Genomic DNA, 56,193 nt, shown 5'->3' on the forward strand with positions numbered 1-56,193 from the left:
TATCTCATTCATTATTAAAGGGATTATAAGCAAACCGCATATGCTTCTAATTGATATCTCACTTTTGAAACAGTAAATAATCATAAATTAACTTAACATCAAGCGAGTTCATATCCGGGAGGTGAATATGAAAAGGAGCTCGCTTACGATAAGTTGCCTGATCGCAACTAGCAGCCCTGTCATGCATCTGCATGCCAATGATCAAGTGGACGCTTTATCTCAGCAACTGGCTGAACAAAAAGCGGCGAATGAAGCATTAAAAGCTCAGTTGCAGCAACAGCAGCAAGTGATGCAGCAGGTTATTCAGGCAGTTAATAACCATCAACAAGTGCTTATCAATCATCAGGGAAATATTGATAGCCTAGTCAAAAAGAACCAGCGCGTTTCTGCGGAAATGAAATCTCAACTTAATGGTGATAAGCAACAAAACGTCCTATCACGTCCTGAGAAAGTTGCTATCGATGCAACAGCTGGCTCTTCCCAGGTAGCCCGCCCAGAGACTCAGACTGCCAACACTCAAACTCCGAAAGCTAAGCCGACTAATGCCACTAAGCCTCAAGAGTCGAGCCAGAAAAGCCGCAGTGCAGAAGATGTATACCAAGAAGCGGGTAATGTCTTTACACGTAAGTTCACTCTGGAAACCGCTTTTCGTTACAGCTATTTTGATCGAAAGGATCTTGCATTAAGTGGCTTTCTGGCGCTGGATTCGATTTTTCTTGGCGACATCAACTTAGATAGAGTTCGTTCTAACACCTTCAACTTAGACTTTTCTGGACGTTACACTATCGATGATCGCTGGCAGGCTGAACTCAGTGTTCCGACGGTTTACCGCTGGTCAGATTATGAAACTGTGGGTCAGAATAACTCTAGCGACGGTTTAGAATCAGGCAAGGTATCGAGTTCGGGCATTGGGGATATCAGTGCAGGTATATACTACCGTGTTCTAAAAGAGACCACAGACTCGCCTGATTTAGTATGGAACTTTCGGGTGACCGCACCAACCGGTAAAGATCCATATGGTATCGCGACCTCATCATCCCAGTCTGGCAACCTTAACGTTCCCGATGACCTGCCAACGGGTAATGGAGTGTGGGGGTTAGGTACCGGGATCTCGATTGTTAAAACCTACGACCCTGCCATCGTATTCTTAAACCTTAATTATACTCACCAGTTAGAAGAACAGTTTGACGACATCAGCAGTGCAGCAGGTAATCAGTCTGGCAGCGTTAAGCTTGGTGATAGCTGGGATTATGGTCTGGGCGTGGCTTTTGCTATAAGCGAACGGATGAGCCTCGCAATTAACTTTAGTCAATCTATGAGCAATACCTCTAAACAAAGACTTGATGGAGGAGATTGGGTAGAAGTTATCGGCAGCGATGGCAATAGTGCCACTTTGGGTATTGGTTCAACCATGGCTTTGACCAAGAACTTGAGTATGGTGACACAAGTAAGTTCTGGTTTAAGTGATGATGCTGCTGATTACGCAATCAGCATTCGCTTCCCTTACCGATTCTAAAGGTGATGAAGGTATTATTATGCGAGAAGAACAAGCGGTATCGATATTAGTTATTTCGCGTGATCATCAACTATGGTCAGGAATTTTGTCTGCTCAGGGATGGAGTTATCGAATTGTAGCATCGGTTGATACTGCGAAAAAGATATTAAAGAATGTACACAGACTTGTGGTTGTATTCGACTTTTCATGTGGTCGATACCAATGTAAACAATTAGAAGTACTCCATGGAATCGGCTTGGGAGTTCGCACTATTGCTTACTTGGACAAATCTCAAAGAGAGCTGATGACCTGTGAAGATCTCAACTATATTTCATACTATTGTGTTGATTATTACACCAGTCCTTTGCCTAGAGAAATGGTAGTAAAAACTCTAGGTCATCAATTAGGAATGCTCGATTTGAAGAGCAACTCACTGACAAAATCGAAAGTAAATGTTGTTGAAGTTAAGACGACAGCGTTGATTGGTGATTCTCCTGTTGTACATCGTCTGAAACGACAAATAGGCAAAGTTGCGCCAACGGACGTTAACACGCTAATTTGTGGTGAAAGTGGTACAGGTAAAGAATTAGTTGCTAGAGCTATTCATGATGCATCCTCACGAGCGAATGAGGCATTTGTAGCGGTGAACTGTGGTGCTTTGAATGAACAGTTAGTTCATTCTGAGTTATTTGGTCATGAAAAGGGGGCTTTCACAGGAGCCAGCACAAGCCGGACGGGTAAAATTGCGCTAGCACATAATGGCACACTATTTTTGGATGAAATTGGTGACTTGCCCCTAACTCAGCAAGCCAATTTGCTGCGGTTTCTTCAAGAAGGAACGATCGACGTACTAGGAGGTCATGAGCCGGTCAGGGTAAATGTGCGGGTGGTTGCGGCAACTCACGTTGATTTGGAACAAGCGATTAGGGAAGGCCGTTTCCGACAAGATCTCTACTTTAGATTGAATGTGCTTCGGGTTAATGTACCAGCGTTAAGAGAGCGAGATCAGGACATATTAGTCTTGGCTGAATTTTTTATGAAAAAGTTTAGTGCTGAATATAATTGTAACGTCTCTCATTTTGATGAGGGAGCAAGGCAAAGATTGCTTGGGTACCATTGGCCGGGAAATGTAAGGGAACTAATCAATATTGTTAAGCGTGCCGTGCTGATGAACGACATTGGAGTGATTTCAGCACAAGATCTTGATATATCCGCCAATGTGGAGTTTTCTACACCTAACAACGGTCATAAAGGTGAAAGCTTACGTGATGCCTTACTCCTTTATGAAGGTAATGTCCTAGAAGCCTCGAAATATTTAGGAATATCAAGAGCGACCGCCTACCGGATTATAGAAAAGTACGACCTAAGATCAGCATTGGTTAGGGCGAGAGGCCTCAATTAGTGATTGCTGACGGCATGTATTTCGTGTGATCGTTTGTCGGAATACATGCTTAGGTCTGCATGGGTTAACAACTCAGCGACATTAAGTGAATCTTCTGGATATCGAGCGATACCGATGCTAGTGGTTAATTCGAATTGCGTGCCATCTTTGATTTTAATTGGTTTGAATACGTTTTGATGGATTGTATCGATTGTCTTATTTATTACAGCCAGATCAGTTTGATTTGATATGACGGCAAATTCATCACCACCAATTCGGTAGCATTCTAGCCCGAGACGACTTAAGCGCCTAGTGACTGCTTTAATTACCTGATCCCCAGCATAGTGTCCATGATAATCGTTGATTTGCTTAAATTTATTTAGGTCAAGTAGCAAAATACTGAATGGTGTATCAGAATCTGTTCTCCGTTTTAATTCACTAAACATCGCCAAACGATTAGCAATACCTGTTAGCGAATCTGTGAGAGAGAGTTGCTTATGGTACTCCGACTCTTTATGGAAGATGTACATTGCTAGACAGACGCACAACACAAGCAACATCAAGGAGGCAAACTGGATATCGTTAAGATTCTGTGCTTGCTTCATCTGATCGCGATAGAGCGGACTCTTGATGCGAAAATTGGTGTTTACATACTGAATCATAGACATGTAAAGAGTGTTGAACTCGTCACTGACCTTCTCTACGTAATCAGGATGATTAAGAAGTTCCAAACGGGATTCGAGTGCTTTGAATTGGCTAAATAGTGTCAAAAAGAAAACTCTTGCTCCCGGTAACGCAATGTAGGTATCCGCTTCTCTACTGGTCAGAAGGAGATCAAAACGACTCCAAGTGAGCTCGTACTTAAGCAGGGCTCGTTGATGATAATCCTCATCCGTTGCCGCAAAAGGAAGAATGGAATTGAGCTCCGAAAACTCCTTACTCAGTTGGAATAAAAACCATGTAGCTTGATTTTGCTGTTCGCTGTAGGACTGAGCGTGTTGTCGAGTCGCACTAAGAAAGTAGAGATTCGCGATGATGACCACAAGACTGAGCAAGAGCAGTAAATACTTGGCCCTTTTGAGAATAGCGGATGATTGGTTGTAATTATTGCGCTGCCACATCTTGGTTTCTATGTATGAGTATCTCGTCTATTTGCCACACCATTTGAGCGTGGAAAACAGCATTATCAATTTCTGGGTATTGGTCTAAATTAAAGACCAGCCAATAAGGACCTTTATTTCTAACTTTAATGGGTTGATTGTCTATCTGATACGCCACAATAGGCTGATACTTTTTGATATCTTTGATTTGTGAGCTAGCCGCGTAGTCATTGAGTGCAAGGAAAGAGACAGAAAAAGCGTCGTTAATTCCAAGGTGTGTTAGGAGATCAGAAACCTTGAATCCAGTAATGTCTTTCTTATCTTCGAACCAAGGGAGGCTGGTGGTAAAGCTCGTTGGTGGAAAGAGAGATGTGACTTGTTCATGGGTAAGAACAATAGGTTGTTGATCTGCTGCACGAATGACCAACTGAGAGCCCAATGTTTGGAAACTCAAAATCGAGGACAACAAAGCAGCCCAATACCACCTCATAAGCTCTCCTTGGATTATTTATTTAGATAAATATCATTAATTATATTATGAGAACTGATGGATTAGAAAGCTTTTAGGCAAACAGTGAGAGATGACGAGGGTGCTGTTGGATATGATGAACAACAAAGCCCCTAAAAGGGGCTTTGTTCATTACGACAGAAACGGTGCGGATTAGAAAATCAGGTGAGCAACCGCTGCAATAACAGGTAATGTGATAAGAGTGCGCAAAATGAAGATTGCGAACAGCTCAAAGATATTCACAGGGATACGGCTACCTAACAGCAGAGCACCCACTTCAGACATGTAAATTAACTGAGTAACAGACATCGCTGCGATAACAAATCGAGTCATCTCGTTGTCTATTGATGCTGCTAGGATTGCAGGGATAAACATGTCAGCAAAGCCTACAACCATGGTTTCGGATGCCGCGGCTGCTTCAGGAATACCGAGTAGCTCAAGGAATGGGATAAAAGGTTGGCCTAAGAAGCTAAATACCGAAGTGTATTCAGCGATAATTAGTGCGATAGTGCCCAAGCCCATAACAACAGGCAGTACGCCAAATACCATATCGATAGCATTGTGGACGCCTTCTTGGAATACACTTTTAACTGACTTAACTTGGCTCGCTTTGTTCAGTGCCAGTTCCATACCCCAAGAAAAACTTGTGTGACCTTCTGGGATTGCATCTGCATCTTCACTTGGCTTAGAGCCATCGATGAAGGCATCTTTTTTGTAGCTAAGTGGTGGAAGGCGAGGGATGATCACCGCTGCGATGATACCAGCCAAACAGATAGCGCCATAGAAAGGCAAGAACAGATGTTCCAACTCCACTTGCGCAATAACAACAAGGCTAAAGGTAATGGAAACCGCAGAAAAAGTTGTACCTACAACTGCCGCTTCGCGTTGGGTGTAGAATTTGTTTTCGTACTGCTTGCTGGTCAGAAGAATACCTACTGAACCATCGCCTAGCCATGAAGCCATACAGTCGATAGCACTGCGACCCGGTAGGTTGAACACAGGACGCATAACTTTGCTAAGAAGAGTACCGAATAGCTCTAACAAGCCAAAATTAAGAAGTAGAGGAAGGAGTAAGCCTGCGAAAATGAACACTGAAAATAGAGTAGGAAGCAAACCTTCAAGTACTAAGCCGCCAGTGTTCTCTTCCCAAATTGCTTTAGGACCAATTTGGAAAAACGTCATTACAACAGCTGCACCGCCAATCAAGCGTACCGCCAGCCACAATGGGCTTGGGTTAAACAAGCTGTTTAAGAAATTACTCTTGGCAATAAAAGCGGGTGTCTTAATTCGACATAAAGCTGAGGCTGCAGCCATAAATGCGATGATCGTTGTGACCATAGCAACTAGGTAATCGCCAAATACGGCTTGGATGGATTTAGCTAATACAGCCACAGGGATGGTAATATCACCCTGATAGCTAATCGGTGCCATAAAAACAAAAAGGCCAAGTAGGGATGGAATAAAAAACATCCAAAAATTGCCTTTACTATTCACTTGCTTCATCGTTTGTGCGCTGTCTTGCATAAGTTTCTCGAGTTACAACTAGTGTAATACCTAAACCAACCTTGTTGGCATAGTTATTCACTAAACATCCATATATTATCAAATCTGAGCAAGGTTAATGGCTTTCCATAGTTCTTGCAATACTATTCAATAAAAATCGCTAAATATTCAACTAAAAATGTCAACAATTTTACCGTCGATGGTTATATGTGTCGTGGATGTTAAATTGTTTACTCTAATGTTTCAAGTATCAGTTAGGGTTGAGCTCGAGTTGGATGGCTTGAAATGAAGACCCAGTAAGCTATTGCAAGGCATAGAGCCAGTATGATTGGAGCAGCAAGGGCACCGATTGCATAATATGCGAACAGCTTGGCACCGATGATGCCACCGGATAAAAATCCACAGAAGATAAACATGAAGAGTTTCGCTTTGCGATAATCGAATGATTCACCCCGAAGCTTCGCGCCAATCATGATACCAAGGTCAGTGATGATGCCAGTCATGTGCGTCGTGCGTACCACTGCTCCGCTAAACGTTGTGATCATCGCGTTTTGTAAACCACAAGCAGCGGAAGCTAAGTATTGCCCTGCGGTGATGTTTTCTTGCAACAGAATGTAAGCGCCAAAAAGCAGCAAGCTTTCAAAGCAGAGTGCCACGCCATAGCGTCGCCCAAGTTTGAGTGCCGTACTCTCAATAAAAATACCACTTAGCACCGCGCCAATCAGAAAGCTTAGTAAGATAAGTAAAAGGTGGCCTGTTTGCTGATCAAAGGCTTCGATTGAGGTGCCAAGCAGGGTGACGGTACCAGAAATATGCGATACAGCCTGATGTTGAAAACCTAGCAATCCTATTGCGTTTACAATGCCTGCGAGTAAGGCGAGTAGAAACGCTCCATATTCTACCCAGCGTGGAAGTTTGGAAATCAAAAGTTGCTCCTTAGATCTAAGGTGCAATTATAGAGCGAGTTCGCGTTTGTCGATAGGAAAAATCGAAGTCAAAAGTTGATCAAAGATAACTAAAGATAGCGTTCCATCTGGCATTCAAAACAATGACAAACTGAACTACGCTCAGGTTCTCCACGACAAACCAAATTATCTTGACCACAGCTACAGTCAGCTATTCTAATTTTATGCTGTTGTTCCATTTTATCTCCTTGCGGTAGCCTGCTAACATGCTGTTTGATTATTCTATGATTCCAATAAAATTGATAACCCGATGAAAAAACGCTTATTACCGATTCCCCTCATCCTTTTGATTCCTGTTGTATTGCTAATTATAGTCACGGTTGCAGGCATCTATCGTTTCAGCCTTACAGATGAAGAAATTCTAGCCAAATTTCCCAATCAAGGGCCGCAAAATAATGCCATTATGGCGCAAGTTTTTGGCATTAAGACAACCAATCCATGGACAGTCAAAGTGCCTGACAGCAATGCGTTTACCTTCATAGAAGATCTAGAACATCGACCAATCGCGGCAGGTAGTTATGAGGATGGCGCAGTCCGAGGTCGCGTTGCGATAAACACAGAACAAATCGTTAAGTTAAATGACACCACCTATGCTGTGATTCTTGCGGTTAGCAATCAGGGGTCAGGGGTGTTCTATTATCTTGCAGTTTCAAAGTATGACGAGTTTAGACAACGCATGATCATCAACGGCGGAGCATTGTTAGGTGATCGAATTAAAGTGGCTGAAATTTCCGCTGTTGATAGATTGATTACTATTAAGCTATTGGAACGTGAAGCGAATCAGTCTATGGCTGAGGAACCGTCACAAATAACCACTATACTGTTCAAGTTAACTGAGCAAGATAGCTTAGAACTGCGCTAAACCAATCAATTTGTTAAGCGTGCTATCAAAGACATTGAACTGCCTAACCCGTTATGAGATGGATTTTAATTGTGTTAATGGAGTGATATATGATCAATAAGCGTTTCTTTAAAACCAAGGATGAAGTTGAAGTAACTTTTGAGTTTGCAGCGGATGAGGTTGGGCATAGTGTGGCGATTGTCGCCGATTTTCTTGATTGGCAGCCGCTCGCCATGAAAAAAGTGGCCAAATCTAAGTCATATAAATTCAAAACTCGTCTACCTAAAGACCAAGAATTCGAGTTTCGGTATTTGATCGATGAAGAACGGTGGGTGAACGATCCTGCTGCCGATCTTTATCGTCCAAATGGTTTCGGTGAAGATAACGGGCTAATTTCTACTTATCAGTAAGTTCTGACAGGAAAAAATAAGTTTTGTACAAAAAAACAACAAGGCGCATAGCGCGCCTTTTGTTGTAAACCTGACAATTGACAGGTGACAAGCCTGAGACAAATTTGTACTCTTAGGGCTTTGTTTATTTCGATTTATAGGTCAAATTGTGCAAACTAGAAGTTTGAAGTCTCGCTTCCAAGAGCTATCGAGGCCGAAAAAGCTGATGGTATTGAGTTTGCCGATCCTCGCGGCAATTGCGGTAGCAAGTACTTCGCAACATGGTCGATACCAACGCACCATTGATCTCTCCCTACCTGAGTCAACTTTGGTTGATCGCTTGCTGATCGATACGGATATTGCACGTGATGTGCCGGATTACGAGTATGTTATTCAAGCTGGTGATAACTTGAGTAGCATATTTAATCAGTTAGGCTTTGGTTACAGCGAACTGATGAAAATCATGGAAACCGACCTCAACTATCTTGCTCTGGATACGCTCAAACCAGGAAACACCTTACGTTTCTGGCGAGACGAGGAGAGTAAGCATCTGGCAAAAATGGAGCTAGAGTTCAGCTTGGTGGAGCGTGCAGTTTATACACGAGTTGATGATGGTGAATACGAGTTCACGGATGTAAAAATTCCAGGTGAGTGGAAGTCTTTTGCATTAGTAGGTGAAATCAACGGCAGTTTTTCTCAGTCAGTCAATGCCCTTGGCTTGGGTAAGAGTGAGATTGAACAGGTCGTGAATCTACTTAAAGACAAAGTAAACTTCGCGCGTGATTTACGTGCAGGAGATAAGTTTGAAGTTGTCCAATCACGCCAATTCGTCGATGAGCAACTGACGGGAAATCGCGAAATCCAGGCTATCAGAATCTACAACCGCGGGCGTGTGCTTTCGGCTTATCTGCATAGTGATGGTCAGTATTATGATTTCAATGGTGATAGCCTACAGAGAGCTTTCCAACGCGAACCAATTACTGGGCGTTACCGATTAAGTTCTCAATTTAACCCTAATCGTAAGCACCCAGTGACAGGGCGAGTCTCTCCTCACAATGGTACCGACTGGGCCGTACCTATTGGTACACCGATCGTGTCGACGGGAGATGGTGTGGTGGTGATGACGCGTAAACACCCTTATGCGGGTAATTATGTTGTTATTCAGCACGGCAGTCGTTACAAAACTCGTTACCTACACTTGAGTAAAATTCTCGTACGTAAAGGTCAGAAGGTGTCTCGTGGGCAACGAATTGGCTTATCAGGGGCGACAGGTCGAGTGACGGGTCCACATATTCACTACGAATTGATTGATCGTGGCCGACCAGTAAATGCGATGAAAGCAAACATCCCCATGGCGAATTCAGTGCCGAAAAATCAGATGGCGAGTTTTAAAGCCAGACGAGATGAGTGGGATGCGATGCTTAAACAAAGAGAGATAGAACTCGCCAGTCAGCCTCAGACAGAGACAACCAGTTAACCAAAAGCTCCTTCGGGAGCTTTTTTTATGCGTGATGAACATAAAAGTTGCATTACATAAATGTCACTAATGTTGCAAATTTTAGTGATCGCTGAAATAAAAAAGATAAATCAATACTCAATAACTTTCACAAATTGATTTCCCTCAATTTTGTAGGGTTTTTATGTGCTACTTTCCAGCGCAAATAATTCAATAAAACAACACCCTACAAAAGGAAACAATAATGAAAAAAACACTTTTAAGCCTTGCCGTTCTGGCCACTCTCGCTTCTGCTAACGCGTTTGCTCACAAAGAAGGTGAGTTTGTGGTCCGTGGTGGATTAGCGGCAGTAGTGCCAAACGACAGCAGTGGCAATGTGCTGGATACTCCTGGAAGCTCTTTTTCAGTTGACTCAAACGTACAGCTTGGTTTGACTCTTGGCTACATGATTACTGATAACATCAGTTTTGAAGTGCTAGCGGCAACGCCGTTTTCACACAGTATCTCTACTAACCTACTTAACCTTGGAGAAGTAGCAGAGACCAAACATCTACCACCAACCTTTATGCTGCAATACTACTTCGGTGAAGCAGGAAGCGCTATCCGCCCGTATGTAGGTGCCGGTATCAACTACACTGTCTTCTTCGATGAAGAGCTAAATAGCACCGCAACAACGAATGGATTAAGCAACCTGTCACTGGATGATTCTTGGGGTCTGGCTGCGAACGTAGGTGTTGACTACATGCTTAACGATGACTGGTTCTTAAACGCATCAGTTTGGTATGCCGATATCGATACGACAGCAAAATACACAGCGGGTGGTCAAGAGTACTCTACTGACGTAACCATCGACCCATGGGTATTTATGATTGGCGGCGGTTACAAGTTCTAGTTGTACCCGAATATAAAAAGGCTTCCCACGGGAAGCCTTTTAACATTTACGAACGATTACTTATTGGCTTTTCCAAGCTGTAGCCAAGTATCGATAACCGTATCTGGGTTGAGGGATACTGAGCTGATGCCTTGTTCCATTAACCATTCAGCTAAGTCTTCGTGATCTGATGGTCCTTGCCCACAAATGCCGACGTATTTACCCGCTTTCGTGGCCGCGTCAATCGCCATTTTAAGCATCGCTTTTACCGCCGGGTTACGTTCATCAAATAGGTGAGCAACATCGCCTGAATCACGGTCAAGACCAAGTGTAAGCTGAGTCATGTCGTTGGAACCGATAGAGAAACCATCGAAGTACTTCAAGAATTCGTCTGCCAAAATCGCGTTGGATGGCAGTTCGCACATCATGATCACTTTCAGACCCTGATCGCCACGGCGTAAGTCGAATTTAGCCAGCAAGTCGATTACCGAAGCCGCTTCGCTCGGCGTGCGTACGAATGGGATCATGATTTCTACGTTCTTCAGCCCCATTTCGTTACGAACACGCTTAATCGCTTGTGTCTCTAACTCGAAGCAGTCTTCAAAGACTGGAGAGATATAGCGTGAAGCGCCACGGAAACCTAACATAGGGTTCTCCTCATGAGGTTCGTAACTTTGTCCACCAACTAGGTTGCTGTATTCGTTCGACTTGAAGTCAGACATACGAACGATAACACGTTGAGGCCAGAAAGCCGCTGCGATTGTCGCGATTCCTTCAGTCAGTTTGCTTACATAGAAGTCGATAGGATCTTTGTAGCCACGAATTCGTTGGGTGATCTCGGTTTTCAATTCGTCGCTCTGCGCATCAAAGTTGAGCAGTGCTTTCGGGTGAATTCCGATCATCTTGTTGATGATGAATTCCAGACGAGCCAGACCGACACCTTCGTTAGGAATCTGCGCAAAATCGAACGCACGATCTGGGTTACCAACGTTCATCATCACTTTGGTCGGCAGCATTGGCAATTCATCCACAGAAGAGCGCTTGATTTCGAACGCTAGCTCACCTTGGTAGACATAACCTGTTTCACCTTCTGCACAAGATACGGTGACGGTAGAACCATCAGTGAGAGCACTCGTTGCGTTACCACAGCCAACAATAGCCGGAATACCAAGCTCACGGGCAATGATTGCTGCGTGACAAGTACGGCCGCCACGGTTAGTCACGATTGCAGAGGCTTTCTTCATCACTGGTTCCCAGTCAGGGTCGGTCATGTCTGTGACTAATACATCGCCTTCTTGTACCAGTGACATTTGGTCTAATGAATCGACCAGACGTACTGGACCAGAACCGATACGCTGACCGATGGCACGACCTTCAATCAGAACCTGCGCTTTATCGTTTAACTCGTAACGCTCAATCACATTTTGCTCGCTCTGAGAACAAACCGTCTCTGGACGCGCCTGAACAATGTATAGCTTGCCGTCGATGCCATCTTTAGCCCACTCGATATCCATTGGACGTTGGTAGTGCTTTTCAATGATCATCGCTTGCTTGGCCAGTTCTTTGATCTCTTCATCACTCAGAGAAAACTGGTTTTGCTCCTGTTCGCTGGTATCGATGATCTCAACTTGTTTTCCAATTTCTTGGTTAGTCGAGTAGATCATTTTGATCAGCTTTGAGCCAAACGTCTTTTTCACAATGGCTTGTTGACCCGCTTCCAGCATCGGCTTGTGAACGTAAAACTCATCTGGGTTAACTGCGCCCTGTACGACCATTTCGCCCAGACCCCATGAAGAGGTGATGAAAACCACTTGGTCGAAACCTGATTCCGTATCGAGAGTAAACATTACACCCGAAGAGGCTTTGTCTGAACGAACCATGCGCTGGATACCCGCCGATAGCGAGATGCCTCGATGGTCAAAACCTTGGTGAACGCGGTAAGAGATTGCACGATCATTAAATAATGACGCGTAAACATGTTTAGTTGCTTCTAAAACCGCCTCAATGCCTTTAACGTTGAGGAAGGTTTCCTGCTGACCCGCAAATGAAGCGTCAGGTAGATCTTCTGCTGTTGCCGAAGAACGAACCGCAACAGAAAGTTCTTCATTGCCAGCAATGAGTTCATGGTAGTTATCACGTATATCCTGCTCTAGATCAGCAGGGAAGGGGGCTTCTAAAACCCATTGACGGATGGTAGCGCCTGTCTTACGCAGAGCTTCTACATCATCAACGTCCAGTTCATCAAGCAGTTGATGTATGCGGTCATCCAGTCCTTCGTAATCTAAGAACTGGTTAAACGCGTAGGAAGTGGTCGCAAATCCATTGGGTACAGAAACGCCAGCATTAGCGAGGTTAGAAACCATTTCACCAAGCGAAGCATTTTTACCGCCGACTTTGTCGACATCTTCCATCGATAGGCCATCGAACCAGAGGGTGTTGTTTTGCATGTCTTTCTCCAGAAACATTGCAGCTTTGTAGGGAGTAGGCAAACGATTACGTCAAGGCTGAAAAAAATTCGCTATGAATTTCTAAAGCTGTGGGGGGCGTAACAGCAAGCCGGGCTTTATTATCGATATTATGGCGACTATCCTACTCAAAAGAATTTGAAAGTTTAAAATAAAATGCAAATTGATATTCAAAGTCGTGATGTATTCTATGTTTCTGATGGAACCGCGATAACATGTGAAACGTTAGGGCACGTTGTTCTGGGACAATTTCCTTTCCAAGTGAACGAGAAAACGTTTCCGTTTGTCGAAAGTGAAGATAAGTTGACGGAATTGCTCAAAGAGATTGAAGCGTCTTACCAAAAAAAAGGCGTTAAACCCTTGGTGTTTTTTTCCATGGTGATACCTGAATTGCGCAACAAATTATTGGCCTCTAACTCTTACGGTTACGATGTGTTGGAGAGTATTGTCCAGCGAGTTCAAGACGATACTCAGATGAAGCCAAAACCCAAATTACAACGTTCTCGCAGCGTCAGTAAGGATTCGGACAAATACTTTGACCGCATAGCCGCTATTGAATACACCTTGGCTCATGATGATGGGATTACCCTGAAAGGGCTTGAAGAGGCGGATATCATCTTACTTGGCGTATCGCGCAGTGGTAAAACGCCAACCAGCCTTTATATGGCGATGCAGTTTGGCCTGCGAGTCGTTAACTATCCATTTATTGATGATGATTTGAAACGCTTAAGATTACTGCCTGAGTTTGCAATTCATCGTCATAAGTTGTTTGGTTTGACCATCAATCCTGAACGATTGACAGAGATTCGAGAAAACCGTCTAGCAGGAAGTGACTATGCGAGTAACGAACAGTGTTTACATGAACTGCAAACCGTTGAGGCGCTATTTCGTCGCGAAGCGATTCCTTATATCAATACCTCTTCTTTATCGGTAGAAGAGATCTCGACCCGTGTTCTAGAGCGTTCAGGACTACGTCGTCGCCTTCTGTAATTGTCAAAAATGATGGCCGAGGACTATGGACCATGCCGATGACCGTGCTTTTGATATTCTCATCGTTTTGTCATTGGTGCTCGGCTATGGTGCAGTCTGGTTGCCTTGTAAACTGATTAAATAGTTATCAAGCACCTGTTTGAGTTTGGTTTGTGCGGGAAATTGTTTCGAAATCAGCATATAGAACTTGTGTGGGGGCATGTTGGGTATCGCCTTAGCTACTAAGTCATCAGTAATGTATTCGATCCCCCACACCGATTTTAAACCATCAATGATTTCCAGCCAGTTTAAATAAACTTCACATTCACCTTGTCTTAGTTTGGTGAGGACGTCCTTAACCGAGTTTCCTTCACGGACAATATTATTAAGTTCAAAGTCAGCGTAATTGTAGCCATGGTTACCACATACTTTGTAAGCGGATAGGTCTTGCACACTGGTTATCTCTAGACCCTGCGGAAATCGAGTGGAAGAGTAGATATAGTATGGGGTTATGCTGTAGTACCACTCTGTGTAGAGAAAGTCCTTTGTTCGGGTATCGCTGAATGAGGCACTAAGCGCTAAGTCAAATTCTCCACTTTTGGTCCCCCTCAAGCATCGAGACCAAGAGGTCATTGTGATGTCATAGCTAACGCCATTTTGAACTAATACCCTATCGAGAATGACAACATCGGAACCGTAAGCGGCATCATTTACAACGTAAGTATAAGGGGACCAGTCAATTGCATCACCACAGACTCTTACATGGGTCAATTCAGTGTTATGAGCGTAACTAGCGAAGCTCACAAACGTGATGACACAGGCGATAATGATGTCAGTAAACCGAAGCATTATACAATTTCCTCAAGCGCAATAACCTGAGTATAGCTAAGGTTTTCTAACCTATCGAACCAGATTAGGATGCAGGAAAAATCAATGGAAAGTCTAGTGTTGGGTGTGACGTGATAAGAGCGTCGTAGCCATAGACTTGCTTAATCAAATCGACATCTAGTGCATGCCAAGGTGCTTCATCACATGCAATTTTTCCCTGATGCAAAACAACCAGACGATCTGAATATTGTGCAGCTAAGTTTAAATCATGCAAAACCACTACTACGGCACAATGTTCATCTGCCAGTCTGCGGGCAATTTTTAACGTGTTGTGCTGGTGGGCCAAATCCAATGCCGAGGTCGGCTCATCAAGCATCAGGATTTTTTCGCGCTCTGAATGTGCGAGTTGAACCAATACTCGAGCTAAGTGGACACGTTGCTTTTCGCCACCCGATAAAGAAGGGTAGAGACGTTCGCTTAGATGACCAACATCGGTCATCTCCATATATTTTTGCGCCAACAGTTTTACTTGCTTATTTGGTAGATTCAGCGGGATCCCACCAAGCTCAACAACCTCGTGAACCAAAAATGGAAAACTGAGTGTACTGTGTTGAGGTAGCATACCTAAGTGCTGTGCCAAATCACCTGGCTGCCACTGCTCTTTACTCCGTCCAAAATAGCTTATATTGCATCGTGATGGGATCTCTCCACACAGCAATTTGAGTAAACTGCTTTTACCCGCCCCATTGGGTCCCAAAAGCGTGGTAACTTCTCCGGCTCGGATATCGATACTGATATTATCGAGCACTTTACGTTGACCATACGACATAGAAACTTGTTGGGCAGACAACACGATGTCATTGATCATAGGATTGCCCCTTTTTGCTTGAAGAGAAGATAGATAAAGAAAGGAGCGCCGATAAGGGCAGTCACAATGCCGACAGGCAGTTCAGCGGGGGCAACGGCCACTCGAGAAAACATATCGGCTAGAGTGAGTAGCAGTGCGCCCATTAATGCAGAAAGCGGCAATAAGGTTCGATGATCAGGCCCTGAGATCATCCTACCCAAGTGAGGAATCACCAAACCAATAAAGCCGATCATGCCAGATACACTGACAGTCACACCAACACCGATCGCGCTAAGCAGGATCAGCTGGCGCTTTAGTTTTTGTACAGGAATCCCAAGGTGTGCGGCCTCTGCCTCACCAAGCAGTAGAGCATTGAGTGCCATCGCTTTATAAGTGAACACCGCCATCAGTAAAGTCAGCGTGGTCGCGCACAGCAGAATGCTAGACCAGTTTGCCCCCGCCATAGACCCCATCGACCACAAGGAGAGATCACGTAGCATCTGATCGTCAGCGACAAAGCTCATGTAACCAATTCCAGCTCCTGAAAGCGCACTGATAGCCACTCCTGCTAGTAGCATGATGGTGACAGAGGTTCCCATCTTGGTTGTGCCTAACCTGTAGACCAACACCGTTGTTAGTGCTCCACCCAGAAAAGCGAACAGTGGGACGGCGGCTAAGTTCATAAATTGAGGGTGATTGTGACTGACGCTTGAGAACAGGACTATCGCAGTCGCGGCGCCGAGGGAGGCCCCTGCCGAAACACCAATGATTCCGGGTTCGGCAAGTGGATTGCGAAATAGCCCCTGCATGACGCTGCCACACAGTGCCAGAATCGCTCCCACTAACATACACAGAAGTGTGCGTGGAAAACGGATTTCATGAATGACGAGATTGATGTGAGGAGCGAGATCTTGCGATTGGAACATCAGGCTTTGAACACTTTGCCAAAAGCCAATATGCATTGGCCCCACGGTCACTGAACTGATGGCAGTCACAAGCAGTGTAAGCCCACCCAGTGCCCAAATTGTCGTATTACCCAGTCGACGAAGAAACATGGTTGTAGTGCTCTTATCTCAATATTGTACTTAGCCGCTCGGCTTCTGAAAGACTCTTCAACCCAAGTCCCCCAACCAAAGCACGACCATCAATTTGAATTATTTGTCCATTTTGTCCAGCGGGTGTTGCTGCCAGCATAGGCATACTGGCGAGAATGGCGTCCACCCCCCCTAGCTGTTTGTAGCTACGTCCACTGACTAGAATCACATCTGGTTGCATCTCTACAAGGGCTTCCGTTGAAAGAGGTTTGTATGACGTCACACTCTCCGCTGCAGGATTGCGAGCTCCCGCTAACTCTATGATTGCATTTGGCGTGGTATCTCGGCCAGCGACATTGGCGGGGCGCCCTTCATGAATGAGCAAGAACAGGACTTTTTTCGCTGAAACTTGATTGTTTTTGTTGGCTTGCAAAGTATGGATCTGTTTAGTGATACTTTGCTTCAAGTTTGAGGCTTGTTGCTGAGCATCGAGTAAAGAAGCAATTTGGTCTACGCGCTGCAGCAGACCCTCTGCGGTTGGTTTTGTGTTAACAATATCCACCGTCACCCCTGCTGCACGAAGTTGGTTTAATGTCGTGTCTGGTCCCATCTCGTCAGAACCGATTAAACGAGTTGCACCGAGTGCAAGCAGACCTTCTGCGGATAGTTGTCGGTGATAACCTATATTGGCTAACGATAAATTGGTTGGACGTTCACTCGTGACATCAACCGCAACGAGCTTATCTTGTTGTCCCAGCGCCACAACCAGTTCGGTGACAGCACTGCCTGCACTGATGACTTTTTCATCGGCGAAAGAGTGAGCGGCAATGAGAAGCAGGGAAAGTGTGGCGAAGCGCTGAATGAAGGCATTTTTATACATAGTTGACTCGGCTATTTAGAATCTTGCGTGAGTAGTTGAGTTGCTTGAATACCGTTTTGCTGCAAGAAAGCGAGCAATTTGACCAAATGTTGAACATCGGCGGTTTTTTCAGCACCAACCACTATCGGCTGTTTGTTGGTACGGTGCTCTTCGAGCAAGGCGAGAGTGAAGTTATTCCAGTCGATATACTGTTTACCATCAATGGCCCAATGGGGCGCTTGTTCAAGAATATTGATGGTCAGAGAGGTATTTTCCACCACTGAAACCGCAGGGGAATCGACGCTAGGTAGGTCGACTTCGAGGGAGTCCAGTTTGACGGCTGCTGTGAGCATCAAAAACACCATGACGATAAAAATAATATCGAGTAAGGGCGTTAAGTCTGGTACCAATCCGTTGTGGTTTGCTTGCTGTGAGACTTTAATCATTAGTTGGCCTGAATTTCTAGTTTAGCGACTTTTTCACTCGCGCTGCCCTTGCTGGATGAAGTCTCTCCGAGGCGTAGCCCTTCAAGCCATAGATTTACGTAGTTCAAGGTGTGCTCAAGCTTCGCGATAACACGATCTGCCCATAGCCCAAGCAATTGAGCTCCGGCGATGGCAGGCAGAGCAATGATCAACCCTGCGGCGGTTGTCCGCATTGCGATGCCAAGACCGTCAGCAAGATCATTGGGCGTAATGTTACCTGTAGAGGCGGCAACGCCTTTAAACATCTCTATCAAACCTAGTACGGTACCAAGTAGCCCAATCAGAGGGCTAATCACACCGATTAGAGAGAGCAAACGCAGACCAAATTGAAGTTGGTGACGCTTCTCTTGTAGCCACATACCTGCCGCATCTTCACGCAGTGTTTTATCAAACGAGTGGTGTGCGAGTAGCATAGCGACGCCCGTGTAAAGGAGAGGTCTACGCACAACCAGTGCCTTTGATAGTGCTTCTATCTGTTGAGAGTCTGTTGGTGTGATTTGCTCTAGTTCAGCGCGAATAGCGTGTTTGCCAGCCCCTAAACTGAGGATGACATGGAAAATACGCTCGGCGATGATCATTAGGGTGAGCCCAGAGCAAAGAATTAGCGGCCAAGTCATCAGGCCGAGCTGTTGTTGCAACTGATTTATTTGTTCCATTATTGGTCCAACTTAAAACGAACAGGGATTTGAATGCGGTGTGCAATTTGCTGACCGTCAACAGATTGTGGGGTGAACTGCCACGTTTTGATGGCGTCTAAAGCGGACTGATCAAGTATCGTCGCTCCTGAAGAGGAGATTAGGACTTGCTTAACCTGATTGCCGTTTTTATCAAGCCAGACCTCATACAAAACCACGCCTTCTAAGCGGCGCTTTTTCGCCAATCGCGGATATTTAGGTGCAGTAGGTTTAGTCAAAAATGACGCCTTGGTGACCATTACGGGCTGCGCATTTACGCCGTTGTTAACGTCCTGCGGTAGGGCATCATCGGACGCCTGCTCTGGTTGTGGCTCAGCGAGAGGCTTTTTGTCTTGCTTTGCCACGCGTCGATTCTCTGCTGTGTGCTCAGGCTTTTTTTGTGCAGCTTGTTGCTTTGAAACTGGAGTTTTGACGGTATCCACTGGCTTTGGCTTTGGCTTTGGCTTGGCGAAGTGTTTTTCTTGTTTAACTGCGCTTGATTCGACTAACTTAGGTTGCGTTTTGATTTGAGCTTTTTGTTCAACAACAGGTTGAACCGAGCTTGGTGGAGCCGTCATTTTTAGATTGAGAGAGACTGAATTGGAGGGACTGCCCGCAGGCATAGCCATGGCTTTGGGTTCTTGTGTAACAACAACTAACGCAGCATGCACAGCAACAGATAGACCTGCGGCAACAACGTATCGTTTAATGTTCACTTTATCTCCTTATCCAATCTCGCTACTCAGTTACGGCGAGATTATTACTCACAATGTAAATAAGATCAATTATCAATTGCATTCTCATTTTTGACAATTTATGATCCCAACCATCAGTGGAATAAGCAACAGTATGGAAAGAGTATGCCCTCATTAAAACAACAAGTGGTTCAGCTATTGGAGCAAGAGCCGGCTTTGCTGCCTGCGGATTTGGCGGAAAAACTCAACGTATCAGAATTTCAAATTGTTGCTTCTTTGCCTGATGGCATGGTGACTCTTGTCTCTGGGGAACAAGCGCAATGGGTTTTGGAGCAATTGGTTGGTTTTGGCCCTGTGACGACTATCGTTCATTCATTTGGCTCAATTTTTGAAGTCAAAGCCCCCTTTCCTAGAGGGAAAGAGACCAGAGGTTACTACAATCTCATGGGGAAAGAAGGTGAATTACATGGTCATCTCAAGCTAGAAAATATTAAGGATATTGCTTTGGTAAGTAAGCCTTTTAGAGGACGAGAAAGTCATTATTTTGGATTTTTTTGCTCACAAGGTAATAATATCTTTAAAGTCTATTTGGGACGTGATGACAAACATCAACTGTTTGCTTCTCAAGTCGAGACATTCAAACGCTGGCAGCACGAGTTGAGCCAATAACAAATACAGAAAAAGAGAACAGATTAAGGAGCCTCAAATGGACCAACAAGTGAAACAAGAGCGTTTGCAAGGTCGTCTAGAACCGGAAATTAAAGAGTTTCGTCAAGCGCGACGTACATTGCAACTCGCCACCGTCGATGAAAATGGGCGTCCGAATGTGAGTTACGCTCCTTATGTGCAGAATCAGGATGGTTACTTTGTCTTAATCTCTGAAATCGCTCGCCACGCACGTAATTTGCAGGTCAATCCAAGTGTGTCGATTATGATGATTGAAGACGAGGGTGACTCGAAACAGCTGTTTGCTCGAAAACGCTTAACGTTTGATGCGATAGCGTCAGTGGTTGAACGCGATAGCAAGCAATGGAATCTTGTGATTGCACAAATGAAAGAGAGATTTGGTGAGATTATTGATGGCCTTAGCCAATTACAGGATTTTGTTTTGTTCAACCTAAAAGCGGAGCAAGGTCTGTTTGTCAAAGGCTTCGGTCAGGCTTATCAGGTGTCGGGTGATGATCTTGTTGATTTTGTTCATTTAGAAGAAGGTCATAAAAAGGTTTCCAACCAGTAGTGATTCAGATAGCTTAGATTCCAATTAAGGAGCCATAGTGGCTCCTTTCTGCTTTAGGAGAGGAATTACGATGCGCCCCGTCAGCAAAGATCACGGAGAAATCTGCTACCCATTCATCTATGAAGATAGCCCAGTGTGTGACTTTGAGATCGCCAGTGACGAGTTGTGTAGCAGGATTGGTTTAGTGCTGACGTATGAGTTGGATGACGTTAGCCGTGATATATTGCTGCGGCTTCAACCGAATGTATATCACCTCAATGGTTCCGTTCGCGGGAAGATGGCGATTGATGAGTCAACCCTGCATGAACTCTATCGTGACTACAACCAGTTAAGAGAAAAACTTGATGGTGGCTTCAAAGGGTTTGTATTACCCGGTGGACACCGAATCTCAGCGGAGCTACATCTGTGTCGTACTCAAGCTAAGAAAGTGGTTCGCGCGTTGGTGGCAATTGAACACTCAGGCAGAAAGTCGCCGGATCCGATCTTGTTCCGCTACGCCAACCTACTCGCCAATATCATGTATGCGCTAGCCTCATACACAAACCGTGTCCATCAGGTAAATGAAGTGGAGTTTGTCAGTCACAGTTACTAGCTGAGTAATGCCCCCTAATGTAGAGGGCGTGACACCGAGGCGATACGAACGATCAGAGCGGCTATAGCATATCTCGGATTCTGAAATAGGACATCGCCAGAACGAGAGCAGGGGTGCGGAACAAGCGACCACCTGGGAATGGGTGGTGAGGAATTCGGTCAAATATGGCAAAACGTTCGGCTGTAGTGGCGATGCACTCTGCCATTAGGGTTCCCGCCATACCAGTGGCTGCGATGCCGTGACCTGAAAAACCTTGCGCAAAGTAGACATTTGGCTTTAAGCGACCAAAATGCGGTGCTCGGTTGAGGGTAATGGCGACATTACCTCCCCAAGCAAAGTCAATCTTGGCGTCTTTCAGCTGCGGATAGATATCAATCATTCTCGACTGCATTGCTTTTCTAAGGTTAAAAGGTGCAACGCCTGAATAACTGACTCTGCCACCAAATAACATGCGGTGATCTCCTGAACAGCGGAAGTAATCGAGTACAAAGTTAATATCACACGCTGAAATATGATTTTTCATCAGATCATTGGTGACCGTTTCACCGAGCGGTTCTGTCGCGCAAATATAGGTGCCAACGGGCATGACACGATTTTCTAACTTGCTCTCCAACCCATCCATATAAGCATTACAGGCTAAAACAACGTGGTTGGCTTCAACGCTGCCTTGTGCCGTAAACAGTTTGGCAGGATCGCCATGCTCAATCTTCTTACATTCACTCTGTTCGTAAAATTCAACCCCCGCATCTTGTGCGGCTTTAACCAAACCAAGCGTATAATTTAATGGGTGGAGGTGACCGCTGTTAGAGTCAAATAAACCCGAAGTATAACGATCGCTTGCGATGTGTTCGCGTGTCTGTTTTTGATCCCAAAGTTGCAGTGATTGGTAGCCATAATTCTCGGTGAGATCATCGTGCCACGCTTTGAGCTCGCGATCGTGACGTGATTTGACGCCTAGATGGACCATACCATCACGCCAATCACACTCAATGTTGTATTTTTTTATGTTGCCTTTGGTGAGTGCCAAAGCGTCAACGGACATATCCCATAGTTTACGTGCGTCTGATTTACCGACCAGTTTTTCGAGAGTACTTTGCTCTGAAGCCCAACCGAAAATCGCTTGACCGCCACTACGACCTGATGCACCCCAACCGACGCGTTTGCCCTCAAGCACAATGACTTTAAAACCACGATTGGCAAGTTCAAGTGCCGCTGTTGCACCAGTAATACCTGAACCCACCACACAAACATCCGCCTTGTGTGCGCCTTTTAACGTTGGAAAATCAAAGTGTTGATTTGCTGACGCTGCGTAGTAAGAGTCGGTGTGCTTTGCTTTCATAGCTTTGTCCTTAAAACTAAAGTTGAACTTACTTGTACCATTGGTACTCGAGTGGCGATACCTGAGCGGAAAAATGCTCCTGCTCATGTTGCTTGTTTGCCAAATAGATTTTGCAGAACTGTTCTCCAAGTTGCTCTTTCAAGAACAGACTCTGGTCGAACAGTTCGAGTGCCGCTTGCCAAGAGGTCGGAACCGTTGGTGCGTCGACAAGTGTGGCATCACCTTCAATAGGTGCTGGTGGAAGTTGCTGCTTTTCAATGCCATCTAACATAGAAGCGAGAATGACAGCGGTCGTTAAGTATGGGTTAACATCAGCACCTGCAAGTCGATGTTCAATCCGACGATTACTATTTTCACCGGCGGGAACACGAACTGCGACGGTACGATTATCCCATCCCCAAGTCATTTGGAGTGGGACAAACATATTCGGTTGCAAGCGTCGATAAGAGTTAGCGTTTGGAGCCAAGACCGCCATGCTTTCATCCATATGGTCGAGAATGCCTGCAATGGCGTGAAGTAGGGTATTCTGATCGTCAGCGAAGATATTTTCTCCGTCGCGATCGAGCAGACTAACGTGGACGTGGCAGCCGTTACCTGCGTGCTCTGTGTAGGGTTTAGCCATGAAGTTGGCATAGAATCCGTGTTTTTTTGCAACGGCGCGTATGACTCTTTTCAACAGCATTGCTTGGTCACAGGCTAAAAGCACATCCTCGCAGTGGCGCAAGTTAACTTCGAACTGGCCTGGAGCATATTCGGCGGTGATATTGTCTGTTGGAATATTTTGTATTTCACATGTCGCTAAGACTTCGTCAAGAAATGCCTTAAATTCATCAAGCTCATCAAGTGAATAGACTTGAGTTTGCGTCATTCGCTCACCACTGAGTGGCATGATAGGTGGCTGTGGTTGTCCGTCTGCATCGGGCTTAACGTCTTGCAGATAGAACTCAAGTTCTATCGCGACGCACGGGGTTAAGCCACGTTGAGTGAATTTGTCTAATTGCCCCTGAAGGACGTGACGAGGATCGGCGAAAAAGGGCTGCTGGCTGTCGGGCTCATACATGGTAACAATGGCTTGAGCACTGTTCTCAAGCCAAGGCGTCAGTTGCAATGAACTGTCAACCAGCATGCAGAGTCTGTCTCCATCACCTTGCTCAAATCCTAGCCCTGTTTCTTCGACGGTTTCGCCACATATATCGAGGGCGAAAACAGAAGCGGGTAAGCATATGCCTTGCTCGGCAATTTTATCCAGTTGTGAGGCATTCACTCTTTTACCGCGGATGACACCGTTAATATCAAACAGCATTAAATCGACGGTGGTGACGTTGGAGTTTTCGCGGATGAATTGCACGATGGCGTCAGCATTGCTGGAAACTGAGCAGGCATCGTGATTGGTCGCAATGGTTTGTTTGACTAGCTCGTTCATTGTTAATTCGCTTCCTTTCAGTTGATTACCGCTTATGGGAATAGGCAAGTGCGTCCTTACTTTCCTTAGCGTGTTCGGTAACACGTTAGCCATATTTCGTCGATAACATTCCTACTTAATAGTGATGAAAAAACATCCAACGCACGGTATTACCCTTACACAACGTTTAGTAAAACACAACACTCTTGTTAATTATTTGTAAAATATAAGTATCAAATTATCAAAATAATTAACATTCATGGTTGACATTTGACCAATTCAAGGTCAATTCTATTCCCAGTCGCGGACAAAATTGTCGCCAAACAATAGGTGAATAAATCATGGAAAAGATAACGAAATGGATTGAGAGTAATAGGATTACTGAGGTGGAATGCCTCATACCTGATATTACTGGTAATGCGCGAGGTAAGATCATGCCCGCCAAAAAGTTTCTTCGAGAGGGAGGAATGCGCCTTCCCGAAGCGGTTTTTTTCCAAACGGTAACCGGTGACTGGCCTGATGATGAAAGCATGATTGACCTGACTGAGAAAGACATGCTGCTAGAACCGGATCCGGATACGATTCGTTTTGTTCCTTGGACTAAAGAGCCCACAGCTCAAGTCATCCACGACTGTTACACCGTGGGTGGTGATCCAGTAGATATCTCGCCTCGTGCCGTTCTAAGACGCGTTTTAGATCTCTACAAGAAAGAGGGATGGAATCCTATCGTTGCACCAGAGTTGGAGTTCTTCCTCGTTAAGAAAAACCTCGACTGGGACTACCCACTTGAACCGCCAATTGGTCGTAACGGTCGTCCAGAAACCGCGCGTCAGTCGTTCAGTATTGATGCGGTAAACGAGTTCGATCCAATTTTTGAAGATATGTACGACTATTGTGAAGTACAGGAGTTGGATGTTGACACCCTGGTGCACGAATCTGGTGCCGCGCAAATGGAACTCAACTTTGACCATGGTGAGCCACTTGATAGAGCTGACCAAGTGTTTTTGTTTAAGCGTACGGTACGTGAAGCGGCATTAAAACATGATGTGTATGCGACCTTTATGGCAAAACCAATGGAAAATGAGCCAGGTAGTGCGATGCATATTCACCAGAGTCTAGTGGATGACAACGGTCAGAACCTGTTTGCGAATGATGATGGCTCTAACAGTGAACTCTTCATGAACTATATCGCTGGTATGCAGAAATACACGCCTGCCGCTATTTCGTTTTTTGCGCCGAATGTGAACTCCTACCGCCGTTTGGTATTTGGTGAATCTGCGCCTACCAACGTGGCTTGGGGGGTGGACAACCGCACCGTTGGATTGCGAGTACCTATTTCAGATAGAAATTCTCGTCGAATCGAGAACCGCTATGCGGGAGCTGATGCTAATCCATATTTGGCGATGGCACTCACCCTCGCTTGTGGTTATTTGGGCATGAAAGAGAAGCTCACACCAACGCCGGAATGTACAGGTGATATGACAACTCAACCCTATTCTCTGCCACATACGCTGGAAGATTCACTGGTGTTATTGGAGCAGAGTGATGAGCTTCGTGAAATTTTAGGCGATCGTTTTGTAGCGGCTTATGTCGCCATTAAGCGCAAAGAATACAAAACGTTTTTCCAAGTGATCAGTTCATGGGAGCGTGAGTTCCTATTATTGAACGTGTAAATCATGACTCGAGTCACTTGGCATTATTAGCCAGATGACTTGAGACAAGGTGAGCTAGTTTGTGGTCAGTTTACCGAGTTTATTTCGATATCTGAAAAAGATGAGAGTTAACTATGTCTACATGGATTGAGCAAGACAGTGCACATTGTTTGCACCCTTTTACTAACTTTAAGTCATTAAATGCAAAAGGTTCTCGCGTCATTACTAAAGCTGAGGGCGTTTACATTTACGATGAGGACGGTAACAAAATTCTTGATGGTATGGCTGGGCTTTGGTGTGTAAACCTTGGCTACAGCAGTCAACCACTCATTGATGCTGCAACGGCGCAGCTCAAGGAGCTGCCTTATTACAATCTGTTCTTCCAAACTACTCATCCACCGGCGGTAGAATTATCAACATTACTGGCTGAAATCACGCCAGAAGGAATGAACCACGTTTTCTTCACGGGTTCTGGCTCTGAGTGTAATGACACCGTACTGCGCATGGTAAGGCACTACTGGGCAAGCAAAGGCAAAGCCAGCAAACAAACTGTGATCAGCCGAAACAATGCTTACCATGGAAGCACCATGGCAGGTGCGAGTTTGGGTGGTATGAAGTTTATGCATGCGCAAGGTGGTTTGCCACTACCCAATATCGTTCATATCGATCAGCCTTATCACTTTGGTGAAGGTCAGGGGCAAGATGCTAACGAGTTTGGTCTAGAGCGTGCTCGCCAATTGGAAGCCAAAATTCTTGAGTTAGGTGAAGATAATGTTGCTGCCTTTATTGCCGAACCGATTCAGGGTGCGGGTGGCGTGATTATCCCGCCAGATAGCTATTGGCCAGAAATTCAACGTATTTGTGACAAATACGAAATCCTATTGATCGTCGATGAAGTCATATGTGGCTTTGGACGCACAGGTGAATGGTTTGCCAGCCAGACCTTCAATATCAAACCTGATTTGATGTGTATGGCTAAAGGTATTACTTCAGGCTATCTGCCTCTAGGTGGTGTGATGGTCCGTGACCACGTCGCTAAAGTTCTCACCGATGCTGATACGGAATTTGCCCATGGCTTTACTTATTCCGGACACCCAGCAGCGTGTGCGGTAGCGATTGCCAACATCAAAGAGATGCAACGCCTTAATGTCGTCAACCAGGTTCGAGAAGAGACCGCCCCATACTTTGCTCAGCGTTGGAGCGAGCTTGCACAGCATCCATTGGTGGCAGAAGCCCGCTGCAAGGGGCTGGTTGGTGCTATCGAATTGGTAGCGGATAAAGAGACCAATCAGCGTTTTGATAAAGAGCTAGAAGTCGGTACTCGCTGTCGTGAGCACTGCTTTAATTCAGGCGTCGTTTTACGAGCGGTGGGAGACACAATGATCTGTTCGCCACCACTTATCATTAGCAAGGATGAAATCGATCAACTGGTCACTAAAGCGAAACAAGCTTTAGATAACACATTGGCGGACGTCAAGTCTTAGTCGGTCACGTACACGAGCAACAAGCAAGAGGAACGGAGATCCAAATGGTTAAACTAAAATCATATATCGGCATGGCGCTGGGAGCAGCAATGGTTACTGCACCGGCATTAGTGCACGCTGGCGAAGAGAAAGTTCTTAACGTTTATAACTGGTCAGATTATATCGCGGAAGACACGATTGCCAAGTTTGAACAAGAGACTGGTATTAAGGTGGTTTACGACGTTTTCGACTCTAACGAAGTGTTGGAAGCGAAAATTCTCTCAGGCAACACAGGATTTGATCTTGTCGTGCCGAGTAATGACTTCCTTGGACGTCAAGCTAAAGCGGGTGCATTTCAGAAGCTGGATAAAAGCAAGCTGAGTAACTACAAAAATCTAGATCCTAAGTTGATGTCGATTCTGGCTGATACGGTTGATCCGAACAACGAGTACGCGATTCCTTACCTATGGGGTACCACAGGTATCGGTTACAACGTAGAAAAAGTACAAGCAGCACTTGGTGAGAACGCCCCTGTCGACAGTTGGGAGTTGGTGTTTAAGCCTGAAAATATGGAGAAGCTAGCTCAGTGTGGTGTGGGCTTCTTGAATGCGCCAACCGAAATTATGGCGGCGGCACTTAACTATTTAGGTAAAGATCCAAACAGTACTAATGCGGATGACTACAAGAATGATGCACTCGCATTGTTGAAAGACATTCGTCCTTACGTCACATATTTCCACTCATCTCAATACATCAATGACTTAGCAAATGGCGATATCTGTGTCGCTATCGGTTGGTCTGGCGATGTTCTTCAAGCGGCAGATCGTGCGGCAGAAGCGGACAATGGAGTCGAAATTTCTTACTCAATTCCAAAAGAAGGTGCGCTTGCTTGGTTCGATTTGATGGCGATTCCTAAAGAAGCGAAACATCCAGAAAATGCACATTTGTTCATCAACTTCCTGCTGCGTCCTGAAGTTATTGCAGAAATTAGTAACTACGTTTGGTATGCGAATCCAAATGTCCCGTCTCGTGAGTTTATCGAACAGGAGATACTAGACGATCCGGGTATCTACCCTACGCCAGAGGCACAAGAGAAGTTGTACAGCTCGAAAATGCTGCCGCATAAGGTTTCACGAACTATTACACGTGCGTGGACTGACTTTATTAAAAACTAAGTTGTAAGGCGGGCACTTTCGGGTGCTCGCCGCTGTAGGGAGAAAGATATGAGTGTGATGTCTATTGAAACCGAGCTAGTGCATAGCCATACAAAATCTAAACCGCCTAAACCCTTGTTAGAAATACGAGGTTTGACCAAGAACTTTGATGGCCATGTTGCGGTAGATAATGTCGACCTGACCATCAACCAAGGTGAGTTGTTTGCCTTATTAGGTGCCTCGGGTTGCGGTAAATCAACACTACTTAGAATGCTAGCGGGTTTCGAACAGCCTACGGAAGGGCAAATTATACTCGATGGTGAAGACTTAGCGAATGTCCCGCCGTACCGTCGTCCAGTCAACATGATGTTTCAATCATACGCTCTATTTCCCCATATGACGGTAGCCAAAAATATAGCTTACGGGCTAAAGCAAGATGGCATGCCAAGCAAAGAGATCGACGCGACAGTAAAACATATGCTTGAGTTGGTGAGGATGACAGACTATGCCAATCGTAAGCCACATCAGCTATCTGGTGGACAGAAACAAAGGGTGGCCTTGGCGAGAAGCCTAGCGAAGAAACCTAAGTTACTACTTCTTGATGAACCAATGGGTGCATTGGACAAAAACCTCAGAGAAAAAATGCAGCTTGAGGTTGTGGATATTCTTGAGAGCGTCGGCGTGACATGTGTCATGGTGACTCATGACCAAGAAGAAGCCATGACGATGGCGAGTCGCATTGCCATCATGAACAAAGGTCAGTTTGCTCAAATCGGCTCTCCCGAAGCCATTTATGAACACCCGAACTCAAGATACACCGCTAGATTCATTGGTTCAGTTAACGTATTTGAAGGTGTTTTGGAGACCAACAACAACGATAGCGCAACGATTGCTACACCGGATCTCCCTTCTCCAATCCGAATTGCACACGGTGTATCTGGTGCTCCAGGGATTCCTGTTTATATCGCCATACGCCCCGAGAAGATGATGCTGTGCGACAAACCATCCAACGCGGAGAACTCCTGTTCTGGTGTTGTTGAAGATATCGCTTATATGGGCAATCAGTCGATTTACCATGTACGCTTAGAAAGCGGTAAATTGGTGACCGCCACTTTGCAAAACACTAGCCGTCATCGCAAAGAAATGCCGACTTGGGAGCAAAGGGTCAACCTATGCTGGGAATTAGAAAGTAGCGTGGTACTTAAGATATGAAAACTCATGCCAAATTGAACTTCTGGCGTGTGGTTCCGACGCCAAAGTGTCTATTGCTGTCGATTCCCTATGGGTGGTTGTTACTGTTTTTCCTGCTACCTTTTCTTATTGTGTTCAAAATCAGTTTCGCCGAAGCACAAATTGCTATCCCGCCATACAGTGAGCTGTGGAGTTATGCGGAACAGAAAATACAGTTGCTGCTCAATATTGGTAACTACCAGTATCTTGTTGAAGACGATCTCTATATCTCGTCATATCTAGAATCGATTCGCATCGCACTAGTGTCGACCGCTTTATGTTTGTTGATTGGTTTCCCGATCGCTTGGGCGATTGTTCACTCAACACCTGCGACTCGAAACATCTTACTGATGCTAATCATTCTACCGTCATGGACCAGTTTCTTGATTCGAGTTTATGCGTGGATAGGCATCCTCAAAAATAATGGATTGCTTAACAATGTCCTGCTGTCGTTAGGAGCCATTGATGAGCCATTAAAAATACTTCACACCGATGCTGCCGTTTACATAGGGATTGTCTACACCTACCTACCTTTCATGGTTTTGCCTATCTATACCGCTTTAATGCGCGTCGACTATTCGTTGATCGAAGCGTCTAGCGATTTAGGTGCGAAGCCATACACGACCCTATTTAGCATTCTTGTCCCACTCACTCGTGCGGGGATCATTGCTGGCTCGATGTTAGTGTTTATTCCGGCTGTGGGTGAGTTCGTTATCCCTGAGCTCCTTGGTGGGCCGGATTCGATATTGATTGGTAAAGTTTTGTGGCAAGAGTTTTTCAATAACCGAGATTGGCCCGTGGCGTCAGCAGTGGCTATTGTCATGTTGTTACTGTTAATGATTCCGATACTGTGGTTCCACCGTTATCAGAAACGTGAGTTGGAGGCAAACTAATGGATGCGATTCCTGTATATAAAACCAAATGGAAGTGGGCGATACTCGCGGCAGGTCTTACGTTTCTATACCTACCGATTCTAATCCTCATTATTTACTCGTTTAACGAAAACAGATTGGTAACGGTTTGGTCAGGTTTCTCAATCAAATGGTACTTTGAGCTTCTCGAAGATGACCTATTGATGGGAGGGGTCAAACTGAGCCTGATGATCGGTTTCTTGTCAGCCAGTGCAGCTGTTGTGCTTGGTACTATCGCTGCTTTTGTCTTAAACCGATTTGGTAAGTTCAGAGGTGAAACCGGTTTTGCTTTCATGATCACCGCTCCACTGGTTATGCCAGAGGTGATTACCGGCTTATCCTTGCTATTGCTCTTTATAGCGCTAGGGCAAGTGTTCGACATCTTCTCACAGCGAGGCATGTTGACGATATGGATAGCGCATGTGACTTTTTGTACGGCTTATGTCACCGTTGTAGTCAGCTCTCGTCTACAAGAAGTGGATCGCTCGATTGAGGAGGCGGCGATGGATCTTGGGGCGCCGCCTTGGAAAGTCTTCTTCCAAATCACCTTACCCACTATCGCACCAGCAATTCTCGCTGGATGGTTACTGGCATTCACATTGTCATTGGATGATTTAGTTATTGCGAGTTTTGTTTCGGGGCCAAGTGCTACAACCTTACCTATGGTGGTGTTCTCTAGCGTTCGTTTAGGGGTCAGCCCGAAAATCAATGCTCTAGCGACCCTCATCATATTGGCGGTAGCGTGTGCGACCTTTGTCGCTTGGTGGGTGATGGCGAAAGCAGAAAAACGTCGGCAACTTGAGATGAAACTTGCTGCTCAATAGTGCTGTTCAAGGTGGTGTGGTATAGCTTGCTATGACATCACCTTTCTTTATAATTGTTGGCTTAATTTTGCGCGTTGATAGTCAATTTGTGTCATTAGTGTTGCAATTACTTTTTCAGAGGATAGGCCATGGATGTTGGGAAACAACTAAAAACAATAAGAACGATGCGCGGGCTTTCTCAAAGAGAGTTAGCGAAGCGCAGCGGTGTCACCAACTCAATGATCTCCCAGATTGAGCAAAATCTCGTTAACCCATCTGTGGGGTCACTAAAGAAAATTCTCGATGCTATTCCAATCTCAATGGGAGAGTTTTTCACCATAGAAATCGAGGCAAAAGATGAAATCTTTTTTACACTCGGGCAAATGGCGGACCTTGGTGACGGCACAATTAAGATGTTACTGGTTGGGGCCAAGCGTGAGGGGCGAAAACTGGCGATTTTGCGCGAGTTTTATCCACCGGGTACGGATACTGGACCGGACTTCTTGCAGCATGACGGTGAAGAGGGCGGGATAATCATTAGTGGTGAAATTGAAATAACTGTCGGAAGTAAGACGCAACTGCTTAAAGCAGGCGACTCTTACTACTTTGAAACCAAGAAGCCTCATCGTTTTAGAAACCGAGGCAAAGTTGAATGTGAACTGATTAGTGCGGCTACGCCACCCACTTTCTAAAGCCATTTCTATATTTCTACTCAACCGAACCTCATGATTGTCCTGTGATACCCTTGAAAAAGGTATCACAGGCTTTGTCATTCTAGAGACGGTTCGCGTTAATCCAACTCTATCCATGTCGACTTCATTTCGGTGTATTTATCGAGTGCATGAAGTGATTTGTCACGGCCGTTACCGCTCTGTTTATAGCCGCCAAATGGCATTGTCATATCACCGCCATCCCAGTTGTTGACGAATACGGTACCCGCGCGAAGCGCTCTTGAGCAGCGTACAGCGGTTGAAATATCGGCAGTCCAGATACCTGCGGCTAGGCCATAATCGCTGTCGTTGGCGAGCTCAATGGCTTCTTCTATCGTGTCGAACGTCGAGACACACAAAACGGGGCCAAAAATTTCTTCTTGGAAAATACGCATATCACGAGTGACTTCTGTAAAAATCGCTGGTTGGATAAAGTAGCCCCCCGTTTCCTGACGCACTGGCTGACCACCACTGATCAATTTCGCCCCCTCTTGTTGACCGATGTCGACATACTCTAGAACACGTTTGAACTGAGATTCATCGACAATTGCGCCCACACGGGTCGTTTCTGATAGGGGATCGCCTGGTTGCCAATTCTTGACGTTTTCGAGCAGCAGTTCGATGAATTGATCCTTGATGGAAGAATGAACCAATAAACGGGACCCAGCAGTACATACTTCCCCTTGGTTGTAACAAATGGCAGAAACGGCAGTCGCCGCAGCCTTAGCAAGGTTCTTAACATCGTGGTTGACAATATGAGGACTCTTACCACCACACTCCATAAAGGCGCGTTTAAGGTTTGATTGACCTGCAAATGCAAGTAACTTCTTACCAACAGCGGTCGAACCCGTAAAGGTGATGCAGTCGACATCGTTGTGCAGTGCAAGCGCTTGGCCTGCTTCATGTCCAAAGCCTGGTAAGACTTGTAACACGCCATCAGGGATGCCTGCTTTCTTGGCAAGCTCAGCGAGTAAGATCGCCGTCAGTGGCGATTTCTCTGAAGGCTTAATGATGACGGAGTTGCCCGTTGCTAGAGCGGGACCGATTTTCCATGCGGCCATCACAGTCGGGAAGTTCCAAGGAACAATAGCAGCGACGACACCAAGTGCTTCTCTGGTCACGAGAGCGAGCGCGCCTTCTGTTACAGGGGCAACTTCGTCATAAATTTTATCAATGGCTTCTGCATTCCATGCAATACAGCGAGCTGTCGCAGGCGCATCGTAACCGATAGCATCACCAATTGGTTTCCCCATGTCCAGTGACTCTAAAAGAGCAAACTGCTGTTGGTGAGCGTCGATTTCGTTAGCATAGTTTAAAAGGATGGCCTTTCTTTCCGCTGGTGCAAGCCCTGCCCATACACGACTTTCGAAAGTTTGGCGTGCAACTGCGACGGCGAGGTCGACATCCTGTTGATCACATCGTGCCACAGAGGCGAGAACACGGCCGGTTGCAGGGTTGATGATCTCAAATGTTTCACCACTTTTTGCGTCTTGTAGCTGTCCATTGATAAACGCCTGAGTCGAAAACTTGATCGTCTCTGCCTTGTTCTGCCAGTACATAGTATCCATATTATTGCCTTATCCTTAAAAGCTTGCTGGTGAATTCGCGCTAATGATGACGCAGTCTTCTTCAGCCGTGTTTCTAAAACGGTGAGGACGGGTGCTATCAAAGTAGTATCCATCCCCTACATGGAGGGTAACGGTATTGAGATCGACGGTCAGCTCAAGTTGGCCTTGAACAACGACACCACACTCTTGTCCTTCATGAGTGAGCATTTCCTCACCGGTGTCAGCATTCGGTTTGAGAGTTTCTCTCAGCATACCGATATGACGATCACCGTGGAAATGTCCGACTTGTCGATAACTAATTTCTCCTTGGCCAATTTCTGGTTGTTCTTCTTTGCGAGTGTAAAACTGTTCAGGTTGTGGATCGTCTATAGCGAAAAACTCCGCCATAGAGGTTGGTATCTTACTCAGTAACTTGCTCAAAGAGGCGACGGATGGGCTGACCGCGTTACTCTCTATTTGAGAGATGAAGCCATTTGTTACTCCAGCACGCTTTGCCAACTCTCGTTGAGATAATCCGGCTTTCTCGCGTAAAGCTTTAAATCGAGTGCCGATTTCTGTATCCATGATATGAATCCTCCCAAAACATCTGTGATTATTAAATTAAACACGCTTTGATGTTTATTTCATCATATTTAACCCGTAACGTTTAAAATTTAAACATTGCATGGCGTAAATTTCCAAGCTATAGTCGTTTTTGTTAAGTATTTTATAACATAGTTTTAACATTATGGTTAGGCGTTTATTAAAAAAAACGCCTTGATCGATATCACAGACAACAAACTCTTAGTCATTGATTGAGGAAATGCACATGCAGGATCTCGCAAAAACACACAACTTAGACGCATTTTGGATGCCGTTTACCGCCAACTCGCAGTTTAAACAATCACCACGGATGATGGTGTCAGCTGAGGGGATGTACTACCGCACAGACGACAACCGCAAAGTGCTCGACGGTACAGCAGGGCTATGGTGTTGTAATGCAGGACATGGACGCAGAGAGATCAGCGAGGCCGTGAGTCAGCAAATCCACAACCTAGATTTTGCACCGACATTCCAGATGGGCCACCCGTTGCCATTTCAGTTTGCTGAAGAGCTTGCGGAGATAGCGCCAGCAGGGCTGAGCAAAGTCTTTTTTACTAACTCAGGCTCGGAATCCGTCGATACCGCATTGAAAATTGCTTTGGCATACCAACGTACAATTGGTCAAGGGACGCGAACGCGACTGATTGGGCGTGAACGAGGCTATCACGGGGTAGGATTTGGTGGTATTTCCGTGGGGGGAATCGTCAATAACCGCAAAACCTTCGGTAGCCTTCTGACTGGCGTAGACCATCTTCCTCATACACTCAGTATTGAACACAGTGGGTTTAGCCGTGGCCTGCCAGAATATGATCCGGGTTGGGCAGAAAGCTTGCAAAATATTGTCACGCTTCACGATGCGAGCAATATCGCCGCTGTGATCGTAGAACCAATCGCAGGCTCCACTGGGGTTATCTTGCCGCCAAAAGGCTATTTGAAAAAGCTAAGAGAGATCTGTACCCAGCACGGTATCTTACTCATTTTTGATGAGGTAATTACTGGCTTTGGTCGCCTTGGTAGTCCATTTGCTGCACAAGAATTCGATGTGATTCCAGATATCATCACCAGTGCTAAGGGGTTAACCAATGGTGCAATTCCTATGGGCGCAGTATTTGTTCGTGATGAAATCTACGATGCGATGGTAAGCCCAGAGAGTCAGGCGATAGAGTTGTTCCACGGTTACACCTATTCAGGTCATCCAGTGGCTGCCGCAGCGGGATTAGCGACGCTGAATATCTATCGTCAAGAGAGTTTATATACTCGCGCTTCAGAACTTTCCCAATACTGGGAAGATGCAGTGCATAGCCTAAAAGGGCTACCGCATGTTATTGACCTGAGAAACTATGGATTGGTTGCTGGTATTGAGTTATCGAGCATTGCCGGAAAGCCGGGTTCGCGAGCGTTCCAAGTTTTCCAAGCGTGTTACGAGAAGGGGGCGTTGATTCGTGTCACAGGGGATATCATTGCCCTGTCGCCACCACTGATTATCGAGAAACACCATATTGATGAACTGTTTAATATCTTAAGTGATGTGCTGAGCACGATTGAATACAAGGAATAATTATGTCGATTTTAGTTTCAAACTTTATAAATGGATCGGTAGTTGAAAGTAAAAGCACTCGTAGCGCGGATCTTTTTAATCCGGCGACGGGAGAGCGACGTGGTCAAGTGCAGCTATCTACAGCCCAAGAAGCTGAAGAGGTGGTTCAAATAGCGAAAAAGGCACAGGTTGAATGGCAAGCGACACCGCCACTCCAGCGTGCGCGAGTGATGTTTAAGTTTAAGCAGCTATTAGAAGACAACGCAGATAGCTTGGCGACCTTGATCACGCAAGAACATGGAAAAGTGCACAGCGATGCACTGGGTGAACTGACTCGAGGTCTCGAAGTTGTTGAGTTCTCATGTGGTATTCCGCACCTGTTGAAAGGTGAACACTCACTTAATGTTGGTCGTGAAATTGACAGTTATTCAATGATGCAGCCAGTGGGTGTTTGTGTTGGTATCACCCCTTTTAATTTCCCAGTTATGGTTCCGCTTTGGATGATTCCGGTCGCGTTGGCTTGCGGTAACAGCTTTATCTTAAAACCGTCAGAAAAAGATCCGAGTGCAGCAATGGTGTTGGCGGATCTTCTCAAACAGGCAGGTCTACCAGACGGTGTATTTAATGTTGTCCAAGGCGACAAAGAAGTCGTTGATGCGCTCCTTGAATCACCTGATGTTGCAGCGGTGAGTTTTGTCGGTTCAACGCCGATTGCTGAAGCGATTTATGCAAAAGGTAGTGCAAATGGTAAACGCGTTCAGGCGCTAGGTGGCGCGAAAAACCACTTAGTTGTGATGCCAGATGCTGATTTAGATCAGGCTGTAAACGCGATTATGGGCGCGGCATATGGTGCGGCAGGTGAACGTTGTATGGCAATTTCGGTTGCCGTAGCGGTGGGTGATGAGGTTGCAGATCGCTTAGTCGAAAAACTTAAACAGAAGGTTGAGGCGCTACGCGTTGGCCCAGGTATTGGTGTAACACCTGAAAATGAAATGGGTCCTTTGGTCAGTGAGCCACACAAAAATAAAGTGGTTGACTACATTCAGTCAGGTGTAGATCAAGGCGCGACACTGGTTGTTGATGGGCGTAACTTTGATGCCGGTTCTCCTGGTTACTTCGTCGGTGGTACGCTATTTGACAACGTGACGGAAGACATGACCATCTATAAAGAAGAGATCTTTGGTCCCGTTCTTTCAGTAGTGCGAGCCGATGATTACCAGCATGCCGTTAATATGATTAACCAACATGAGTTTGGAAACGGGACAGCGATCTTTACTCGTGATGGCGATACGGCGAGAAACTTTACAGAACAGATTGAAATTGGCATGGTAGGTGTAAATGTTCCAATTCCAGTGCCAATGGCGTTCCATAGTTTTGGTGGCTGGAAGCGTTCAATCTTTGGACCACTCAACGTTCACGGCAATGATGGCGTACGTTTCTACACACGTATGAAGACTGTGACAGCACGTTGGCCTAGAGGTCAAAGGGATAGTGAATTTGTTATGCCAACCATGAAATAGGTGAACAATGAAGATAGGAATCATTACTTGTGGGCACGTAGCCCCACCGTTGTCAGACCTCTACGGTCAGTACTTCGATATGATTGCCGCTTCTCTCCATGAAGTGAACAATCAGTTTGAGTTTGTTGATTTTGATGCAACTCAGGGGGTGCTGCCGTGCCTTGACGAATGCCACGGTTTTATCATTACAGGTAGTGTTCACAATGCTTATGATGATGATGCTTGGATCCTTGGTCTCATGGAGTGGATTCAACGATGTGAGGCTGTTCGTCGACCATTGGTCGGTATCTGTTTTGGTCATCAGGTTATTGCTAGAGCACTCGGTGGCACCGTGATGAAGTCTGAAAAAGGCTGGGGACTGGGTAGTTACCCTGTCAATGTAAACGCGCAGAAGAAGTGGATGAACCTATCCATGGATAGCGTGCGTATGCTGGTCAGTCATCAGGACCAAGTGGTGATAGTTCCTAAAGGTGTTAAGGTCATCGCAGGTAATGATTTTTGTCCTAATTTTATGCTGGTGAAAGACAACCACATTTTTACTGTGCAAGGGCACCCTGAGTTTAGTAATGAGTTCACTGGCAAGCTGGTTGAAAAGCGTCGCGAAATCATTGGTACTAAAAAGGCTGATGAAGCTTTGCGTCAACTGGAACAACCACAAGATTCGGCACTGATTCTCCATTGGATTGATTCGTTCCTAACCATGGCGGAGCAAGCAGAGCGGACTCATAAGCTGCATAAAGTGCTATAAGTTTACGTCTTAGTCGTAACCTAAAAACCTATCAACTTTCGGAGTTGGTAGGTTTTTTTGTTTTACTGACACTTTGTAGGTATTGGTTGCTCCAAGAAGCTATTGGAACTGGTTGATTCTGAGCTGACTTATTGGGAATCTGCGCTCAGGCGCGGAGTGACACCTCAGTTCGATGAGATTCGTCGTTTTGGCAAGATGTGTACTAGCGTCAAAAGGGGGGGGAGCCGAAATGGGCTAATATAATTTACCTTCTCCCTTTAGAACTGCTCTGCTGTAAGCTAACTTTAAGGTTAGTAAGGGCAAGATAGGGAGCATTCACAATGCGACGACTGGTGTGCGTTATTTTCGCGTATCTTGTGTTCTTTAGTGTGAGTTTCGCTGAAGACGATCTACGTGAAATATCTTTCTATACCGAATCCTACCCGCCAGCAAATTTCATAAAAGACGGCCAGGTAACGGGTTATTCGATCGACATTCTTTTGGCCGCAAGTGAACTGGTTGGAGAGCCGATAGAACTTAGTCAGGTGACGTTACAACCTTGGGCGCGCTCTTATCGGACGGTTTTAACGAACAAAGACTCAATCCTTTTCTCAACCACGCGCTCTGAACATCGAGAGAATCTTTTTAAGTGGGTTGGGCCAATTCTTGATATCAAAGTTGTGGTGCTAGCGCGCAAAGATTCAAATATAAAGATTAATTCGCCGATGGATATGGCCAATTACCGAATTGGTGTCATTCGTGATGATATCGGAGAACAGAGCCTGCTTTCACTTGGTATTCCTCGCAACTCAATGCAAGAAGCCTCCTACGTCACTGTGTTGGCGGAACAGTTGATGAAAAAGCGAATCGATCTGTTTGTCTATGCTGAGCGAGCGGCGTATTGGTGGACAAGGCAAGCCAAAGTTGACCCAGATCTGTTTGAACCTGTTTATGTCGTGAGTGAAGGTGAAGTCTATTTCGCAATTAACCGAGACACAGACGACGCGATCGTCGAAAAATTGCAAAAAGGGCTCGACATGCTCAAGGAGAAGGACGCGGCTGGACGTAGTCAATATCAAGATATTGTTGATAAATACTAGCTACGAGAAATAGTAAAAAGGGCACCTGAATGATGCCCTTACCGCTTATACTTTTGCTTTCTTGACAAAATAGGGGTTATCAAACTTCTTCGCAGGGCCAATTTCAGAAACGACCAGCTTATTCCATAGCTGGACATCAAACTCACCTTTAGGGATTGAGGGATAAAGCGTTTCTACCTCTTCCATTGCAAAGCGAAGAAATTGCTTTTTCTTTATTTGATTGTACTTTCGTGCGACGCGGTTGTGTTTTGAAATCCACTCTTGCTTGAACGCGATGATACCAGGTTCTGCCTGCTCTAAAGGAACACGAGACAGATAAACTCGTTTGTAGGACACCTTTCTATCCAGCATGGTACGCATCGCCGTTTGAATATATTTCCCGTGATGCGTCACTGAAATATCATTATTGTCGAATAATTGAACGCTCCAGCCCGTTGGGAAAAAATCAGGTTTACGGTACTGCTTGTTCCGCACTTCGATTGCTTGGTGCATGACAATATCTGACGTGCCATTAAAGGTTTGTTGCCATTTTCCAATGCGGATCTGCACTGCTGTGGGCAATCGATAAATATTGGTAAATTTATCCTGTTCCATACTTTTATACACTAATTAGCGTCGATGATACAAAAAACAAGTAAAGTGAGGGGCGAGAGAGCCGCCTTGGGTTCAGCGCCGTAGGTTAACCGCCTTAGTGTAGTGAAAAGCGTGCTTTCCTGCTAGTGGCCTAGGTCAATATTTGGTTAGAGTGTGACGGCTTAGGCTAGCGTTGATAGCAACAAATGTTGCTTGCTAATTTTGTTTGCGGGCATGAATAACAAAAGCCCTTACCAACGGATAAGGGCTTAAGTGATGTTTAATCGTAGATAGTCGGGATTGGTTGGCGCTTATGCTGAGTTACCGTGTAGATATGAATTAGACGCTCAGTCACCTCTGGAGAGACAGGCTTTCCTTCGAGGAAATCATCGATTTGATCGTAAGTTAGGTTTAAAGCATCTTCGTCAGCTTTTTGAGGCGCAAGTTCTTCCAAGTCTGCCGTTGGAACTTTTTTCACTAGAAGTTCAGGGGCACCCAGTGTCTCAGCGACTTCTCGAACTTGACGCTTGCTTAGGCCGAATAGCGGAGCCATATCGCACGCGCCATCGCCAAACTTAGTGTAGAAACCGGTGATGTTTTCTGCTGAGTGATCCGTGCCGATCACCAAGCCACCGACGTAACCTGCGATTTCGTATTGTGCCACCATGCGAGCGCGAGCCTTGACATTCCCTTTGACAAAGTCAATTTTTGCTTTGTCTTGCGGTAGAAGCCCAGTGCCTTCAAGTGCGGTGTGGCTTGCAGCGTGTAATCCGTCAACACCTGATTTGATATTGACCGAAACAGAATGTGTCGGTTGGATAAACTGGAGAGCTAACTGAGCTTCGTCTTCATCTTTTTGCTCGCCGTAAGGTAAGCGAACGGCGATAAACTGATAGCCACCGTTGGATTCTTCGTTAAGCTGGTCAACAGCGATCTGAGCTAGACGACCGCAAGTCGTGGAGTCTACGCCACCACTAATGCCAAGAACGAGGGATTTACAACCCGCTTCTTGGAGCTTTTTTTTGATAAAGTCGACGCGGCGGTTGATTTCAAAGTGAGGGTCGATTGACGGCAGAACGCGCATTTCATCGCGAATCAACTGTTCCATTATGTTTCCTTCCTGCAAGCAATGTAGTTTAAAATTTTGTGGTAATCCTGATAGCCTTAACAGGTCTATCTCAGCAAGACTTATCTCAACTGAAGTGGACGTGTTAAAGTCACCTTGCTATATCATACCTCAATCAAAGAATTAGAAAACTGTGATCACAGTTTTCGCCACAGAGTGAAGAACAAAATGAGCAAAATTGCAGTATTTGGAAGTGCTTTTAATCCGCCTAGTTTAGGGCACAAAAGTGTTATTGAGTCATTAGGCCACTTTGACAAGGTTTTGCTGTTGCCAAGTATTGCTCATGCTTGGGGAAAACAGATGCTGGATTATTCAGTCAGATGTGAGCTGGTGGGTTTATTTATAGAGGATTTGTCGGTCTCTAACGTTGAGTGTTCGACAATCGAAGAAACATTATATAAACCGGATGCCAGCGTTACGACCTTCGCTGTACTTGAAGCGCTACAAGCTCAGTATCCGGACAGTCAACTGACCTTTGTTATGGGGCCTGATAACCTGTTCAACTTCGCCAAATTCTATAATGCGCAAGAGATAGTAACTCGTTGGTCGTTACTGAGTTGCCCAGAAACCGTCCAAGTAAGAAGTACAGATATTCGTCAGGCTCTGAGTGAAAAACGGGATATTTCTAACCTGACGACTGAAAAAGTGTGTCGCAGATTAGCCGAAATGGAGTATTATTAAACGGGCTGGTGTGCGATATATAAGAGGTGTGAATGTCAAAGCTCGGACTTATAGCGTTGACGTTATTTTCGTCATCTGCATTGGCTGGATGCGAGATCTACTCCTCGACTCAATCAGTCATGTTTGGCAAAACACAGGGGCTTTGTGTTTCCTTAATCCAAGGTATTGAATATACGACAAAATCGCTTGATTCATTCAATGATCTAACCACCAGTGATAACCAAGATTACAGTGAATATTGGGCGGATTGGAGTATGAGTGAAGAGGTTAACCCGATCTTGAGCCGCAGTTTGGCCTCTAACTATGTCGGTATCGGAGTATGGGTACCCAGTGAACTCGAGCAACAGTTAGAGTCTATGAGTGCCGAAGAGTGGCTAAAAAGTCACGGATTGTTACTGAGCTTGGGATTTGGTGACATGAATTCAGGTAAACCAAGAATGAGGCTCGATTATCGCTGGCATGAAAAATACGATGGCGATGTCGTTATGCAAGTCGAGTTACCCTTCTAACACCGACAACACTTCACCGCCAACATTACTAGCCGTTTGACACTTGCTGCTGTTCGCTACGTTCAAAGTTTTTGCTAACCAGTACCTCTGGTGTTTCAGGACGCGAAAAATAGTATCCTTGAATGAGCGGACACCCCATCGCCGTCAACTTGTCCAACGCTTCTTGATCTTCTACCCCTTCAGCCACGAGCGATACGCCAAGCTGGTTAGCAAGCTGAACGATCAACCACACAACCCGTTCCGCAGTCTCGTTAGTTAGCATGTTCTTGATGAAGGTCGCGTCAATTTTGATGCAGTCGATAGGATAACTGTGAATATAGTTAAGGCTCGAATAGCCAGTGCCGAAATCATCTAACGCGACCTTAAACCCGAGTACACGCAGCTTATTGAGGATCTCTTTCACTTCTTCCGTCTGTGAGAGCAGCACGGTTTCAGTTAGCTCAATCGTAAAATCTTGTGGCGCAAAGTCATACTTACGAATGGTTGTAAGTATGTGCTGAAGATAACGAGTCGAGTTGTTGAGCTCATGCGCTGAACAGTTAATCCCCAACTTGACGTTATGGCCTAATCCCTGTTCCAGCTTTTGTTTTGCTTGGCATGCCAGTTCGACTATTCGCTCACCAAGTTCCACAATTAATCCTGACTGTTCGGCTGCTTCAATAAATTCGATCGGATATATTGGACCGAGTGTTTTACTTTGCCAACGAGCCAGAATTTCAAAGTAGTCCCACTGGCTACTGCGCAAATCGACTATCGGTTGAGCAACAACATAGATCTCGCTCTGGTTGAGGCATTTTATCTCCAGTTCTTGACGAAGGGCGTCGATCACTAAAGCGCGGCGATAATATTGAGCGCTCAAATGAGTATCGTAGCATTGAATATGGGTATGACGAGATTGTTTACAGTCTTTCAGAGCCAAGCTTGCATTAAGGATTATCTGATCTGAGCTAATGTTGTGCCCGTTGTTTCTTGCCAGACCGATACTGACACTGAACTTGATGTTGTGCGCTGGATCTTTGTAGCCTTTCTCTAAATTTTTAATCAGAGCGTAACACAGTTCGAAAGGATCACCGGACAGCGTGATAAAAGCAAATTCATCACCGGAAATACGAAATGCGAGTTGCTTGTCTTTGATGGTTTCTTTGATGGTATTGGCAACAAATTTAATTATCTGATCACCAATATAGTTACCATACAAGTCATTGATTGATTTGAAATTATCAATATCAATATAGGCTAGAGTAAAAGGTTCATTTTGCAGTTCATTTAGTCGTTCTAGTTTATCCGACAGAAAGCTGCGGTTGAGAAGCCCAGTAAGATTGTCATGGGACACTTCGTAGCTCAGTTGCTCGACCAGTGTATCTGAACGAGCTGACAGCCATTTCGACCTCAAGCTATGAGCGATAAGGTTGCCAAACAGCTTATGGTAATAAATGAGTTCATCACACTGGTTGCTATCTAGCGCGGTTGTGTAGGTGGACAGCAAAACACCCAGCACTTCACCGTTATGTGTCTTGAGCGGTACGGCAATGTAAGCCTCTATGCCGTGTTCAATAATGTACTGCTCTTGAGGATTTGCTTCATGGGCGTTGCTTGCACATACGATGGAATCCTGCTCGGTTTTGGTGATTAAGGTACAGGTCGCTCGTGTCAGAGGTGAGGTGTAGTTCTCACGTAGTAACCGCTGATCACTTGAAGAAGCGAGCAAAGTGGGCTTTGAGGTAAATGGGTCTAGCTCGATCACACATGTACACAATGATGATGAGATACGACTCAGCTCAGACGTGGTTTTGTTGAGCAGATCTATCCCATCTAAACGTAACGTGGCATTGAGAGTCTCAACGCTCAGCGGAGCATGTTGATATATTGTCCTAACCATAACGTAGTAACTCACTCTTATTGTGAACTTTGTCACTTATTTATTGATCGGGGTTACAAACTAAATATGGTATGAGATGCATACTATTGCAAATGAATAATCCAAATGACGTGCGTTTGGAGCTAACTTATTGACCTTTAGATAATCTTTCTTTCAAATAATCGAGAAACAGCTTAGTTCTTGTGTGCTGATAGTCCAGTTTCGGATAGTAAGCATAGACAGTTGCCTCATCAGCAGTGATGTCTGGAAGAATCCGCTTTAGCGTTCCCAGTCGTAGTTCTTCTTTAATCATCACATCATTACTAAGTAGTACACCCATGCTGTTTTTGGCCGCGTAATATAGCGCTTCAGGGTTAGTGGTCGCAAAATTACCTTTGAGTTGCAGCTTCTTGCCATTGGCCAAGGTGATCTCTCTATGTGGGCGTTCACCCCAAATGAGCATATTGTGATGAGTGAGATCTTGAGCTAATTTGGGTTCACCATGTTTCTTAATGTAGTCAGGAGCTGCATAAAATCCCGCTCTATGCTCAAAGAGTGCGGTGGCTTTAAAACTCAGTGAGTTGAGTTGCTCTATCTCACGGCTGATAAACAGATCCAAGCTTAGTTCGGGCAACTGACCTGGGGTCGTCGTGGTCAATTGAATGCGAATATCGGGATACATCTGTAAGAAGTCATCCAGATATTGAACGAGAAACTTGGATCCGACAGCTAGCGTTGCTCCGATCCTTAGCAAACCTGCTGGTGTTTGCGAGACTGAGCGGGTTTCGTCAACAATCGACTGCCAGCCATCAAGTTGCACTTTAGCTCGTTCATAAAACAGAGCTCCGGCTTCGGTTTGTGTGACTGAGCGAGTGGTTCGTTTCAGAAGCTGAACACCGATTCGTTCTTCGAGCCAGTGGATGCGTTTACTAATCGCAGAACTGGTGGTGTTGAGCTTTCTTGCAGCGCCATTAAAACTACCTTCATCAACGACACGAATATAACTCTGAACGCTTTGAATCCAATCCATAATTCTCTCTAATTATTTCCACCTTGGAACCAATCACTTTCCAATTCGCTATATTATCATTTGATAGTGGCCAATTTAAACTGATTTGAACCCACCCAATTCAGGAAATGCCATGAAAAAAACACCAATCTTGCTTGCAATGATGATTATCGCTACCGGCCAAGTTGGGGTGAGTATTTACCTGCCCGCTCTTCCTTCAATTAGCCAGTCGCTTAATGCCACCCAAGCCGATGTTCAACTCTTAGTGACACTTTTCCTACTCGGTTTTGGGTCTTCTCAACTGTTTTACGGACCACTGTCGGATGCCATTGGGCGACGACCTGTTTTTATCATGGGTCAAGGCGTATATCTGGTTGGTACTGCGATATGTCTGACTTTCTCTCATCATCTCCATTTGCTCATATTGGGAAGGTTGTTGCAAGGTTTAGGTGCCGGAAGTGCATCTGTGTTAGGTCGGAGTGTATTAAGAGATAGCTACGAAGGTGCACAGCTTACCAAAGCGTTGTCCTATATTTCCATTACCGCTTCTATTATGCCTATTGTTGCGCCAGTCTTGGGTGGTTGGATCGCATTCTACCTAGGTTGGGAATCTGTGTTTGTCTTTGTTCTACTGTACCTTATCGCTATCTTCACGCTTGGTTATTTTGTGCTACCGGAAACCATGACCTATGGCAAAACGAGATTTAACTTTGTTTCTGTAGCGGCAAACTATGCGCGTTTGATTACCAATAGACAAGTGCTGACGAGCGCGAGTTACAACTGGATCAGTTATCTTGCCAGCTTAGTCTCCTTATCGGTGATGCCATTTATTTTGCAGCATCAACTTGGCTTAACCGCTGGTGAGTATGGCTCAGTAATGATATTGCCATCTGCTGGACTGATGATGGGTAGTATTGGCTTAAATATTCTTAATAGATACCTATCTACGGGGCAATTGCTAACACTCGCAATATCGGTGATGACAATCGCTGGTATCTGGTTGTTAATTTCGCAAGCGACACTGTTTAACCTCATTGGAGCGTTTACCTTGCTGACAATTGCACAAGGGATTTCATTTCCGCTGTCGATTAGCATGTTATTAGCGCCGCACAAACGTCAAGCAGGGGCTGTGTCTGCGTTATCTGGTTCGATCCAGATGTGCATGGCGGGATTGTTTGGTGGTTTTCTGGTGGAGCACTGGGTACAGAGCCAAACCTCTATGGGGGTGTTCTATTTACTCTCTGCGGTGGCAATGGGAGCGGTGTTGATCGCGTCGAGAAAAGTGCCTTTAGTTCAGCAAGAGTTTGCTTGATAGATACTTGGGTATACAATGCCGGCAAACTCCTATCCAGAGAAGATGATCATGGAACACAAAGAATTTGAAGTATTGGTAAAAGCACTGTGCGAAAAAGAGACGCTACCGCAAGCATTAGAAATGCTAAAAGCTTGTGACGATAGTGAAGTCGCAGAAGCTGCGGAATCATTGACAGGTCAGTTTGCTCTAGCTGAGGTGGAAGGTGCTAAGCGAATTTACCATGTAACAGTGCAAACCAACGAGCAGGGTGAAGAACAAGAGTTTGTTGAGCACGTGATGGATGAAGGTGATGATGTTATCCGTTTTGTGGCGTGGTTCTTTGACATTATGTTTGATGTGAAACGTAAAGACACGTACCTAATGGCGGGTAAAACATACCAACAGCCAAAGCGTTCTTAACTAAGACTTTAATGTGATCTAGATCTTGTTTTTATTTTATTTGTGATTAAAATCACGCTCCTTATTACTGAGGAGAGACTCATGAATCACGAATTAGGCAACGCATATCTAGGTCAGATGATCGCAAAGCAAGCCATGCACGATGCACTTTATGGCAAGCCTAAAGCGAAGAAAACGTCATTCATCAAACGCATGATGAAAAAGATGGCCAAATAATCGCTGGCGTGAAATGGATTTTACAGTGGGTGAGGGAAGCGAGAGTTTTCTTCTCACTGACTAACACAAAGCCCTACCTTACTAGGTAGGGCTTTGTTGTAGATAACGAATATTATAAGGCGATGACGTTGTCAGGTACAGTATGGAGCCCTTTTTCTTCTAACCACGCTCCTAAGTTGTCTGAGCCACCGATGTAGTTGCCGTCAAGCCAGATTTGAGGCACGGTAACCGGCGTTTTTTCGCCGATAATCGCTTTGACTTCGGGGATCATTCGGTAGAGTGCTGCGCTGTCTTTTACCACGTCGAAATAGTGGTAATCGATGCCTGCATCCTCAAGCATTTTCTTAGCTTTCACACAGTAAGGACAGGTCGCCTTGCCATAAACGATATTGCCTTTAAGGGTATCGCGCTTAGTCCATTCCTGAATCACGGATTGAATCAAAACACCTCGATTCAGAGCTTCGCCTTGGCTGACCACCTTACCTTCCACCATTAAAATGGGTGCGTGCCATGCCCCAACTTTGAGCGGTTCCCACCAGTGCGATAACCAATCTTTAATCTCAAGTGTTACTGGTACACCTGCCAACTCATTCTCAAACGTGTCGGTAAGAATATCTTTCGTTAAGGTGCATTCACCACAGGGGATGTTGACCTTAAATGGCCCCCAGCTACCCGCCCAGCGATAGAGTGTCAATTTGATTGGTTCTGTCATAAAGGTGTCTCTCATTAATGCCTATGACTGATAAGAACGGCCAAGTTCGACATTTCTTTCAGCGAGCTGATTTTTTGGTTTCCCAACGAGTAATAAACGCGACCGATGCAATGATAATGGTTGCACCAAGCCAAAGTCGGCCCGGTGGCACCCAACTGAACACTAGCCATCCCGCCAAGACGTTGAGCGGCAACTTAGCATGATCAAACGGCTGAACAAACGAGGCATCGGCAACCGAATACGCTTTAACAATAGCCCATTGAGCAAGAGCAGTCATTGCACCTGCGGCGATTAAAACCAGCCAGATCGTGCCACCAACGGGCGTTTGCCAGTCTGGAAGCGCGAGCAAAATGTTGAATGGAGTAATCAGGACTAGTAAGTAGACCACCATAGTAGAAGGTGAGTCGTCAGAAGAGAGCTTTTTCACCATTAGTGAATAGCACGCCCAGAAGAAGGCGGCACCAACAGGCAGCAGTGTTGCCCAACTGAAATCATCGGCCCAAGGCTCCAGAATGATCATGGCACCAACAAAGCCAGTTAACGTCGCTCCCCATCGAGCAACGCCAACCTTTTCTTTCAAAAATAAGCCTGAACCAACGGTTGCAAAAAGAGGTGAGGTCATCAACAGTGCGATGCCTTGCCAAATAGGGACAGGATAGGCTAATGCCCACAGCCATAGCTGGATACCAATCACCGACAAAAACACACGGAAGATATGCATCCCAAGATTCTGGGTTCGCAGCGACTGACGAATGCCTAGCGTTTTAAGATAAGGGAGAATAACGACCAAAGCGATGGCGTATTGAATCAACGCAACGGTGGTAGAAGAGAGACCAAAATTAATACTGGCAATCTGAGCTAAGCTGTTGACGATAGCAAACGCTAGGCCTGCTGTTAGCATCCAGCTTGCCCCTTGAATAGGGTGGTGGTTGTGGGTGGTCATGATATAACTATCTGAAAAATTGATAGGCTGAATCATACGACTTTCTAAGCGTAAGATCATCTGCGGAATGCGTATGATGGTGCAAGTTCATCGATGTTTCAGCCCGTTTTGATGTCGTTACGATTTCTTGTTTAGCGTATAGACGGAAAAGACCACCAGCACCAGACCAATCGCATGCCAAGGGGTAAAGAGTTCATCGAGAACGACAACCGCGAGGCCTGCGGTAACCGCAGGGCCAATGTTGCTGGTCAGGCTTAAGCTTGTTGGCGTTAAACGTGCCATGGCCGCGGCAATCAAATAAGACGGTAGCACGGTACAGAATATACCGAGAATAATACCTGTCGTGATGAGCTCTTGAGACCATTGGGTCACTTCGCTACCACTCAACAGCAGATGGAGAATAATGGCAAGCCCTGCGCAACCCATACCGATACTGGTAAAGAGAGAGCTTCCTAGCTGAGTAATAAGAGGCTTACTCCATACTAGGTAGAAGGCGAATACCAGTGCCGAACTAATCGCAAGCGCGCTCCCCAGTACGACGGAATGACCCACCGTACTGAAATCATGGACAACAATAACACTGATCCCTGCGTAGCCAGTTACAGCAGAAAGAACAACATTACGATGTGGCTTCTGCCCATATAGACACCAGCTAATTAGAACGACAAAAGTAGGGAAAAGAAAGATAAGCAATCGTTCTAATTGCGCAGAAATAAATTCAAGTGACGAGATATCTAGAAAGCTCGCTAGGTAGTAGCCCATCACGCCAATTAACGCGGCTTTGGCTCCGTGTTGTTTTACTTTTATCCGATTTCCAGCACTGCGACATAAGAGCACCAGCGTAACCAGATAGAGAGGCAGAGAGCTGAATGCACGGAGCGACATAATTGACGTCGCATCGCCGCCATATTGGTAGGCAATTTTGATCAGGATGGGTTTGATAGAAAATAGTATACATCCGGCGAGCGCCAACAGAATTCCGCTCTGAGATAGAGAGTCGGGGACGGTAGTTTGCGTTTGTTCAGTCATGTTGCTCGTATCCTTGCTGAGTGATTTTAGGGCTACGAGAAAGTGGAGCTCTGGCTACGTTTCTCGCAGCCAGACATAGTGATACCTACCGGCTACTGGCATTAGGGAGAAGAAGCCAAAGGTAAGTAAACACGAATTTCATAATCGATCCTTAGTGGTGATTATTTAGACTATCTAGGTTGATTACAGAATGCAAACCTTTATCAAGGAGTCACGGCCCGTTGCTCTAACTGATTGAGTACTTTATGGAACATCATCCATGCACAGATGCCAGCGAGAATATTGCCACCAAAGGCTCCCCAGAATAGTCCTTCGATCCCTCCGAGTTGCGCTCCGAGCCACAAACACGGTAGGAAAAAGGCAAATAACCTAAGCGCAGAAATCGTCAACGCGGTGTAAGAACGACCAAGTGCGTTGGAGATGGACACCATCAGCATACAGATCCCTAAAGGACCAAGACTAAAGGGAACGATCATTAGGTGGTAATTAAGAATGCTCTCCACTGCGGAGTCGCTGGTCATTAGTTGTGCTAAAAACAGCGATGCGAATAGCGTGATGACAGCGATAAGCAGTTGGAAACTGATAACAAACTTAGATGCAATAGCAACCAGTTTGCGAATGTCGGCGAGATTGTTGGCTCCCAGCAACTTGCCGACCATAGGGGGCATAGACATGGTGAGCGCCAAGACCGAAACGATGGCAAAGAACTCAAAGCGTGAACCTAACGCCCAAGCGGCGACCGCTGCTGTACCATAGCTTGCAAGTAGCTTGGTTGCGAGCATCGATGAGAGAGGTGGAAGCAGTTGACTGATCATCGCAGGCCCCATGATGTGGCCGATTGAGCGAACACTTTTAGCAACATCGAGATCTCTCCAGTCGAAGCTCAGCCACTGTTTAGCGGCAACTTTTGGTGCGACGACCACTAGACCAATACCAAATGCCACAATGGTTGCGATAGCCGCACCATCAATACCGAGATCTAACGTAAAGATGAAAATTGGATCTAGGATCAGGTTGAGCAAACTGGTGACCATCATCATGGTGCCTGGGAGCATGGTGTTTCCGTTGGCTCGGCAAAGACTGTAGAAGAAGTAGAGTACTGCACCCGTCCAAGAGCTTACCAACCAGTAGATCCAATAGCTATCAATGATAGGTAATACACTTTCAGGGGCACTGAGTAACGCTAAAATGGGCTCTCGGAGTAGATAGATCAGCACTGAAAACACGGCGACACCAACACTACCGATGACGATGACTAATCCACCAAGTTGTTTGGCGTATTTTGGCTGGCTAGCGCCAATTGCTTTGGCGATAACGGCAGTGGTTGCGATACCTAGACCAACTTGAATACCAATAATGACCATTTGCAGTGGAAGTGTGAAACCTTGTGCCGCCAGTGGCAGAATACCGAGCTGACCGATGAACGCACTGTCTACTAGCTGAAAGCTCATAATCGACAGCACACCGAACAGCATTGGCCACGTCATTTTAAATAGCTGTTGCCCAAGAGAAGGGGATGAATCAAGAGTTTTTGCAGTCATAGCCAAGCCATTGTGTTAGGTTTTTATAACGAATCTATAGATAAACCGAGGCGATAGACCTCGGTTTGATTTGTTGTTTTTAATACATCGTTACTTACCAGACAAAATTCAAGGGTAAGTGTGATTTATTTCACTTTGTTGCTATCGTTCAATTGCGTGTTGTTTCGTTTGATTGAGACAAGACAGACTCTAGTTCGTCAAGATGCTCTACGATCAGTGAAGCGTGTGCGCCAAATGGAGACGTTTTGCCGTGAGTGACAAGACACGAAGGCATATCAGCATTGTAGGCCGCCTGAAGATCGTAGAGATAATCACCCACATAGAGAATTTCATGGCGTTCAAGTTGCCATTCATCGGCTAAAGCGATCAGTGACTCTGGGTTCGGTTTGGGCGGAAAGTGTTCGCGGGTGATCAGCCGAGAGATATTGAGCTGGTTATGCTTGATTTTGATTTGAGCGGCCTGAGCACAATTTCGAGTAATAATAGCGGTATAAAGTTGATTGCTGTGAATGAATTCGATGAGGGACTGACTGCCAGGCATTGGCTGTGATTGCTGCGCGTCTTCAAGCTCATGTTGCTGGATGAGTGCGTGCGCATCGGCGTAAGCGTTGGCACATTCAAGTTGATCAACATAAGAGAGCAAGTCGGTATCTGAAGGACAACCAATTTGCTCTCTTAACCAGAAGAAATCCATGTCTGAGCTTACCAAGGTATTATCTAAATCAAACACAATGGCTTTGATATGCCGAATGTTCAATGGTTTGCATGACATGGAACCTTCCTTATTTACGCGAACTCTTTCTCTAAGTAAGCAACGATATCTGATGATTCATACATCCATTGTACGTCACCGTCTTTTTCAATTCTTAGGCAAGGAACTTTCACTTTTCCACCCCCTGCTTCTAATTCTGCGCGGTGTGTTTGATCATTCTTTGCATCACGTAATTCAAACTTAACGGATTGACGCTTCATCGCTCGACGTACTTTGACACAAAACGGACACGCTTCGAATTGGTATAGAGCCAATGATTGAGCTTTCTGATCGACCGCTTGCTGTTGTTCAGCATCACGCTTTATGCCTTTTGGTGAAAAAACAAAGTTGAGCAGCAGGATCACACGTCCTAAAAACCAGCGGATAAACTTCATAACAATCCTATTTGATGAACATTATATTATTGGCAGATGACTTTTTCGTTGCGTATTGTAACTGAGATGTAATCAATGTTGAATCTTAAACTCAGCCAATGTTCAGCTGATGTTTTTTGGTGACTTCGATACCTAGCCGTTTGGCGAGACGCGTTAAGTTAGCGCGATCTGTCTTCAACTGACGTGCGGCTTTTGCCCAATTAAAATCAGCTTGAGTCAAGGCTGTGATAATCATGTGACGCTGATATTCTTCCGTTGACTCTCTTAGACCACGTGATAGCTCGAACTCTGGTGCTAGATGAGCCTGATTGATCTGAGTAAGGGCATTGCTCTCTTGCGTCGATTGCAGTTGGCCTATGTCTTCAACTGAAACGGTAATCAGTTTCCCTCCTTGACCGCGAGCTCTCGCTTTTAGTGCGGCTCGGTTAATGACATGCTCTAATTCGCGGACATTACCCGGCCAGTTGTAGCGAGACAATAGGAGTTGAGCATCTTTGCCCAACTTAATCTGCACAATCCCCAGTTTGCGTCTAGCCTGCTCAAGGAAGTAACCAGCGAGCAGTACGATATCACCGTTGCGTTCACGAAGGGCGGGAACCGTGATTGGGTAGACACTGAGTCGATGGTAGAGATCAGACCGGAAGTGGCCTGCAGAGACTTCTTCTTTTAGATCTCGGTTGGTCGCGGCGAGCACACGCACATCAATGTTCTCGACGTTGTCTTGTCCTACGGGCTGAATCTCATTATTTTGCAGAGCTCGAAGGATCTTGCTTTGCGCTGCAAGAGGAAGCTCACCAATCTCATCGAGAAATAGGGTGCCACCATCCGCTAACGCAAATTTTCCCAAACGTGATTTATCTGCGCCGGTAAAGGCGCCTTTCACATGACCGAAGAGTTCGCTCTCGACAAGATTCTCAGGAATCGCAGCGCAGTTGACATAAACAAGAGGTTGTTTTCTGCGTGGTGACAAGTGGTGCAAACTGCGTGCAACCAGCTCTTTACCGACCCCCGTTTCGCCGTGGATCAGAATATTAAAGTTGGAAGGGGCAACCACCTCAATATCAGCCTTGAGGGCTTGCATTGCCTGACTGTCACCAATGATTTCTCCACCATCACGTTCCCATGCTTCTTCGTTCAGTTCCTCAAATCTTTGTTGAGTCTGTTTCGCTTGTTGTTCTAGTTGGCTAACGGTGAGAGCGACCTTGAGTGTTGAAGCCGCGATAGCCGAAAGGGCATCGAGACTGCGTTTAGGAAACTGCTCGAAGACCCCTGGCTTTAGACTATCAAGTGTAAGCACACCGAGGAGCTTGTCTGCATAGATAAGTGGTAGCCCCATACATGAGTGCATGGGCAGATCCCCATCATAGTCGAGTAGCAAATTATCAAAGGGATCGGGAAGATTGCTATTCGCATCAAACCTAACTGCGGTTTTCGACTCACAAATCAGGGCAAAACGAGGATGTTCGTCTATCTTAAAACGACGCCCTAGCGTGTCACGGGTCAACCCTTGCATCGCCAACGGGATAAGAGTATCTCCTTGTAATGAGAGCAGGGCGACACAGTCGCATTGGATGGCTTTACGAATAGCGTCGAGTAGATTATTGAATCGATCTTGGTCGTTATCACCGCGAGCGAGACCAATGGTCATGTCGATAAGGGTAGAAACAGAGATATCTTGCATAATAGCTAAAGGTAGAAACAGTTGAGCATCACATGATGTTGAATTAACCATATTGGTCGAGTTATTACAATATCAATGTGTCAAATTGACATTTTACAGGTGTGTTTATTTGACATGATATTGGTAATTAAAACGCGCTAAACCAAGTGTTTAGATACATTTTTGAAGTTGGCATTCTTCCTGCTATATCTGCTACGAATAAAATTAAAATAATGAGGAGAAAACTCGAATGCTCAACAATCAGCACATTGAAGTCGTAAAGAGTACAATTCCACTACTGGAATCAGCTGGTCCTGCATTGACCCAACATTTCTATCAAAGAATGTTTACTCACAACCCAGAACTGAAAGACATCTTCAATATGACCCACCAAAAAACCGGTCGTCAGGGCGTCGCCCTATTTGAAGCTGTGGCGGCGTACGCAAAGAATATTGATAATCTGCAAGTACTGACTTCTGCTGTCGAGCGCATTGCTCACAAACACACTAGTTTTAACATTCAAGCTGAACACTACCAGATTGTTGGCCATCACTTAATCGAAACACTACGTGAACTGGCCAGTGATGCCTTTACCCCTGAAGTTGAAGAAGCATGGACAGCAGCGTACCTGTTTTTGGCTCAGGTCTTTATCGATCGTGAAGGCGAACTATATCTGCAACGCAAGCAGGCCGTTGGTGGTTGGGCTAACTCACGCAACTTCGTGGTTAAATCTAAGCAGCCGGAATCACAGTTTGTGACTAGTTTTGTTTTAGTACCGCAGGATGGTGGGGATGTTCTAACCTACCAACCAGGTCAATATGTGGGTATTGAATTAAAGCCTACAGAGGGCGAATACAACGAAATTCGCCAGTATTCACTGTCGCAAAAGCCGAACGGCGTTGACTACCGTATTTCTGTTAAAAGAGAAGTGGGTGAGCATAAAGGTTTGGTATCAAACTACCTACATGATGAAGTACATGAAGGGGATGTGGTTCGCCTTTACCCACCAGCAGGTGATTTCTTCTACCAAGAGAAACAGCAACCAGTGGTGCTGATTTCCGCGGGTGTTGGTGCAACACCAATTCAGTCGATGATGCAGACATTAGCTGCGCAGAATAAGCAAGATGTCAGCGTGCTCTATGCGTGCAACACTGCACAGCAGCATACTTTCAAGGCGGATACGGAACGAGCTGTGAAAGATAACAACTGGAAGTCATTCACTTGGTATCTTGAAGAGGCCAATGCCGAGTTTCAAGGGGAGCTCAACGTAAGCCTGATTGCCGATCAACTACCTTTAGACAGTGCCGATTTTTATCTTTGTGGCCCTATCGGTTTTATGGAATCGGTAGTGCGTCAACTAGAGTCTCTTGGTGTAGACCGAGACCGAATCCACTATGAGGTATTTGGCCCTCATACTTACCTATAAAAAAATGGCCCTCGGTGAGGGCCATTTTTTATGAAGTCGAGTTGCCGAAGATGCGACGCAGCCAAGCTATCAGGCCTGATTTCGCTTGAGTATTCTCAGCGGCGCGTTGCTTGCCGTGGTAGTAGCTTTCGAGAAACTGAGTGCGCAGATATTGAGGGTCTTGCTTGTTGAGCGTCGCGATCAAGTGAGCCGTATTGCCGGCATGATCATTGGCCAAACTGAAGTCCATCTTCAAATAGCCTTGAAGATAGAGCCACAGATGGGTAACGAGAATAAGTTGCTTGATGCCTTGCTGCTCAAATTTATCGGCGTGCTCCTGTCCGAGATTTGATACCAATACATCCTGCATTGCCTGAATCGATGCAATTTGTGATTCGAGGGCTGAACTCTCTTCCATATGGGCTTTAGTGAGCACACCCAGCAGCCCATGTGTGGCGGGCTTATCTGGATTGCGTCTCCTTGCTTTAGCAAACAGTGACGCGTGGCGGCTGCAAAACTGCTCCCATGCTGAACAAGGTAGTGTGATTGCTGGGATAGAGTCGGCGTCAATGGCTTTAAGCGACAGCTCAAGTTCAGTCATTTGACTGCAAGCTCTTCAATGAGATTTCAAATGAGCCTTTGTCACAATCAACAAACAGGCTTTCACCAGTAATCATGACTGACAGATCCATACTGCGTTCAACAATTTCTGATAATGCTTCAATACCATCCCAATCAAACTGATAGATATTGGCGTTGTATTGATGTGCCTTGTTCTTGGTTTGTTCCCACCAAACGTTAGATTTGCTGTTAAATGAAAACACATCAACGTTAGTGGCTAAGCGACACGCCTTTTTGATTCTGTCGAGCGAAGGTTCTCCAATATCAACCCAAAGCTGGATTTGGTCGTCTAAAGATTTGACCCACAGGTCTGGTTCTTCAGTGGTCGACAAGCCTTTGGTCAACGCTAAATCTGGCTGCCATTTAACACAGAAGGCCAGAATTCGCGCCATCATTCTCGGAACGGTTTCTGACGGATGCTGAGCAACGGTAAGTTGTGTCGAGTCATACAGGTCACGGTTGGTATCTGAAAGTGAAATACGGAATTTGTAGATAGTCGGTTTAAGAGCCATGTATTTTCAAGGGTTCCAAATGATTGAAGTGTACTATAGGTGTACC

Annotated in this window: 57 protein-coding genes and 1 pseudogene (1 of these 58 running past the window's edge); 28 read left to right on the top strand and 30 right to left on the bottom strand. The window is 45.5% G+C overall.

From position 1 onward, the window contains the following. The 3 genes from ACQEXT_RS04865 to ACQEXT_RS04875 all read left to right on the top strand — a co-directional run. Positions 1 to 29: the final stretch of a hypothetical protein gene (locus ACQEXT_RS04865; protein ID WP_138970579.1), read on the top strand. 646 nt of this gene lie to the left of the window's left edge; only the last 29 of its 675 coding nucleotides appear in the window; the start codon falls outside the window, past its left edge; its stop codon occupies positions 27 to 29. A 98-nt stretch (positions 30 to 127) separates the two neighbouring features. Then, entirely contained in the window at positions 128 to 1,516 is a 1,389-nt protein-coding gene (locus tag ACQEXT_RS04870; RefSeq protein ID WP_426950868.1) for a transporter, read from the top strand. Continuing rightward, positions 1,467 to 2,897 (top strand): sigma 54-interacting transcriptional regulator, encoded by a 1,431-nt coding sequence (locus tag ACQEXT_RS04875; protein WP_426950870.1) that lies wholly within the window; start codon positions 1,467 to 1,469, stop codon positions 2,895 to 2,897. Before ACQEXT_RS04870 ends, ACQEXT_RS04875 begins: the two co-directional genes overlap by 50 nt. On the opposite strand, the gene ACQEXT_RS04880 is transcribed toward ACQEXT_RS04875, so the two are convergent. The 5 genes and pseudogenes from ACQEXT_RS04880 to ACQEXT_RS04900 form a co-directional block, all read right to left on the bottom strand. Then, positions 2,894 to 3,997, bottom strand: coding sequence for a GGDEF domain-containing protein (locus ACQEXT_RS04880; RefSeq protein ID WP_426950872.1), 1,104 nt, complete (start codon positions 3,995 to 3,997; stop codon positions 2,894 to 2,896). The genes ACQEXT_RS04875 and ACQEXT_RS04880 overlap by 4 nt on opposite strands. Further along, entirely contained in the window at positions 3,981 to 4,466 is a 486-nt protein-coding gene (locus ACQEXT_RS04885) for a hypothetical protein (protein WP_331427217.1), read from the bottom strand. The genes ACQEXT_RS04880 and ACQEXT_RS04885 overlap by 17 nt, the downstream gene beginning before the upstream one ends. A 171-nt stretch (positions 4,467 to 4,637) precedes the next feature. Then, entirely contained in the window at positions 4,638 to 6,008 is a 1,371-nt protein-coding gene (locus ACQEXT_RS04890) for a YjiH family protein (protein ID WP_426950874.1), read from the bottom strand. Positions 6,009 to 6,241: 233 nt separating this feature from the next. Beyond that, positions 6,242 to 6,913 (bottom strand): YoaK family protein, encoded by a 672-nt coding sequence (locus ACQEXT_RS04895; protein WP_138970573.1) that lies wholly within the window; start codon positions 6,911 to 6,913, stop codon positions 6,242 to 6,244. A 107-nt stretch (positions 6,914 to 7,020) separates the two neighbouring features. Next, positions 7,021 to 7,131, bottom strand: a pseudogene (locus ACQEXT_RS04900) (GFA family protein); the annotation flags it as partial. A 71-nt stretch (positions 7,132 to 7,202) separates the two neighbouring features. Here ACQEXT_RS04900 and ACQEXT_RS04905 point away from each other — a divergent pair. The 4 genes from ACQEXT_RS04905 (at position 7,203) to ompW (ending at position 10,530) form a co-directional block, all read left to right on the top strand. Continuing rightward, positions 7,203 to 7,814 (top strand): hypothetical protein, encoded by a 612-nt coding sequence (locus ACQEXT_RS04905; RefSeq protein WP_138970572.1) that lies wholly within the window; start codon positions 7,203 to 7,205, stop codon positions 7,812 to 7,814. An 89-nt stretch (positions 7,815 to 7,903) separates the two neighbouring features. Beyond that, a complete protein-coding gene (locus ACQEXT_RS04910) occupies positions 7,904 to 8,203 on the top strand; it encodes an isoamylase early set domain-containing protein (RefSeq protein WP_138970571.1) in 300 nt (99 codons plus the stop codon). 205 nt (positions 8,204 to 8,408) lie between these two features. After that, positions 8,409 to 9,659, top strand: a complete 1,251-nt coding sequence (locus tag ACQEXT_RS04915; RefSeq protein ID WP_426950929.1) for a peptidoglycan DD-metalloendopeptidase family protein — start codon at positions 8,409 to 8,411, stop codon at positions 9,657 to 9,659. A 223-nt stretch (positions 9,660 to 9,882) separates the two neighbouring features. Then, complete coding sequence (ompW, locus tag ACQEXT_RS04920) at positions 9,883 to 10,530, top strand: outer membrane protein OmpW (protein WP_138970570.1); 648 nt, start codon at positions 9,883 to 9,885, stop codon at positions 10,528 to 10,530. A gap of 56 nt (positions 10,531 to 10,586) precedes the next feature. On the opposite strand, the gene ppsA is transcribed toward ompW, so the two are convergent. Then, positions 10,587 to 12,974 carry a phosphoenolpyruvate synthase gene (gene ppsA / locus ACQEXT_RS04925; RefSeq protein ID WP_426950877.1) on the bottom strand — a complete coding sequence of 796 codons (2,388 nt, stop codon included), beginning with the start codon at positions 12,972 to 12,974 and terminating at the stop codon, positions 10,587 to 10,589. Between the two features lie 156 nt (positions 12,975 to 13,130). Between ppsA and ppsR the strand changes: the two genes are divergently transcribed. Then, positions 13,131 to 13,964, top strand: coding sequence for a posphoenolpyruvate synthetase regulatory kinase/phosphorylase PpsR (gene ppsR / locus ACQEXT_RS04930; RefSeq protein ID WP_331417403.1), 834 nt, complete (start codon positions 13,131 to 13,133; stop codon positions 13,962 to 13,964). A gap of 84 nt (positions 13,965 to 14,048) precedes the next feature. Here the strand turns inward: ppsR and ACQEXT_RS04935 are convergent, their stop codons facing one another. The 7 genes from ACQEXT_RS04935 to ACQEXT_RS04965 form a co-directional block, all read right to left on the bottom strand. After that, positions 14,049 to 14,792, bottom strand: coding sequence for a substrate-binding periplasmic protein (locus tag ACQEXT_RS04935; RefSeq protein WP_331417404.1), 744 nt, complete (start codon positions 14,790 to 14,792; stop codon positions 14,049 to 14,051). A gap of 64 nt (positions 14,793 to 14,856) precedes the next feature. Then, the gene (locus tag ACQEXT_RS04940; RefSeq protein ID WP_138970600.1) at positions 14,857 to 15,636 is read right to left on the bottom strand and encodes a heme ABC transporter ATP-binding protein; all 780 of its coding nucleotides are present in this window, start codon (positions 15,634 to 15,636) and stop codon (positions 14,857 to 14,859) included. Then, entirely contained in the window at positions 15,636 to 16,673 is a 1,038-nt protein-coding gene (locus tag ACQEXT_RS04945) for a FecCD family ABC transporter permease (RefSeq protein WP_426950880.1), read from the bottom strand. Before ACQEXT_RS04945 ends, ACQEXT_RS04940 begins: the two co-directional genes overlap by 1 nt. 13 nt (positions 16,674 to 16,686) lie before the next feature. Continuing rightward, positions 16,687 to 17,532 (bottom strand): heme/hemin ABC transporter substrate-binding protein, encoded by an 846-nt coding sequence (locus ACQEXT_RS04950; RefSeq protein WP_426950882.1) that lies wholly within the window; start codon positions 17,530 to 17,532, stop codon positions 16,687 to 16,689. An 11-nt stretch (positions 17,533 to 17,543) separates the two neighbouring features. Beyond that, the gene (locus ACQEXT_RS04955; RefSeq protein ID WP_331417407.1) at positions 17,544 to 17,957 is read right to left on the bottom strand and encodes a biopolymer transporter ExbD; all 414 of its coding nucleotides are present in this window, start codon (positions 17,955 to 17,957) and stop codon (positions 17,544 to 17,546) included. Beyond that, on the bottom strand, positions 17,957 to 18,652 hold the full coding sequence (locus ACQEXT_RS04960; protein ID WP_426950884.1) for a MotA/TolQ/ExbB proton channel family protein: 696 nt from the start codon (positions 18,650 to 18,652) through the stop codon (positions 17,957 to 17,959). Before ACQEXT_RS04960 ends, ACQEXT_RS04955 begins: the two co-directional genes overlap by 1 nt. After that, positions 18,652 to 19,386, bottom strand: coding sequence for an energy transducer TonB (locus tag ACQEXT_RS04965; RefSeq protein WP_426950886.1), 735 nt, complete (start codon positions 19,384 to 19,386; stop codon positions 18,652 to 18,654). Before ACQEXT_RS04965 ends, ACQEXT_RS04960 begins: the two co-directional genes overlap by 1 nt. Before the next feature lie 144 nt (positions 19,387 to 19,530). On the opposite strand from ACQEXT_RS04965, the gene hutX reads away from it, so the two are divergent. From hutX to ACQEXT_RS04980, 3 genes are all read left to right on the top strand, one after another. Further along, positions 19,531 to 20,034 (top strand): heme utilization cystosolic carrier protein HutX, encoded by a 504-nt coding sequence (hutX, locus tag ACQEXT_RS04970; RefSeq protein ID WP_426950888.1) that lies wholly within the window; start codon positions 19,531 to 19,533, stop codon positions 20,032 to 20,034. Between the two features lie 37 nt (positions 20,035 to 20,071). Further along, positions 20,072 to 20,602, top strand: a complete 531-nt coding sequence (gene hutZ / locus ACQEXT_RS04975) for a heme utilization protein HutZ (protein WP_426950889.1) — start codon at positions 20,072 to 20,074, stop codon at positions 20,600 to 20,602. A 70-nt stretch (positions 20,603 to 20,672) separates the two neighbouring features. After that, on the top strand, positions 20,673 to 21,194 hold the full coding sequence (locus ACQEXT_RS04980; protein WP_426950891.1) for an ATP:cob(I)alamin adenosyltransferase: 522 nt from the start codon (positions 20,673 to 20,675) through the stop codon (positions 21,192 to 21,194). A 61-nt stretch (positions 21,195 to 21,255) separates the two neighbouring features. On the opposite strand, the gene ACQEXT_RS04985 is transcribed toward ACQEXT_RS04980, so the two are convergent. Further along, on the bottom strand, positions 21,256 to 22,533 hold the full coding sequence (locus ACQEXT_RS04985; protein WP_138970560.1) for an NAD(P)/FAD-dependent oxidoreductase: 1,278 nt from the start codon (positions 22,531 to 22,533) through the stop codon (positions 21,256 to 21,258). Positions 22,534 to 22,561: 28 nt separating this feature from the next. Further along, positions 22,562 to 23,956 carry a glutamine synthetase family protein gene (locus ACQEXT_RS04990; protein ID WP_426950893.1) on the bottom strand — a complete coding sequence of 465 codons (1,395 nt, stop codon included), beginning with the start codon at positions 23,954 to 23,956 and terminating at the stop codon, positions 22,562 to 22,564. Positions 23,957 to 24,276: 320 nt separating this feature from the next. On the opposite strand from ACQEXT_RS04990, the gene ACQEXT_RS04995 reads away from it, so the two are divergent. The 7 genes from ACQEXT_RS04995 (at position 24,277) to ACQEXT_RS05025 (ending at position 31,840) form a co-directional block, all read left to right on the top strand. Further along, the gene (locus ACQEXT_RS04995) at positions 24,277 to 25,608 is read left to right on the top strand and encodes a glutamine synthetase family protein (protein WP_331417415.1); all 1,332 of its coding nucleotides are present in this window, start codon (positions 24,277 to 24,279) and stop codon (positions 25,606 to 25,608) included. Between the two features lie 113 nt (positions 25,609 to 25,721). Beyond that, positions 25,722 to 27,071 carry an aspartate aminotransferase family protein gene (locus ACQEXT_RS05000; RefSeq protein WP_331427209.1) on the top strand — a complete coding sequence of 450 codons (1,350 nt, stop codon included), beginning with the start codon at positions 25,722 to 25,724 and terminating at the stop codon, positions 27,069 to 27,071. Positions 27,072 to 27,115: 44 nt separating this feature from the next. Then, positions 27,116 to 28,225 carry an extracellular solute-binding protein gene (locus ACQEXT_RS05005; RefSeq protein WP_426950894.1) on the top strand — a complete coding sequence of 370 codons (1,110 nt, stop codon included), beginning with the start codon at positions 27,116 to 27,118 and terminating at the stop codon, positions 28,223 to 28,225. A 48-nt stretch (positions 28,226 to 28,273) separates the two neighbouring features. Further along, positions 28,274 to 29,416 carry a putrescine ABC transporter ATP-binding subunit PotG gene (potG, locus tag ACQEXT_RS05010; RefSeq protein WP_426950895.1) on the top strand — a complete coding sequence of 381 codons (1,143 nt, stop codon included), beginning with the start codon at positions 28,274 to 28,276 and terminating at the stop codon, positions 29,414 to 29,416. Further along, positions 29,413 to 30,327, top strand: coding sequence for a putrescine ABC transporter permease PotH (gene potH, locus ACQEXT_RS05015; protein WP_426950897.1), 915 nt, complete (start codon positions 29,413 to 29,415; stop codon positions 30,325 to 30,327). Before potG ends, potH begins: the two co-directional genes overlap by 4 nt. Continuing rightward, positions 30,327 to 31,169 carry an ABC transporter permease subunit gene (locus ACQEXT_RS05020; RefSeq protein ID WP_138970553.1) on the top strand — a complete coding sequence of 281 codons (843 nt, stop codon included), beginning with the start codon at positions 30,327 to 30,329 and terminating at the stop codon, positions 31,167 to 31,169. Before potH ends, ACQEXT_RS05020 begins: the two co-directional genes overlap by 1 nt. A gap of 128 nt (positions 31,170 to 31,297) precedes the next feature. Next, complete coding sequence (locus ACQEXT_RS05025; RefSeq protein ID WP_269375074.1) at positions 31,298 to 31,840, top strand: cupin domain-containing protein; 543 nt, start codon at positions 31,298 to 31,300, stop codon at positions 31,838 to 31,840. 98 nt (positions 31,841 to 31,938) lie between these two features. On the opposite strand, the gene ACQEXT_RS05030 is transcribed toward ACQEXT_RS05025, so the two are convergent. Both ACQEXT_RS05030 and ACQEXT_RS05035 read right to left on the bottom strand, forming a co-directional pair. Further along, positions 31,939 to 33,426 carry an aldehyde dehydrogenase gene (locus tag ACQEXT_RS05030; protein ID WP_426950899.1) on the bottom strand — a complete coding sequence of 496 codons (1,488 nt, stop codon included), beginning with the start codon at positions 33,424 to 33,426 and terminating at the stop codon, positions 31,939 to 31,941. Between the two features lie 15 nt (positions 33,427 to 33,441). Then, positions 33,442 to 33,990, bottom strand: a complete 549-nt coding sequence (locus ACQEXT_RS05035) for a cupin domain-containing protein (protein WP_426950901.1) — start codon at positions 33,988 to 33,990, stop codon at positions 33,442 to 33,444. Between the two features lie 244 nt (positions 33,991 to 34,234). Here ACQEXT_RS05035 and ACQEXT_RS05040 point away from each other — a divergent pair, with 244 nt between their 5' ends. The 4 genes from ACQEXT_RS05040 to ACQEXT_RS05055 all read left to right on the top strand — a co-directional run bounded on the left by ACQEXT_RS05040 (position 34,235) and on the right by ACQEXT_RS05055 (position 38,892). After that, the gene (locus ACQEXT_RS05040) at positions 34,235 to 35,566 is read left to right on the top strand and encodes an aspartate aminotransferase family protein (RefSeq protein WP_138970549.1); all 1,332 of its coding nucleotides are present in this window, start codon (positions 34,235 to 34,237) and stop codon (positions 35,564 to 35,566) included. Between the two features lie 2 nt (positions 35,567 to 35,568). Next, a complete protein-coding gene (locus ACQEXT_RS05045) occupies positions 35,569 to 37,065 on the top strand; it encodes a CoA-acylating methylmalonate-semialdehyde dehydrogenase (protein WP_138970548.1) in 1,497 nt (498 codons plus the stop codon). Between the two features lie 7 nt (positions 37,066 to 37,072). Then, positions 37,073 to 37,813 carry a type 1 glutamine amidotransferase gene (locus ACQEXT_RS05050; protein ID WP_426950903.1) on the top strand — a complete coding sequence of 247 codons (741 nt, stop codon included), beginning with the start codon at positions 37,073 to 37,075 and terminating at the stop codon, positions 37,811 to 37,813. Positions 37,814 to 38,133: 320 nt separating this feature from the next. Beyond that, positions 38,134 to 38,892 carry a substrate-binding periplasmic protein gene (locus ACQEXT_RS05055; protein WP_331417422.1) on the top strand — a complete coding sequence of 253 codons (759 nt, stop codon included), beginning with the start codon at positions 38,134 to 38,136 and terminating at the stop codon, positions 38,890 to 38,892. Positions 38,893 to 38,937: 45 nt separating this feature from the next. On the opposite strand, the gene ACQEXT_RS05060 is transcribed toward ACQEXT_RS05055, so the two are convergent. Both ACQEXT_RS05060 and nadE read right to left on the bottom strand, forming a co-directional pair. Beyond that, entirely contained in the window at positions 38,938 to 39,486 is a 549-nt protein-coding gene (locus tag ACQEXT_RS05060; RefSeq protein WP_331417423.1) for a hypothetical protein, read from the bottom strand. Positions 39,487 to 39,745: 259 nt separating this feature from the next. Then, the gene (gene nadE, locus ACQEXT_RS05065) at positions 39,746 to 40,573 is read right to left on the bottom strand and encodes an ammonia-dependent NAD(+) synthetase (protein ID WP_138970544.1); all 828 of its coding nucleotides are present in this window, start codon (positions 40,571 to 40,573) and stop codon (positions 39,746 to 39,748) included. A 186-nt stretch (positions 40,574 to 40,759) separates the two neighbouring features. Between nadE and ACQEXT_RS05070 the strand changes: the two genes are divergently transcribed. Both ACQEXT_RS05070 and ACQEXT_RS05075 read left to right on the top strand, forming a co-directional pair. Further along, positions 40,760 to 41,272, top strand: a complete 513-nt coding sequence (locus tag ACQEXT_RS05070) for a nicotinate-nicotinamide nucleotide adenylyltransferase (RefSeq protein ID WP_331417425.1) — start codon at positions 40,760 to 40,762, stop codon at positions 41,270 to 41,272. A 32-nt stretch (positions 41,273 to 41,304) separates the two neighbouring features. After that, complete coding sequence (locus ACQEXT_RS05075) at positions 41,305 to 41,781, top strand: hypothetical protein (protein ID WP_426950905.1); 477 nt, start codon at positions 41,305 to 41,307, stop codon at positions 41,779 to 41,781. A gap of 28 nt (positions 41,782 to 41,809) precedes the next feature. On the opposite strand, the gene ACQEXT_RS05080 is transcribed toward ACQEXT_RS05075, so the two are convergent. Further along, positions 41,810 to 43,660 (bottom strand): bifunctional diguanylate cyclase/phosphodiesterase, encoded by a 1,851-nt coding sequence (locus ACQEXT_RS05080; protein WP_426950906.1) that lies wholly within the window; start codon positions 43,658 to 43,660, stop codon positions 41,810 to 41,812. Between the two features lie 127 nt (positions 43,661 to 43,787). Continuing rightward, a complete protein-coding gene (locus ACQEXT_RS05085) occupies positions 43,788 to 44,669 on the bottom strand; it encodes a LysR family transcriptional regulator (protein ID WP_426950909.1) in 882 nt (293 codons plus the stop codon). 112 nt (positions 44,670 to 44,781) lie between these two features. Here ACQEXT_RS05085 and ACQEXT_RS05090 point away from each other — a divergent pair, with 112 nt between their 5' ends. The 3 genes from ACQEXT_RS05090 (at position 44,782) to ACQEXT_RS05100 (ending at position 46,578) form a co-directional block, all read left to right on the top strand. Further along, positions 44,782 to 45,960: a multidrug effflux MFS transporter gene (locus ACQEXT_RS05090; RefSeq protein ID WP_426950910.1), complete on the top strand. Its 1,179-nt coding sequence runs from the start codon at positions 44,782 to 44,784 to the stop codon at positions 45,958 to 45,960. Between the two features lie 51 nt (positions 45,961 to 46,011). Beyond that, entirely contained in the window at positions 46,012 to 46,362 is a 351-nt protein-coding gene (locus ACQEXT_RS05095) for a hypothetical protein (protein WP_269375061.1), read from the top strand. An 81-nt stretch (positions 46,363 to 46,443) separates the two neighbouring features. After that, positions 46,444 to 46,578, top strand: coding sequence for a hypothetical protein (locus ACQEXT_RS05100; protein WP_269375060.1), 135 nt, complete (start codon positions 46,444 to 46,446; stop codon positions 46,576 to 46,578). A gap of 112 nt (positions 46,579 to 46,690) precedes the next feature. Here ACQEXT_RS05100 and ACQEXT_RS05105 read toward each other — a convergent pair whose 3' ends face one another. From ACQEXT_RS05105 to norR, 7 genes are all read right to left on the bottom strand, one after another. After that, the gene (locus ACQEXT_RS05105; RefSeq protein ID WP_426950912.1) at positions 46,691 to 47,290 is read right to left on the bottom strand and encodes a glutaredoxin domain-containing protein; all 600 of its coding nucleotides are present in this window, start codon (positions 47,288 to 47,290) and stop codon (positions 46,691 to 46,693) included. A 58-nt stretch (positions 47,291 to 47,348) separates the two neighbouring features. Continuing rightward, positions 47,349 to 48,233: a DMT family transporter gene (locus ACQEXT_RS05110; protein WP_426950930.1), complete on the bottom strand. Its 885-nt coding sequence runs from the start codon at positions 48,231 to 48,233 to the stop codon at positions 47,349 to 47,351. Positions 48,234 to 48,350: 117 nt separating this feature from the next. Beyond that, entirely contained in the window at positions 48,351 to 49,262 is a 912-nt protein-coding gene (locus ACQEXT_RS05115; protein WP_138970537.1) for a DMT family transporter, read from the bottom strand. Between the two features lie 203 nt (positions 49,263 to 49,465). Next, a complete protein-coding gene (locus ACQEXT_RS05120) occupies positions 49,466 to 50,803 on the bottom strand; it encodes an MATE family efflux transporter (protein WP_426950913.1) in 1,338 nt (445 codons plus the stop codon). A 148-nt stretch (positions 50,804 to 50,951) separates the two neighbouring features. Then, positions 50,952 to 51,575 carry an HAD family hydrolase gene (locus ACQEXT_RS05125; protein ID WP_426950914.1) on the bottom strand — a complete coding sequence of 208 codons (624 nt, stop codon included), beginning with the start codon at positions 51,573 to 51,575 and terminating at the stop codon, positions 50,952 to 50,954. Positions 51,576 to 51,589: 14 nt separating this feature from the next. Beyond that, positions 51,590 to 51,949, bottom strand: a complete 360-nt coding sequence (locus ACQEXT_RS05130) for a glutaredoxin family protein (RefSeq protein WP_138970534.1) — start codon at positions 51,947 to 51,949, stop codon at positions 51,590 to 51,592. 91 nt (positions 51,950 to 52,040) lie between these two features. After that, the gene (gene norR / locus ACQEXT_RS05135; RefSeq protein WP_426950931.1) at positions 52,041 to 53,630 is read right to left on the bottom strand and encodes a nitric oxide reductase transcriptional regulator NorR; all 1,590 of its coding nucleotides are present in this window, start codon (positions 53,628 to 53,630) and stop codon (positions 52,041 to 52,043) included. Between the two features lie 229 nt (positions 53,631 to 53,859). Here norR and hmpA point away from each other — a divergent pair, with 229 nt between their 5' ends. Beyond that, positions 53,860 to 55,035: an NO-inducible flavohemoprotein gene (hmpA, locus tag ACQEXT_RS05140; protein WP_138970533.1), complete on the top strand. Its 1,176-nt coding sequence runs from the start codon at positions 53,860 to 53,862 to the stop codon at positions 55,033 to 55,035. 28 nt (positions 55,036 to 55,063) lie between these two features. On the opposite strand, the gene ACQEXT_RS05145 is transcribed toward hmpA, so the two are convergent. Both ACQEXT_RS05145 and ACQEXT_RS05150 read right to left on the bottom strand, forming a co-directional pair. After that, entirely contained in the window at positions 55,064 to 55,615 is a 552-nt protein-coding gene (locus ACQEXT_RS05145; protein ID WP_426950916.1) for a hypothetical protein, read from the bottom strand. Beyond that, on the bottom strand, positions 55,608 to 56,147 hold the full coding sequence (locus ACQEXT_RS05150) for a YaeQ family protein (protein ID WP_138970531.1): 540 nt from the start codon (positions 56,145 to 56,147) through the stop codon (positions 55,608 to 55,610). Before ACQEXT_RS05150 ends, ACQEXT_RS05145 begins: the two co-directional genes overlap by 8 nt. Positions 56,148 to 56,193 lie beyond the last annotated feature (46 nt).

The organism is Vibrio sp. TRT 29B02 (genome assembly GCF_050113655.1).
Lineage (GTDB): Bacteria > Pseudomonadota > Gammaproteobacteria > Enterobacterales > Vibrionaceae > Vibrio.

What these genes read in the sequence shown, in the direction of transcription:
- ACQEXT_RS04870 (WP_426950868.1), top strand. Translation starts at nt 128, where the DNA reads ATGAAAAGGAGCTCGCTTACGATAAGTTGCCTGATCGCAACTAGCAGC.
- ACQEXT_RS04875 (WP_426950870.1), top strand. Translation starts at nt 1,467, where the DNA reads ATGATGCTGCTGATTACGCAATCAGCATTCGCTTCCCTTACCGATTCT.
- ACQEXT_RS04880 (WP_426950872.1), bottom strand. Translation starts at nt 3,997, where the DNA reads ATGTGGCAGCGCAATAATTACAACCAATCATCCGCTATTCTCAAAAGG.
- ACQEXT_RS04885 (WP_331427217.1), bottom strand. Translation starts at nt 4,466, where the DNA reads ATGAGGTGGTATTGGGCTGCTTTGTTGTCCTCGATTTTGAGTTTCCAA.
- ACQEXT_RS04890 (WP_426950874.1), bottom strand. Translation starts at nt 6,008, where the DNA reads ATGCAAGACAGCGCACAAACGATGAAGCAAGTGAATAGTAAAGGCAAT.
- ACQEXT_RS04905 (WP_138970572.1), top strand. Translation starts at nt 7,203, where the DNA reads ATGAAAAAACGCTTATTACCGATTCCCCTCATCCTTTTGATTCCTGTT.
- ACQEXT_RS04910 (WP_138970571.1), top strand. Translation starts at nt 7,904, where the DNA reads ATGATCAATAAGCGTTTCTTTAAAACCAAGGATGAAGTTGAAGTAACT.
- ACQEXT_RS04915 (WP_426950929.1), top strand. Translation starts at nt 8,409, where the DNA reads ATGGTATTGAGTTTGCCGATCCTCGCGGCAATTGCGGTAGCAAGTACT.
- ompW (WP_138970570.1), top strand. Translation starts at nt 9,883, where the DNA reads ATGAAAAAAACACTTTTAAGCCTTGCCGTTCTGGCCACTCTCGCTTCT.
- ppsA (WP_426950877.1), bottom strand. Translation starts at nt 12,974, where the DNA reads ATGTTTCTGGAGAAAGACATGCAAAACAACACCCTCTGGTTCGATGGC.
- ppsR (WP_331417403.1), top strand. Translation starts at nt 13,131, where the DNA reads ATGCAAATTGATATTCAAAGTCGTGATGTATTCTATGTTTCTGATGGA.
- ACQEXT_RS04935 (WP_331417404.1), bottom strand. Translation starts at nt 14,792, where the DNA reads ATGCTTCGGTTTACTGACATCATTATCGCCTGTGTCATCACGTTTGTG.
- ACQEXT_RS04945 (WP_426950880.1), bottom strand. Translation starts at nt 16,673, where the DNA reads ATGTTTCTTCGTCGACTGGGTAATACGACAATTTGGGCACTGGGTGGG.
- ACQEXT_RS04950 (WP_426950882.1), bottom strand. Translation starts at nt 17,532, where the DNA reads ATGTATAAAAATGCCTTCATTCAGCGCTTCGCCACACTTTCCCTGCTT.
- ACQEXT_RS04955 (WP_331417407.1), bottom strand. Translation starts at nt 17,957, where the DNA reads ATGATTAAAGTCTCACAGCAAGCAAACCACAACGGATTGGTACCAGAC.
- ACQEXT_RS04960 (WP_426950884.1), bottom strand. Translation starts at nt 18,652, where the DNA reads ATGGAACAAATAAATCAGTTGCAACAACAGCTCGGCCTGATGACTTGG.
- hutX (WP_426950888.1), top strand. Translation starts at nt 19,531, where the DNA reads ATGCCCTCATTAAAACAACAAGTGGTTCAGCTATTGGAGCAAGAGCCG.
- hutZ (WP_426950889.1), top strand. Translation starts at nt 20,072, where the DNA reads ATGGACCAACAAGTGAAACAAGAGCGTTTGCAAGGTCGTCTAGAACCG.
- ACQEXT_RS04980 (WP_426950891.1), top strand. Translation starts at nt 20,673, where the DNA reads ATGCGCCCCGTCAGCAAAGATCACGGAGAAATCTGCTACCCATTCATC.
- ACQEXT_RS04985 (WP_138970560.1), bottom strand. Translation starts at nt 22,533, where the DNA reads ATGAAAGCAAAGCACACCGACTCTTACTACGCAGCGTCAGCAAATCAA.
- ACQEXT_RS04990 (WP_426950893.1), bottom strand. Translation starts at nt 23,956, where the DNA reads ATGAACGAGCTAGTCAAACAAACCATTGCGACCAATCACGATGCCTGC.
- ACQEXT_RS04995 (WP_331417415.1), top strand. Translation starts at nt 24,277, where the DNA reads ATGGAAAAGATAACGAAATGGATTGAGAGTAATAGGATTACTGAGGTG.
- ACQEXT_RS05000 (WP_331427209.1), top strand. Translation starts at nt 25,722, where the DNA reads ATGTCTACATGGATTGAGCAAGACAGTGCACATTGTTTGCACCCTTTT.
- ACQEXT_RS05005 (WP_426950894.1), top strand. Translation starts at nt 27,116, where the DNA reads ATGGTTAAACTAAAATCATATATCGGCATGGCGCTGGGAGCAGCAATG.
- potG (WP_426950895.1), top strand. Translation starts at nt 28,274, where the DNA reads ATGAGTGTGATGTCTATTGAAACCGAGCTAGTGCATAGCCATACAAAA.
- potH (WP_426950897.1), top strand. Translation starts at nt 29,413, where the DNA reads ATGAAAACTCATGCCAAATTGAACTTCTGGCGTGTGGTTCCGACGCCA.
- ACQEXT_RS05020 (WP_138970553.1), top strand. Translation starts at nt 30,327, where the DNA reads ATGGATGCGATTCCTGTATATAAAACCAAATGGAAGTGGGCGATACTC.
- ACQEXT_RS05025 (WP_269375074.1), top strand. Translation starts at nt 31,298, where the DNA reads ATGGATGTTGGGAAACAACTAAAAACAATAAGAACGATGCGCGGGCTT.
- ACQEXT_RS05030 (WP_426950899.1), bottom strand. Translation starts at nt 33,426, where the DNA reads ATGGATACTATGTACTGGCAGAACAAGGCAGAGACGATCAAGTTTTCG.
- ACQEXT_RS05035 (WP_426950901.1), bottom strand. Translation starts at nt 33,990, where the DNA reads ATGGATACAGAAATCGGCACTCGATTTAAAGCTTTACGCGAGAAAGCC.
- ACQEXT_RS05040 (WP_138970549.1), top strand. Translation starts at nt 34,235, where the DNA reads ATGCAGGATCTCGCAAAAACACACAACTTAGACGCATTTTGGATGCCG.
- ACQEXT_RS05045 (WP_138970548.1), top strand. Translation starts at nt 35,569, where the DNA reads ATGTCGATTTTAGTTTCAAACTTTATAAATGGATCGGTAGTTGAAAGT.
- ACQEXT_RS05050 (WP_426950903.1), top strand. Translation starts at nt 37,073, where the DNA reads ATGAAGATAGGAATCATTACTTGTGGGCACGTAGCCCCACCGTTGTCA.
- ACQEXT_RS05055 (WP_331417422.1), top strand. Translation starts at nt 38,134, where the DNA reads ATGCGACGACTGGTGTGCGTTATTTTCGCGTATCTTGTGTTCTTTAGT.
- ACQEXT_RS05060 (WP_331417423.1), bottom strand. Translation starts at nt 39,486, where the DNA reads ATGGAACAGGATAAATTTACCAATATTTATCGATTGCCCACAGCAGTG.
- nadE (WP_138970544.1), bottom strand. Translation starts at nt 40,573, where the DNA reads ATGGAACAGTTGATTCGCGATGAAATGCGCGTTCTGCCGTCAATCGAC.
- ACQEXT_RS05070 (WP_331417425.1), top strand. Translation starts at nt 40,760, where the DNA reads ATGAGCAAAATTGCAGTATTTGGAAGTGCTTTTAATCCGCCTAGTTTA.
- ACQEXT_RS05075 (WP_426950905.1), top strand. Translation starts at nt 41,305, where the DNA reads ATGTCAAAGCTCGGACTTATAGCGTTGACGTTATTTTCGTCATCTGCA.
- ACQEXT_RS05080 (WP_426950906.1), bottom strand. Translation starts at nt 43,660, where the DNA reads ATGGTTAGGACAATATATCAACATGCTCCGCTGAGCGTTGAGACTCTC.
- ACQEXT_RS05085 (WP_426950909.1), bottom strand. Translation starts at nt 44,669, where the DNA reads ATGGATTGGATTCAAAGCGTTCAGAGTTATATTCGTGTCGTTGATGAA.
- ACQEXT_RS05090 (WP_426950910.1), top strand. Translation starts at nt 44,782, where the DNA reads ATGAAAAAAACACCAATCTTGCTTGCAATGATGATTATCGCTACCGGC.
- ACQEXT_RS05095 (WP_269375061.1), top strand. Translation starts at nt 46,012, where the DNA reads ATGGAACACAAAGAATTTGAAGTATTGGTAAAAGCACTGTGCGAAAAA.
- ACQEXT_RS05100 (WP_269375060.1), top strand. Translation starts at nt 46,444, where the DNA reads ATGAATCACGAATTAGGCAACGCATATCTAGGTCAGATGATCGCAAAG.
- ACQEXT_RS05105 (WP_426950912.1), bottom strand. Translation starts at nt 47,290, where the DNA reads ATGACAGAACCAATCAAATTGACACTCTATCGCTGGGCGGGTAGCTGG.
- ACQEXT_RS05110 (WP_426950930.1), bottom strand. Translation starts at nt 48,233, where the DNA reads ATGACCACCCACAACCACCACCCTATTCAAGGGGCAAGCTGGATGCTA.
- ACQEXT_RS05115 (WP_138970537.1), bottom strand. Translation starts at nt 49,262, where the DNA reads ATGACTGAACAAACGCAAACTACCGTCCCCGACTCTCTATCTCAGAGC.
- ACQEXT_RS05120 (WP_426950913.1), bottom strand. Translation starts at nt 50,803, where the DNA reads ATGACTGCAAAAACTCTTGATTCATCCCCTTCTCTTGGGCAACAGCTA.
- ACQEXT_RS05125 (WP_426950914.1), bottom strand. Translation starts at nt 51,575, where the DNA reads ATGTCATGCAAACCATTGAACATTCGGCATATCAAAGCCATTGTGTTT.
- ACQEXT_RS05130 (WP_138970534.1), bottom strand. Translation starts at nt 51,949, where the DNA reads ATGAAGTTTATCCGCTGGTTTTTAGGACGTGTGATCCTGCTGCTCAAC.
- norR (WP_426950931.1), bottom strand. Translation starts at nt 53,630, where the DNA reads ATGCAAGATATCTCTGTTTCTACCCTTATCGACATGACCATTGGTCTC.
- hmpA (WP_138970533.1), top strand. Translation starts at nt 53,860, where the DNA reads ATGCTCAACAATCAGCACATTGAAGTCGTAAAGAGTACAATTCCACTA.
- ACQEXT_RS05145 (WP_426950916.1), bottom strand. Translation starts at nt 55,615, where the DNA reads ATGACTGAACTTGAGCTGTCGCTTAAAGCCATTGACGCCGACTCTATC.
- ACQEXT_RS05150 (WP_138970531.1), bottom strand. Translation starts at nt 56,147, where the DNA reads ATGGCTCTTAAACCGACTATCTACAAATTCCGTATTTCACTTTCAGAT.